The sequence below is a fragment of the Pseudarthrobacter sp. L1SW genome (assembly GCF_020809045.1).
Taxonomy (GTDB): domain Bacteria; phylum Actinomycetota; class Actinomycetes; order Actinomycetales; family Micrococcaceae; genus Arthrobacter.
Map to the genome: position 1 here is coordinate 2223848 of NZ_CP078079.1, position 55570 is coordinate 2279417.

Consider the following 55570-nt stretch of genomic DNA (forward strand, 5'->3'; position numbering starts at 1 on the left):
GCCTGCAATGACGCCAAGATCATCCGGGAGGGGCATGCCTGGCAGGCCCAGGGGGACCCCACGGAAGCTGCCATGGTGGTGGCTGCCGCGAAGGGCGGCGTGGACGCCGCTGGATTCCTTTCGGCCAATCCGCGGACCGGCGCGCTGCCCTTCACCTCCGAGCGCCAGTACATGGCCACCTTCCACACCTCCGCGTTCCCGGGCGGCAGCGGCAAGGAGCCCGCCATTGTGCTGGTCAAGGGCGCGGTGGAGCGGGTGCTGGAGCTTTGTGCGGGCCAGATGGACAGCCAGGGCCGCACCATTCCGCTGTCCAGGCAGCCGGTGCTCGATGAAGCCCACCGGTTCGCCGGCACCGGCCTGAGGGTCCTTGCCACGGCGATGATGCGCCTCCCTGCCGGGGGTGCCCTGGCCGAGCCAAGCCTGCAGGGGCAGCTGACCTTGACAGGGCTGCAGGCCATGTTCGATCCACCCCGCGAGGCCGCGGCGAAGGCAGTGGAGGCCTGCCACCAGGCGGGCGTGGCGGTGAAAATGATTACCGGAGACCACGTGGGAACAGCCTCCACCATTGCCAAGGCAGTGGGCCTGACAGCGGACCGCGCGGACGGGACGGCACTGACGGGAACTGAACTTGACGCGATACCCGCGGACGCCCTGCCCGACGCCGTCGAGCGGGCCACGGTCTTCGCACGGGTGTCCCCCGAACAGAAGCTCCGCCTGATCGGCGCCCTGCAGTCCCGGGGAAACGTGGTCGCCATGACGGGGGACGGCGTCAACGACGCACCGGCCCTGCGGCAGGCGAACGTGGGCATAGCCATGGGCCGCTCGGGGACGGAGGTGGCCAAGGAGGCCTCGGACATCGTCCTCACCGACGACGACTTTGCCACCATCGAGGCAGCCGTCGAGGAAGGCCGGAACGTCTTTGACAACCTGACCAAGTTCATCGTTTGGACCCTGCCCACGAACATGGGGGAAGGCCTGGTGATCCTGGTGGCAATCCTGGTCGGGGCAACGCTCCCCGTCCTGCCCACCCAGATCCTGTGGATCAACATGACCACCGCTGTGGCCCTGGGCCTGATGTTGGCATTCGAGCCGAAGGAACCCGGCCTGATGTCCCGCCCGCCCCGCGCCCCCGGCCGCCCGCTCCTGACCTGGACCCTCACCCTTCGGATCATGCTGGTCTCCACCCTCCTCGTGGCAGGCACCTGGTGGATCTTCGAACTCGAACTCGCAGGCGGCGCCTCGCTCGCAGAAGCCCGGACGGCGGCCGTCAACCTTTTTGTTGTCGTGGAACTGTTCTACCTGTTCAGCTGCCGTTCCCTGACCCGGTCGGTCTGGCGGATCGGCTTCTTCAGCAACCGCTGGGTCATCCTTGGTGTCCTGGTCCAGGCAGCCGGCCAGCTGGCCATTACGTACTTGCCGCTGATGAACGAGCTGTTCCATACGGCCCCGATCACCGCGGAAGCCTGGCTGCGGATCCTGGGTATCGCTCTGCTCGCGTCCCTGGTTGTGGCAGTGGAAAAGCGCTTCCGCCGCAGTGAGTTCTAGGTCCTGTCACCCTTCTGGACGGCGCTGGCCCGCCGTGCCCCACGTCGTCGGCAGGAGCCGCACCATCACCAAACCGGTAACCACGGCCATGGCCACCGCCATCAGGATGGCCGCCCCGATTCCGATCGCCGCAACCAGCCATAGCTCCTGGCCAGGCTGCCACAGCGGGGTGGCCGCAGCCATGAAGACACCCAGCCCTGCCGCCCATGCGGCGGCGCTGCCGGCTACCCACCGCCAGGCCTGGGGGGCGTGATGCCGCAGTTCTACCCACTGCGCAAGGCCGATCGACACCAGGACCACCACCGCCGCCACGGCTCCCGTAGCGGCCTGGGCGGGTGCGGGCCAGCCCTGCCAACCCTCGTTGCTGAAGGTCAGCAGTGCCACGGCCCAGGCAACCACTGCCGCCGCTGCCGTTAAGAGGACCCACCGCCGGGCGGACACACCGGGCAGCCTTGTCCTGAGTACCCGCACCTGGAACCACCCCAGAACGGCTCCTTCAACAAAGCCGGCCAGCACCAGCAGGGGAACCGCCGCCGCCGGACCCAGGGCAGCCGAGGCGGACTGGGCGAGTGCCGGGGCCAGGAACCCCAGGCTCTCACCGAGGCTCACCCAGCCCACCCACTGGGCGAGGAATGTATTTCTGCGCGTCGCGACAGGTCCGTCAGCCACCGGGTACAGTCCTCCTTCTGCTGTCCTCCCAGCGTGGGCCGCGCGGCGGTGGAAACGCCAGTGCCAAAGGCCCCGGCGGTGGCACTGGAGCCGGCCGTCCCGCCTTGGTAGCTTCAACGGATGGGCATCAAACTTGAGAACGTGGGTATCGCGGTCCGCGACCTGGAAGCGGCAATCGCCTTTTTCACGGACCTGGGGCTCACTGTCGCCGGCCGTGACACGGTCAGCGGCGAGTGGGCCGACACCGCGGTCGGGCTTGACGGGAACCATGCAAAGATTGCGGTGCTGCAGACCCCGGACGGTCGTGGCCAGCTGGAGCTCTTCGAATACATCCATCCCGAAGCAATCGAGACGAATCCAACCCGTCCCAACGAGATCGGCATGCACCGCGTGGCCTTCTCGGTCGACGACATCGACGCAGCGCTTGAGACAGCTGCGAAGCACGGATGCCATCCGCTGCGCGGCGTGGCGACCTACGGTGACACCTACAAACTCACGTACCTCCGCGGCCCCAGCGGAATCCTCGTGATGCTGGCCCAGAAGCTGGGAAACGGCTGAGACCGGAACCGGGACCAATGGCTCTGCCTGCGGCCTGCGCCTGCCGCCCATAGTTAACGGCAGGGAAGCACCCTCCGCTGCCAGTAGTCCGGAAGCCACGGACTGCGCAAGAGTTAGGAAGAGTCCATGAACCAGCCCAAAGACGCCGCCTCCGAGGCCCAGGCACTCCAGGCGGTGGAACGGCATCATTCCCACATGCTCAAGCAGCTCAACGGGCTGGTGGCCCTGCTGATGGAAGCGGTTGAGGCAGGTGATTCCGGCGCCGAAGGAACAGCACAGGCAACGTTGTTGGACTGGTGCGACAGCGAGCTGATTCCCCACGCCCTGGCCGAAGAGGGCCCCTTGTACAGTGGACCGCGCGGCACACCGGAGGGGCGGCTCCTGGTTGAGGGCATGCTGGCCGAGCACCGCGTCATCGTGGACCTGGTGGAGGAACTGCGTACGTCCAGCGGGCTGTCCGCGGTTGTTGCCGGCGCTGCCATCCAGCGCATGTTCGCCATGCACCTGGACAAGGAAAACCGCCTCCTCATGCCCTTCATAGCCGACTCCCCCGGGCTTTCCCTGGCCGAAGCGGTCAAGGGCCTCCACGAACTGACCGGAGAAGGCAGCGGGCACCACGCGGAAGCCCACGACGGCGGCGCGCACCAGCGGTGACCTGCCCGGCGTACCTACTTCCCGCCGTCGGCCTCTGCCGCTTCTTTTGCATAGCCGCGCTCTTCCTCCGGGGCGTGCACCACCAGGACAGGGCAGTGGGCGTGGCTGACGCAGGCTGAGCTGACGGAGCCCGGGACAAAGCCGCTGTGCCCGCGCCGTCCAACGATGAGGAGCGAGGCGTTCCGGCTCCCCTCGACCAGGAGCTCGCCGGGTTTCCCGCGCACCAGCCGGGTATGGACATGCAAAGGCCGCTCGGGGCCGAACGCGGCTGTGAGCGCCTTCTCCAGCGACTGCTCCGCAGCATATTCAAAACCTTCGATACCCACCACGAGGTAGAGCCCGAAGCCGGGTGGAACATCCCAGCATGCCCAGGCCTCCACCGTCGCTTCGAGGGGCCCGGCCAAAGCATCGGCCGTCCGGAGGGCCGCAACCGAGGCGTCGGAACCATCCACGCCCACAATGATTTTGGGGTGCCGTTCGTGGGCATCCATGATGTGGGCTCCATTCTGTTTGGCCTGTTCCAAGATTGGACAAGGTTCGGCTGCCGGAATAGGGCCTAAAGTCACAGTGGGGCCGCCGGCCAACCGTTGGACCAGCTGGTGCTGGTGCAGTCCTTGCCGAAAAAGCGCCGTTGTATGATCATGACTCCAGACTTTGGTCCCTTCCCGCCAATCTGTGCGGAAGGAAGAATAGGCCTAAGCCCTTCGCAGGGGCTGCCTCACACAGCAGTGGGTGCTTGGTCCTTATGAACATGGGAGCGGTTAAGTGCGTATGCATGAGTCAGGCCCGGAAGGTACTGCAGATCCCCGCGAGCCTTTGCGCGTGTTCATCCTCGATGACCACGAACTTGTCAGGCAGGGCCTGAAGGACCTGCTTGAGGGTGAAGGGTTCGTGGTGGTCGGCGAAAGCGGTTCGGCGGCGGAGGCCACGCGGCGCATCCCGGCCCTGCAGCCGGATATTGCGATCCTGGACGGCCGGCTTCCGGACGGCACCGGGATCGAGGTCTGCCGGGATGTGCGCTCGTTCGATCCCCGCCTGAACTGCCTGATCCTGACGAGTTACGACGACGAGCAGGCCATCCGGGGAGCAGTGCTGGCAGGCGCGTCCGGTTACATCCTCAAGCAGATCAGGAGTGATGACCTGCTGGCAGGGATCCGCAAGGCTGCCAGGGGCGAATCGCTGTTCGAGCCCGGTGTCAAGGAGCGGATTATCGCCGGCCTGTCCAAGACCCCGACAGACCCGCGCCTGGAGGCGCTCAGCGCGCAGGAGAAGAAGGTCCTCACGCTGATCGGGCAAGGTCTGACGAACCGCCAAATCGGCGAGGAACTCTTCCTCGCCGAGAAAACCGTGAAGAACTACGTTTCCTCCATCCTGGCCAAACTGGGGTTCGAGAGACGCACGCAGGCTGCCGTGTACGTAACCCGGAACGCGCAGGACGCGCAGTAGCCGCCGGCGCTTAAGCGCAGGGCCGGACCGTTCGGGTTCTGCTGGATCCGGGCCTGATTATTGGCGGTGGGCGGACCAGGTTATCCGGGTGCCGTCCCCCGGAGCACTCTGGATAGCGCAGCTGCCGCCCAGCAGCTCCGCACGGTGCCGCATGTTTGCCAGGCCACTGACCCGTGCAGGCTCGGCAAAACCGCAGCCGTTGTCCGTGATCACCAGCTCAACCTGTTTTTGGGTGACGGAGATGGTGACGCGGATTTCGTCGGCGCCGGAGTGCCGGGCAGCGTTGCTCAGTCCCTCGGAGAGGACGGAGAGCAGGTGGCCGGCGATGTTCTCCCGGACGGCATCGTCCACGGGCCCGGCAAAAGCGACTTTCGGCGCCACGGCGTAGCTCCGGGATGTCTCCTGCACCACCTTCAGGATGCGGCCCGTGAGCGGTTCATGCTCGTGTTCGCCCGTGCGGAGGGAGTAGATGGTGTCCCTCAGTTTCCTGATGGTGTCGTCGAGTTCTGACGTGACGACGGCGATACGCTCGTGGGCGACCGGGTCCAGGGTGTAGCGGCGAAGGCTCTGGATGCTCAGCCCCGAAGCGAACAGCCTCTGGATAACAAGATCGTGCAGGTCACGGGCAATCCGCTCCCGGTCGGTGAACAGGAGATTCTGTTCCCGCAGGGCGTGGACGCGGGCCAGGTCAAGCGCGAGCCCGATCCTGCTGCCGAAAAGCGAGCTGGACTCGACTTCGGCCTGGTTGTAGGCAGCCGAGCCCACCGGCCGGGCGAGCAGCAGCACGCCGTTTTCACTGTTGCTGTGGCCAATGGCGCAGACCAGCACCGAACCAAGCTTTTCCGCCACCTCGTCCTCGAAGACCAGCTGGGGGTCCCGCGCCACAAGCGACTCCCCTGTTTCGATGACCCGGGAGACGACGTCGGACGCCGCAATTTCCTGTCCCGCCTGCAGGCCCTGCACCCCCAGGCACGCCCTGCACCGCAGGACGCCGTCCCCGGCGGGAACCGCAATCACGGCAAGCGCTGAATCCGACACCCGCAATGCAGTTTCGGCAACAAGATCGAGGTTTTCCTCAGTTTCCGGGTGCGGTGTCATGATCAGCCGGCTGCTCAGCTCCATGCCGGCCTCCAGCCATTTCTGGCGCCGCTTGCTGTCCTCGAAAAGGCGGGCATTCTGGATGGCCACGCCCGCTGCGGCAGCCAAGGCGACCGCGAGGTCCTCGTCCTCCGGCGTGAAGTCCTGTCCGCCGTCCTTTTCCGTCAGGTAGAGATTCCCGAACACTTCGTCCCTGACACGCACGGGTACGCCCAGGAAGGTCTTCATTGGCGGGTGGTTCCTGGGAAAGCCTGATGCTATGGGGTGCTGGCCCAGGTCGTGCAGCCGCAAAGGCCGCGGCTCGCGGATCAGGAGCCCCAGGACGCCATGCCCGGTCGGCAGGTCCCCGATGGACCTGATTTCGTCCTCGTCAATCCCCACGGTGATGAAATGGCTCAGGCTGCGGTCCTCGGCGATGACCCCCAGCGCACCGTACCTGGCGCCGACAAGTTCGCAGGCGGACCGCACCAGCCGGTCCAGCACGGCTTCCAGGCTCAAATCCTCGGCAAGGGCCACCACGGAAGAGAGGAGTCCGTTCATCCGTTCCTGGGTCTGCAGCAGCTCATCCGCACGGGCAACAAAATCGCGCAGGAGGTCCTCGGCCCTTTCCTTCATTGGAGAGCGCCACGGCTCAGTACTCACGTCCGACCTCCTGTGACAGTTACCCGCGACGCTGCGGGCCCAGCAGCATTCCAATCGTCCGGGCCGGTTGGTTCCCCCGGAAACACCACTTCACCTGAGCACGAAGGGATGTCTTGGGACCAGTCTAGAAGACAAAGTCAAGGCCTGAAATGCCCCATTTGGAGCGTAGATCAACGCAGGCGGCCTTCGGAGGAACGGTCCGGGACCTTCTTCCCTAGCCGGGCGGGATTCCCCGCTTTAGGCTACGGCCATGGATACAGCTGCGACGGAACCGGAAGCCGAAAGCCTCGGCGTACATGACTGCTGGAGATACCTCCGGTCAACCTCCCTCTGCCGGATGGCCTTCACGCGTGGCGACACGGTGGAAATCTTCCCGGTGAACTACGTGCCCAGCAACGGAACACTGCTGATCCGTACGGGAGAAGGAACGAAGTTGGACGCCGTGGCTGAACGCAGGGTGGTGGCGCTGGAGGCCGATGGGCTGAACCAATACGGCACCATCGCCTGGAGTGTGGTGGTGAAGGGCCACGCAGTGGCCGTCACCGACGCCGAGGAATTCCAGGACGCCGCCGACGCGGGCTTGTCGCCCTGGCAGGCGGGACCCAAGAACAGCCTTATCCGCGTAACACCCGAGGAAATCACCGGACGGAGGTTCGTGATCGCTCCGCCAACCCATTGGTGGGCTCCGCAGGAACCGGCCGACAGGGCCTGACGCGCATCCTCACCGCCGGACCGACAGTACCAAGGAAGGTAACCCATGGACGCAACCAAGCCCATCGCCGTCGGCATCATCGACTCCTCCCCCTCGAACGCCGCCTTGCTGTGGGCGGCCGCCCGCGCCCGCCGGCTCAAGCTGCCGCTGGCAGTCCTCCATGTCCTGGATGACCGCTGGATGGCAGGCGAGGCGCTGGACGCCCTCCCCTATATTGACGCCCTGCGGAACTCCGCGCTGGACATGCTGAAGGAGGCCGGGGAACGCGTACGCGCGGCAGAACCCGACCTCCAGGTAACAACCGAACTCCTGGAAGGCAGCGTCGGGGGTTCGCTGGGCGACTATTCAAAGAACGCGTCCATGCTGGTCCTGGGCAGCAGCGGCCACTCCCGCGCCGCACTGACGGACCGCGCACTCCAGGCGGCCGCCACCGCAGAATGCCCGGTGGCGGTCATTGGCACGAACCAGGGCGGCGGCCAGGGCGTCGTGGTGGGCGTGGACGGATCAAGGGAGTCCACCCAGGCCGTGGCCTTCGCGGCATCTGAAGCTGACGCACTGGGCGAAGAACTCACCGTCCTCTACGCCTTCACCGGCCCCAATCGCTGGATCAAGGCCGGACTGCCGTCCAGCAGTTTCGCCGAGCACGTGGTGGAAGAGGAACAGATCGTGCTGTCGGAGACAGTGGCCGGGCTCCGCCAGGACTATCCCGGCCTCGTGGTGCATGGAGTCCTCGAAACTGTCCTGGAACCTGCCGACGCCCTGGTGCAGGCCGCCGCCAACGCAAGGATGCTGGTCCTGGGAAGCCGCGGCAGGGGCGGCTTCGGGAGGCTGCTCCTGGGGTCGACGGCGCATGGTGTCCTGACCCAGCCTCCCTGCCCCACCGTCATCACACGGCTGAAGAAGACCCGGCACGAAAAATGACCGGCGGAACCCTGCCAACGGCGTGATGTATGAAGCCCGGGAAAGCATCGAACACCAACCGTCCTCCAGCGTTCCCGGGGGCCGGCGGCGGCGCGACGGGCTTACCTCGGCTGAGGTCCTGGAGCGAACCAGCGCAGGACGGGGCAACAGTGTCCCGGGGACAACAAGCCGCAGTCTCTGGGAGATCGTCCGCGCGAACGTCCTGACCCTTTTCAACGGCATCGTGGCGGGGTGCTTCATCCTGCTGTTGGTGCTGGACCAGTGGCGGGACGCGCTTTTTGGCTTTTCAGCCCTCGGGAATTCCCTGATCGGCATCGTGCAGGAATACCGCGCGAAACAATCCCTAGACCGGCTGGCCATTCTCCACGCGGCGGAGAGCAGGGTGGTGCGGGACGGCCGGACGCAGCAGGTCCCCGCGGACGCCCTGGTTCCGGACGACATCGTCCTGCTCAGCGCCGGGGAACAGGTCAGCGCGGACCTCCGCCTCCTGGACGGAGGGTACGTCGAGGCGGATGAGTCCTTCCTGACCGGAGAGTCCGAACCCGTGTCCAAGGCCCCCGGGGCGGTGCTCCTCTCCGGGTCGCTGATCATGGCAGGCAGTGGCCGTGCGGAGGTGGTCCGGGCTGGAGCGGACACGTTCGCCAACAAACTCACGGCTGAGGCCAAACGGTTCTCCCTGGTCACGTCCGAGATCCGCTCGGGCCTGGACAAGGTCCTCCGTGTTATCACCTGGCTGCTGCTGCCCACCGCGCTACTTGTGGCCAACGCCCAGATCCAGAACGCGGGCGGCTGGGAGGATGCCGTCAGTTCCGGAGGCTGGGTACCCGGCACCCTGGGGCTGGTGGCCAGCATCATTTCCATGATTCCGCTCGGCCTGGTCCTGCTCACCAGCGTCGCCTTCGCCGTCGGCGGGGTCCGGCTGGCCGGCCACATGGTCCTGGTGCAGGAACTGGCGGCCGTTGAGGTCCTGGCGAGGGTCGACGTCCTGTGCCTGGACAAGACCGGCACCCTGTCCTCCGGTTCCATCGCCTTCGAGGCCGTGCACGACGCCGGCACCCCACCAGTCGAGGGGTGGCGGAAGGCGCTGGAGTGGTTCGGTGCGAAGGAGGAAGCCAGCACCACCGCCAGGTCCATCGGTGAAGCCTTTCCCGCAGCGGACCTCCTGCCTGCGGCCGGCTCCGTTCCGTTCACGTCGGCCCGGAAGTGGAGCTCCGTGACGTTCCCGCCTGGCTCCGGGGCTGCCGGAACCTGGGTCCTGGGAGCCCCTGATGCCGTCCTCGGGGAATCGCCCTCCCGCGCCGGCGCCCACAGGCTCGCCGCAGCGTTGGCCTCCACCGGGCGGCGGACCCTGGCCTTCGCCCACCTGCCGGGCTCCATGCCCGCAATCGGGGAAGACGGCAGGCTGCCCCCTGGACTGGTGCCGGTGGTGCTGCTGACCTTCCGTGAGGACATCCGGAAGGACGCACACAGGACCCTTGCCTACTTCCGGCAACAGGGGGTCACCCTGAAGATCATTTCCGGTGACGATCCGCGCACCGTGGCGGTCCTCGCGCGCGAGGTGGGGTTTGGACAGGGCCCGGCCTATGACGCCCGGGAACTGCCCACCGACCCCGCCATGCTGGAGGAGACCATGGAGGGCAACCACGTGTTCGGAAGCGTGACTCCCGCCCAGAAGCGCGACATGGTCCAGGCCCTGAAGCGGCGCGGGCACACGGTGGCAATGACCGGAGACGGCGTCAATGATGTGCTTGCCCTGAAGGACGCGGATCTGGGCATCGCCATGGACACGGCGTCACCGGCAACCAAGGCCGTGGCGCGGCTTGTCCTCCTGGACGGGCGATTCGACAGATTGCCCGCCGTGGTGGCAGAGGGCCGCCGCGCCATCAGCAACATCGAGCGGGTTTCCATGGTGTTCCTCAGCAAGACGGTGTACATAACGCTGATCTCGCTGGCTTTCGCGCTGCTGCTGTTGCCTTTCCCGTTCCTTCCGCGCCAGCTGTCCGTGCTCGATGGACTGACCATCGGCCTGCCGGCGTTCTTCCTGGCGCTGCAGCCCAGTGCGCAGCGCTACGCACCAGGGTTCCTTAAACGCTCCCTGGCCTTCTCGCTGCCCGCCGGCCTATGCGCAGCGCTGTGCGTACTGGCGGTCAACGCCTACGCACGGCTGGGCGGCCAATACAGTGCCGGGGCTGCCCAGTCCGCCACCGTCATCACCCTCGCCCTGATCGCGGCATGGGTCCTGGTCATGGCCTCGCGCCCGCTTAACTGGATCAAAACCCTCATCCTGGCCGGCATGTACGGCGGCCTGGTCCTGCTGTTCACCGTCCCGCCCGTGAAGGACTTCTTCAGGCTCGACTGGCCTCCCCCGGACCTGTTGGCGGCCTCCGTCATGGCAGCCGCGGCAGGAAGCCTTGCCATCGAAGGAGCAGGCTACTTCCAGCGGCGAGTGGCCGGCCGGCCAGGGGATGGCTGACGGAACATGACTTTTGGCTCTGTCCGGGCCCCGCCGGCCCATGCAACGGTTGTAATCCGACGGCAAGAGGAGGAACAGGTGCTCGCTTGGTGGGTGGACCGCCCCGGCCCCGTCTCTACCCGCCCCCTGGGCATGGGGATCCGCGAAGACCCCAGCCCCGGACCCAACGAACTGCTGGTTGATGTGAGCGTCTGCGGCATCTGCCGCACGGACCTGCACCTCACCGAAGGGGACCTCCCGCCCCGCCACCCCCGCGTTGTGCCGGGGCACGAGGCAGTGGGCGTGGTGGTCCGGAGCGGGCCGGGCTATTCCCGGTTCACCCCGGGGGACAGGGTAGGCGTCGCCTGGCTCGGCGGTGTCTGCGGTACCTGTGCCTACTGCCGGCGCGGAGACGAAAACCTGTGCACCGCCCCCGTCTTCACCGGATGGGACAGGGACGGCGGCTACGCCCAGCAGCTCACGGTCTCCCAGGACTTTGCCTACCCCATTCCGGATGTGTTTACCGATGAACAGGCGGCACCCCTGCTGTGCTCAGGGATCATCGGTTACCGCGCGCTGAAGCGGGCCCGGGTGCCTGCCGGCGGGCGCCTTGGCATCTACGGGTACGGCAGCTCCGCCCACCTGACCGCGCAGTTGGCCATGCACCAGGGGGCGTCCGTTTTCGTCATGACCCGCTCGGCGAAGGCCCGTGCCCTTGCCCGCGACCTCGGCGCAGAGTACGTCGGCGGCGCCTACGACGATCCGCCGGTGCCCCTTGATTCGGCCATCCTCTTCGCTCCGGTAGGCGACCTCGTGCCTGTGGCGCTCCGGGCCCTCGACCGTGGCGGAACGCTCGCCATTGCCGGCATCTACCTGAGCGACATACCGGCCCTGAACTACCACGACCACCTGTTCTACGAGCGCCAAGTGTGCAGCGTAACCGCCAATACCCGTGAGGACGGCCTGGAGTTCCTGTCGCTCGCAGCCGCAATTCCGCTGGAACCGGCCACCACCGTCTATCCCTTTGAGGCCGCAGGAAGCGCGCTGGCGGATCTCGCTGCGGACAGGATCACCGGTTCCGCCGTTCTCCGGGTCCGCGCTGGGCAGGCAGCACGCCACGGTGGGACCTTGGACTCTGGAACCTTCCCTGCATGAAGCGGATGGTGGTAGTGCCGGGTAACCAGCTGACCCGGACCAACCTGAGCAGGAGGCAAGAATGACCGAGCTGATGAAGTGGTTTGAATCCCGCCGCTCCCCCATGGACGTGATCGAAAGACTGTTCGAGGGCGAGGCGGGCACTTCCGCAATCCGGGTGGAGGAGATGGTGGACGGCAACACCCTGGTGGTGCGGGCGGAGCTGCCCGGCATCGACCCGGAAAAGGACGTGGACGTGACAGTGACCGACGGCGTGCTGTCCATCAGGGCAGAGCGGCAGGAAAAGAAGGAGCACAAGGACAAGGACAGCTACCGGTCCGAATTCCGCTACGGTTCCTTTGTCCGGCGGCTCCCGCTGCCCCGCGGCGTCCAGCAGGGCGACGTCACAGCTTCCTACAAGGACGGCGTCCTGGAAGTCCGTGCTCCCCTTCCGGACCAGGGCCAGGGACCCGCGGCGTCGAAAATCCCGATCAGCAGGGGTTAATGGTTGGCGCCTGGCCCTGCTGCGGGCCAGGCTCCCCACCCGGCGGTCAGCCGAACAGGATAGCCGCCTCCCTGTACCGTTCCTCGGGGACCACCTTCAGGCTTCCAAGTGCGAGCTCCAGGCCCACGGTGACAATATCGGTGCCCCGCAGGGACACCATGGTGCCCCACTTCCCGTTGGCGGCCGCTTCGACGGCGGCCATCCCCAGCCTCGTTGCAAGCACCCGGTCATAGGCCGTCGGTTCCCCGCCCCGCTGGATGTGGCCCAAAACGGTGGCCCGCGTTTCAATGCCCGTCACTTCCTCCAACCGCTTTTCCAGCAGGCGGCCGACGCCGCCAAGCCGCGGGCGCCCGAAGGTATCGAGGCCCCGGGGAGCGTAGGGTGCCTCCTGTCCTTCCAGCGCGAATGCCTCTGCCACCACCACCAGTGGCGCCCTCCCGCGCTCCCGCGCGGACAGGACCCAGGCGGAGATCTGGTCCAGGGAGACTGGATGCTCGGGAACCAGGATGGCATGGGCGCCGGTGGCCATGCCCGCGTGGAGCGCAATCCAGCCTGCATTGCGCCCCATGACCTCCGCAATCATGCACCGGTGGTGGGACTCCCCGGTGGTCCGCAACCTGTCGATTGCGTCCGTTGCCGTTTGGACTGCCGAATCAAAACCAAAGGTGTAGTCCGTTGCCCCGAGGTCGTTGTCAATCGTTTTGGGCACGCCCACCACGTTGATGCCCTGGTCCGACAGTGCTTTCGCCGCCGCCAGGGTTCCTTCACCGCCAATGGCAATAAGGCCCTCCAGGCCGTTGCGCCGGAGGCTGTCCCTTACCGCGTCAACGCCGCCGTCCTTGAGCGGATTGGTGCGGGAGGTTCCCAGGACGGTTCCGCCAAGCCGGGACAGTCCCCGGACGCTGGGGCGGGGCAAGGGAACAACATCCTGTTCCAGGACTCCCCGCCAGCCGTCGCGGAAACCCAGGAACCCGTAACCGTGGGCAACGTCGCCGCCCAGGACGGCTCCCCGGATCACGGCGTTCACCCCTGGGCAATCGCCGCCGCTGGTCAGGATGCCGAGTTGCTTCATCATGCCGCCGATCCCTGTGCCTGCGCCGGCAGCCGGAAACTCCGGGCCTGCCCGGCCGGGAGGGCCGTGTCCCTGCCGTTCACGCGTACCCTGATAGGGTCCGCGTCCCCTGGGGCGGAGGCCAGGTGCATGCGTCCGTCCCTGAGTTCAACCTTGAGGTGGTGTCCCCGGTAGCGCACTTCAAAGGCGACAGCCCGGAGCCCCCTGGGCAGGTTGGGTGCGAACACAATGGTGTCGCCGCTGAGCCGCAGTCCCGCGAAGCTGCGCTGGATAACGTCGATGGATCCAGCCATCGCGCCCAAATGGATTCCTGCCCGTGTTGTGCCGTGCTGCGTATCGTCGAGGTCGGCGTCGAGAGCCTCCCGGAAACTGTCCCATGCACGGTCCGCATCCACCGCCGCCAGGACGGAGGCGTGCGCCACGCGGCTGAGCGTGGATCCATGGGCGGTCCGGGCAAGGTAGTACTCGATGGTCCGGTTCAGCTGGTCCGGGGTGAAGGCGTAGCCGAGTTCGGACAGGAGGCTGATGAGTCCCTCCTGGCCCAGCAGGTAGGGCAGCATCAGGACATCTGCCTGCTTGGCGAGCTTGTAGCGGTTGGTTTCGTCCCCCTCAGCCTCCAGGATCAGGTCCAGCCGCTCGATGCTGTCATAGGCCTCGCGGTAGCGGTCCCAGTCGAGTTCCTCCAGTTGTTCGTAACCGGCGAACTGGCTGATGACGCCGTCGGCGTGGAACGGCACAAAGAGTGCCCTGCCCACCAGCTCCCAGCCGGCAACTTCCTCGCTGGTGATGCCGAGGCGGTCCATCAGCCCGCCCAGTTCGTTGCCCTGGACAATTGAGACAATCTCAGCGGCCCGGAGGCACGCCCAGGCAGCCATGACGTTGGTGTAGGCGTTGTCATCGAGTCCCGGAGCAGCGCTGCCCGGATAACCCGTGTGGTACTCATCGGGCCCCACGACGCCGCGGAGGTGGTAACGGCCGGTGTCCTGGCTGTGCTCCGCCCGGGACGAGAAAAAACGGGCAACGTCGATGACCAGTTCGGCGCCCCTCCGGAGGAGCCAGGCTTTGTCACTTGTGGCCTGGTAGTACTGCCAGGCGTTGAACGCCACTGCCAGGCCGGCGTGCAGCTGCATGTGCGAATGGTCCTTGACCCACCGCCCGGACCTGTCGTTGTAGAGCCATTTCGGAGTCTCCTCCGTCCCGTCGCTGCCGCTCTGCCAGGGAAACTTCGCACCCGCGAGCCCCTGGATGGAGGCGGCGTGACGGGCCGCGGGAAGCCTGCGCCAGCGGTAGTCGATGAGGGACCGGGCAACATCGGGCGTCCTGGACGTCAGGAGGGGCAGCACAAACAGCTCATCCCAGAAGACGTGGCCCCGGTAGCCCTCGCCGTGGAGCCCGCGGGCGGTAACTCCCGCATCAAGCTCGGCCGTGTGGCGGGTCAAAGTCTGCAGCACATGGAAAATGTGCAGGTTGAGGACCAGGCGCACCTGGACCGGTGCGTCGATGTCCACCAGGAACGGACGCAGTTCACGCCGCCAGGCCTCCTGGTGGGCAGCCAGAAGGGCTTCGAAGTCATCATCGGACCGCTCCAGGACTGCGCGTGCAGCCGACGCCGGGGAGGAAATCGCACGGTCACGCGAGGTCACAACGGCCACGGCCTTGCTGATCCTCGACGGCGCCCCGTCGACGAGCGGAACCTGGAACGTCCGGAAGTGGAAGGCACCCTTCCTGCCGGGGTGTCCCGCGCCCTGCGCCCCGGCGGCCCCGGTGCGGAATGCGGCAGCTATCCGGACCAGGCTTTGCGTCGTTTCAGCCTCAACGACGGAAATGTTGTCCGGAGGGGACTGCAGGGCGCCGCTTCCAGGCCCGGTCCGGTCCACCAGGTGGGTCCCGGGGCCGGCCCCCTGGCCGGGAGTGTTCGCGTTCCTGACGCCGGCATTGATCCCGCTGCGGACGTCCACTGAACCGCTCCAGCCCAGCGGGGTGACCTTCATTTCCAGGGCCAGCAGGTGTGGTTCGGCCATGGACACGAACCGGGTCTGGACCACTTCCAGCCGCCGCTTGTCGGCAGCTTCCAGCAGCAGCCGCCGTTCCAGGACGGCCCGCTGGAGGTCCAGGGTGCGGCGCTCGCGGAGGACAGTCATTCCTCCCGCCGACCACCACTGTCCCGACCCCAGCCGAAGGTCGACGGGAAGGCAGTCAGGAGCATTGACCATGTGTTCTTCCACGAGCACTTCACCGGCCACTTCAGCGGTTACACGGTTGTACACCCCCGCCAGATACATGCCCGGGTACCGGAAGCTTCCACCTTCCGGCGCCGCGCCCCGCACGCCTAAGTAGCCGTTGCCAAGGGTGGTCAGCGCTTCGCGGTGCCCCTCGTGGCCGGCGTCAAAACCCTCGTAGACCAGCTGCCAGGGATCACCCACCACGAGGCCAAGGTCCAGTTCACCCACGTCATTGAGGACTGAACGGGCTCCGGCGGCCTCAAGCTCCCGCCGGGTACCGTTCCGGTCGATTCCCACCACCAGCCCGAATCCGCCCCGGTGCGCCGCGAGTACCCCCGCCACCGAGTCCTCGATAACCACTGCGTGGGACGGCGATACCCCCAGGCGGAATGCGGCGGCCAGGAAGACGTCAGGGGCCGGCTTCCCGCGGAGGCCCAGGTTGGCCGCAGCGGTCCCGTCCAGGATGACGTTGAATTTGCCCGGAATACCGGCCGCGTCCAGGACGGAGGAGGCGTTGCGGCTGGACGTGACCACACCGGTGGGAACACCGGCGTCGGACAGCCTTTGCAGCAATTGCATTGTCCCCGGGTAGCTTTGCACCCCTTCCCGCCTCAGGTGCTCGAGGAAAAGGCGGTTCTTCAGGGCACCCAGCCCAAAAGCCGTCCAGGTGCCCGGCTCGTCCCGGTCAGATCCCCGGTCAACCCTCACGCCCCTGGAGGCAAGGAACTTCAGTACGCCTTCCTCCCGGGGAAGGCCGTCAATGTACGTGCGGTAGTCGGCTTTGGTGAGGGGGGAACGGTCCGCGGCTGCGGGTATCCGCGGATCCTGCAGGATCTGTTCGAAGGCCTCTTTCCAGGCGGCCTGATGGACCAGTGCCGTGTTGGTGACCACCCCGTCCAGGTCGAAGATGACGGCGTCAAAGGGCGGCTTGGCGGCAGCTGCGGTGGGCGACGCGGTCATATGACAGTGCTATCAGCCGGCCACCCGCCCGTGACAGTGCCGTTAGGCCTGTCTGCCCAGCCGACGCTCGGCTGCGGCGATGACGGGCAGGGCCTTCAGGAACGTGTCCGGGTTCAGCGAGATGGAATCGATGCCCTTGCCGATGAGGAACTCGGCAAGATCCGGGTGGTTGCTGGGGCCCTGCCCGCAGATACCGATCTTGATGCCGGCGGCATGAGCCTTATCGATGGCCTGGGCAATCATGGCACTGACGGCGGGGTCCCGTTCATCGAACAGCCCGGCCAGCTGTTCGGAGTCGCGGTCCACGCCCAGGACCAGCTGCGTGAGGTCATTGGAGCCAATGGAGAAGCCGTCGAACCGTTTGGCGAACTCTTCCGCGAGCACCACGTTGGAGGGTATTTCGCACATCATGTAGAGCTGCAGCCCGGCGCTGCCCCGCACCAGGCCGTGCTCCGCCATCGCTTCGATGACCAGGTCGGCCTCGTGCAGGGTGCGGCAGAAGGGAACCATGACGATGACATTGGCGAAACCCACTTCTTCCCGCACGCGCTTCAGGGCTTTGCATTCCAGGGCAAAGCCCTCACGGTAGTGCTCGCTGTAGTAACGCGAGGCACCCCGGAAACCCAGCATCGGGTTTTCCTCCGCGCTTTCAAAGTAGCCGCCGCCGATCAGGTGGCTGTACTCGTTGGTCTTGAAATCGCTGAGCCGGACGATCACGGGTTTGGGATGGAACGGCGCCGCAATTTTGGCGATTCCGGTGGCCAGGACGTCGACGAAGTACTCCCGGGGGTCCTGGTAGCCGCTGGTGAGCTTCCGGATGAGGGCCGCCTCCTCCGGATCGGTCACCCGCTCCGGGTGCACCAGGGCCATCGGGTGGATGCGGATGAGGTTGTTGATAATGAATTCCATCCGGGCAAGCCCCACCCCGGCAGCCGGCAGGCGCCACCACTTGAATGCTGCGGCCGGACTGCCGATGTTCACCATGACATCGGTGCCGGTGGCCGGAAGCGCCTCCATGTCCACCTCGTCCACAGCGTACTCCAGGAGTCCTTCGTACACGCGGCCTTCTTCGCCTTCCGCGCAGGACAGGGTGATGGGGGCACCGTCCGGGAGCGCTTCGGTTGCGTTGCGTGTTCCGACGACGGCGGGCACGCCCAGTTCCCGGCTCACGATCGCCGCGTGGCTGGTGGGCCCGCCGTGGTCCGTGACGATGCCGGCGGCACGCTTCATCACCGGAACCCAGTCCGGGTCCGTCATCCGGGTCACCAGCACCGAGCCGTCCACGAACGACTCGATGTCCTTCGCGTCCCGGATGACGCAGGCCTGCCCGTTGGCGATCGCATCCCCGATCGCTGCCCCCGAGGTCAGCACCCGCCCCGGCTGCCGGAGGTGGTAGGTGCGGAAGGTCGAACTGCTGCGCTGCGCCTGGACTGTCTCCGGCCTCGCCTGCACCATGAACAGTTCGCCCGTTATTCCGTCTTTGGCCCATTCCATGTCCATCGGCCGGCCGTAATGCTCCTCCACCGCGGTGGCCCAGCGCGCCAGCAGGACCACTTCCCGGTCGTTAAGCACCAGGGTTTCCTGCTCACGTTCCGTGGTTTCCACCATCCGGGTCCTCGCGTTTCCCCCGTGGCTGTAGACCATTTTGCGTTCCTTCGCGCCCAGTTCCCTTTCGATGATTGGGCTGAAGCGGTCATTGGCGAGCAGCGGCTTGAACACCTGGTACTTGTCCGGGTTGATGGTTCCCTGCACCACTGTCTCGCCCAGGCCCCAGGCGGCGCTGATGAGCACTGCCTGCGGGAAGCCGGACTCGGTGTCGATGGAGAACATGACCCCCGAGGCGCCAAGGTCCGAGCGGACCATGCGCTGGACCCCCACGGACAACGACACCTCAAGGTGGTCATAGCCCTTCATCTCGCGGTAGCTGATGGCGCGGTCTGTAAACAGCGAGGCGTAGCAGTTCCGGCAGGCTTCGAGGACGGCGCGCTCCCCGGCCACATTGAGGAAGGTCTCCTGCTGGCCCGCGAAACTGGCGTCCGGGAGGTCCTCCGCGGTGGCGCTGCTGCGGACGGCGACCGCCGCCTCTTGCTGGGCGGCGCGGCGGCACAGGAGGCGGTAGTGCTCCCGGATTGCCTCTCCAATGCTTTCCGGGAAGGTTGCCGACAGGAAAAGTTCCCTAATGGCCGCGCCCGCCTGGCGCAGGGTGGCCCGTCCCGCGCGGCACTCCTCGATGTAGGCCCTGATCCGCGGCTCCAGGGCGTTGGCTTCCAGGAAGGCGCGGTAGGCGGCGGCGGTAGTGGCGAACCCCTCAGGGACCCTTACTCCGGCAGAACGCAGGGACCGGCTCAACTCGCCCAGGGAGGCGTTCTTTCCGCCCACGGACGCTATATCCCCTATTCCCGTATCTTCGATCCACATGACATGGACATCGGCAAGGGGGGTTGCGGGAGCAGTCATGCCTTGATTCTGGGCCGTGGCGGAAGAAGCCGGGCAGAGTCTTTGGTCCCGAGCCCCGCCCCTGCCGGGAATGCCCCGTTCCGGGCAAACACCCCAGGCAAACGCCCCGGGCCGGGCACCTCACGCCCAGGGGCACGTACGGTCACGTGTGGCTGGCGCGTCCCCTGATGCCCTTGTAGGCCCAGTCAGCGGCGAGGACTGCGGGCACTGCGGACAGGGCCACGAGGAGTCCGGCCGGCGTCGGCGGGGCCTGCCCCAGCACGGCGGCGAGCTGGGGAATGAACAGGCAAGCCGCCAGCACAGCCAGTTCGGCCACGATGGCCCATGCCAGGAGCCTGTTCGTGCCCCAGCCCAGCTGCCAGGGCGGCATTGTCGCGCTTCGGCAGGCGAAGGCGTTGGCCAGCTGGCCCAGCACCACGGCCGTGAAGGCGGCACCTGATGCGGCGAGGAGCAGCCCGGGATCCGGCGCTTCGCCGCGGGCCCAGCCGCCACCGAAGAGCACCGCGGAGAAGGCTGCCATTTCAACGGCCGCCTCCACGGGGCCCAGCACGCAAAAGACGCGCACCATCAGCTTCCGGTCCATCAGGTGCCGCCGTTCCGGCGGCCGGGCCAGCACGTGCTTGCCGGGCTGTTCGGCGCCCAGTGCCAGGGCCGGCAGCAGGTCGGTGCCGATGTCCAGGGCAAGGATCTGCAGGACGCCGAGGGCAAGGGGAAACTGCCCGCCGGAGAGCGCCCAGACAACAAAGGGCGTCAGCTCTGCCACGTTGTCCGTGAGGTGGTAGGTGAGGAATCTGTGGATGTTGGCGTAGGTGGCCCTGCCCTGCTCAATGGCAGCAACGATGGTTCCAAAGTGGTCATCGAGGAGGACCAGGTCCGCAGCTTCGCGTGCAACGTCGGTGCCGCTCAAGCCCATGGCCACCCCGATGTCCGCCTCGCGCAGGGCCGGGCCGTCGTTCACCCCGTCTCCGGTCATGGCCACCACGTGTCCCCGGGACTGCAACGCCTTGGCAACCCGCAGCTTCTGCTCCGGGGACACCCTGCTCACCACCACGCCGTCGCGGTCCAGGAGAGCGCCCAGCAACTGTTCATCGTCCGGGAGGTCCGAGCCTTCCAGCACCCGTTCCGGAACCCCCATCAGGCCAATCTCACGCGCGATCGCCGCCGCCGTCCCGGGGTGGTCGCCGGTGATCATGGCGACTTTGAGCCCGGCATTGCGGGCGGTCCGGATGACCTCGCCCACGTCGGGCCTGGGCGGATCATGGAGCCCGATCAGGCCCAGCAGCTCCAGGCCGCGTTCGAGGTCCTCCGCGGGGCGGGACTCCCAAAGGTCCGGCGCGCCCTCCAGCTTCCGGCGCGCCACGGCGATGACACGCAGTCCGCGGGAGGCCATCAGGTGGACTTGTTCCTCCAGCGCTCCGGACGCGGGGCCACACAGCGGAAGTACCGCCTCGGGGGCACCCTTGCAGTACAGGTCCTGTCCCACGATCGCCGATTCCCGCCGTCGTACGGGATCGAAGGGGAGCCGGCGCGAAGGCGCCCTCCCCTCACCCGCTGTGCCCGTCAGCCGCCGTGCCAGCACGTCGATGGCCGCCTCCATCGGGTCGCCCGAGGCCCGCCACTGCCCTTCGTGCAGTTCAACGCGGCCCTGCGAGGCGGCGCGGGCCGCGAGCGCAGTTTCCGCGGCTTTGTCCGTTCCCTCCCCCTGGGCCGTCCCTTCGGGGCTGTACCCGTCACCGGCAATCTGGACCTGTCCGCGCGAGGTGAAGACCTCCACGGCGTTCATCCTGTTCTGGGTGAGCGTGCCTGTCTTGTCTGTACAGATGAACGTGGTGGAGCCGAGGGTCTCCACGGCCTCGAGGTTGCGGACCAGCGCGTTGCGGGAGGCCATGCGCTGGGCGCCCATCGCCAGTGACAGTGTCACGGTGGGCAGCAGGCCCTCCGGAACCAGGGCAACGGCCACACCGATGGCGAAGAGGAAGGAATCGCGCCACTGGATGCCCACCAGCAGGGATACCAGGAAAAAGAGGGCGGCGATGGCCAGGGCGACAGAGGCCACCACGCGGACAATCCGCCGCAGTTCCAAGGACAGCGGAGTGGGTGGGGACACGGCGCCGCTGGTCAGGAGGGCGATCCCCGCCAGCCGGGTCCTGGCGCCTGTCGCGGCGACGGCGGCCTCGGCGTTGCCGTTGACCAGGAACGTTCCACCCCAGGCAGGATCGCCGCCCACTTTCGGCACCGGCTCGCTTTCCCCCGTCAGCATCGATTCGTCCACGGTGCAGGACGCTGCAGTGACCAGCGTGACATCGGCGGGGATGCGGTCTCCTGCGGCCAGGAGCACCACGTCGTTGACCACGAGTTCACTGGCATGGATTTTCCGGACGCGCCCGTCGCGGCGCACCAGGACGTCCGCGGGAAGCAACGCCCGCAGTTTGGCCGCCGCGTGCTGGGCGCGTTCCTGCTGGATGTGGGCAAAGACGCCGTTGACAATGACGACGACGATAATCGCCACGCCCAGTTGCGGCATGTCCGCGAGGAAGGCCAGGCCGGCCGCGCACCACAGCATGAGGGCGAAGAAGTGTGTCAGCTCCCCCCAGAGTTTCCGCCACTGCGGTACGGGTTTCTCGGCCGGAAGGAGATTGGGCCCTGCCTTTTGCAGGAGTTCCGCGGCCTGGACCGAGGTCAGGCCAGCCGCGGTCATCACACGACGTCCGCCTCCTGGCCCACCAGGAGCACCGGGCACACGGACCGTGCGGCGCACGCCTTGCTGACCGAGCCCATGGTGGTTCCGAGGAAACCTCCCTCACCGTGCCGGCCCACCACCAGCAGCTGCGCGCGCCGGCTCTCTTCCACCAGGACCTTGCCCGGCGGCCCGAACTTCACTGTTATGCCGATGTCCTCGGGCCGGTCGCCGGTAAATGCACGCCCCAGGGCTTCGTCCACCAACCGGCGGGCAGCATCCTCCAGCCTCGCCGTGAACTGGCGGTCGGCGCCTTCAAGGTGGGGCAGCACCAGGTAGTCCGGCATGCCGATGCAGGTGATGACCTCCAGCCGGGCGCCGAGGCGGGCCGCCAGGGTGCCCGCATACCTCAGGGCTGCCGAAGAGAATTCCGATCCGTCGACGCCCACGATCACGGGCTTGGATACTGTTTCTGCTTTCATATCCACCACACTCCCTACTGCTGCAGGCCATGGGAAGGGCCGAAGGTCATGCCCGCCCCTGCGGTGTCAGCCGAGGCTCAGGGGCTTTTCGGCTTGGGTCCGTGCAGCGCCCGCAGCCCGTTCAGAATCGTGGCCAGGTCCACGAGCTCCTGCAGGAGTGCCCCGGTGACGGCGGGGATGTATCCCGTCATGGCCACAGCCATGAGTCCGATGCTGAGGCCTATTCCCGTCCAGATGCTGACCAGGGCCACGGCTACGGTGCGCTTGCCTATTTCGACTGCAACGGCCACCTTGGAGAGGTCGTCCAGCATGATCACAACGTCCGCCGATTCACTTGCCGCTGTGGCGCCCTTGGCTCCCATGGCGATCCCGACGTCCGCTGCCGCGAGCACGGGGGCGTCATTGACGCCGTCGCCCACCATCACCACGGGGCGCTCCCGCACGCCGGCCACCGCATTAACCTTGTCCTCGGGAAGGCAGTCCGCCTGCACGTGCCGGATGCCCGCCTCTTCGGCAATGTGCGCCGCTGTCCCCTGGGCGTCACCGGTCAGCAGCATGGTGTGCCGGATCCCCAGGCGGTGCAGCCGGGCAAGGGTTTCCCGGGCGTCGGCGCGCAGCGGGTCCTTCATGATGAGGGCACCGGCGTATTCGCCGTTCACGGCAACGTAGACCGCCAGCTGACCGCTCCGCACGGCGGCTTCCCTGAAGCCCCCTGACAAGCTCCGGACCAGGCCGGCCTTTCCCACCACCACAGTGTCCCCGCCGCATACCGCCTCCACCCCCTGGGTGGCGTGTTCCGTGGCCCGGGTTACCGGCAGGAGTTCAAGATCGCGCACGGCAGCGGCTTCGATGACGGACGCCGCCAGGACATGCGAGGAGTACTGCTCGGCGGAGGCGGCAAGCTGCAGGATACGGGCAGGGTTGATGGACCCGCCTTCTTCCCCGCCCGGCGCGGCCTGCACGGTGTCCAGGACAGGCCGCCCGGATGTCAGCGTTCCGGTCTTGTCGAACACGGCTGTCCTTGCTTTGGCCAGTTGTTCGAGGGTCCCGCTGTTCTTGATGATGATGCCCCTGTGGGCGGCCTGGCTGGTACCGGCAAGGAACGCCACTGGGGCGGCGATCAGGAGCGGGCATGGAGTTGCCACCACCAGGACCTGGGCGATCCGCACGGGATCCCCTGAGAGGAGCCATGCGGTTCCAGCCATGAGGACGGCGAGCGCGGTAAAGGGAACGGCGTAGCGGTCCGCCAGGCGGACCACCGGGGCCCGGCTGGACGCCGCCTCCTCCACCAGGGCGATGATGCGGCTGTACTGCGATTCGGCCGCCGTGGCGGCGGCCCGCATCCTGACGGCCGTCTCGCCGTTGACGGAGCCGCTGAGCAGGAGGTCCCCGCGGACCCGCTCCACCGGCAGGCTTTCGCCCGTCAGCGAGGATTCATCCATGCTGGCGGCGTCGGACAGGAGCTCCCCGTCCACGGGGACCAGCTCGGAGGGACGCACCACCAGTACGTCCCCCGGCACCACCTCGCCAATCGGCGTGTCCTCCAGGACCGATCCGGCGCCTTCCCGGTGCGCGAACCGCGGAGCCCTGTCCAGCAGCGACCTCAGTTCCCGTGCAGCGCGTCCCTGGGCAAAGGTTTCCAATGCTTCCCCGCCGGAGAGCATGAGAATAACCACCAGGGCGGCAAGATACTCGCCCACCCACACTGTGCTGCCAATCGCCATCAGCGCAAGGACGTCGATTCCCCAGCGGCCCTCGCGCAGGGAGCGGAACATTGAGACGCCACGGCTGGCGGCGACGACGACGGCATAGGCGGACGCGCCGAGCCGGGCCTGCTCCTCCAGGCCCGACTGCAGCAGCAGCCCCGTCAGAATCAGCATCAGGCCGGTCACTGCAACCAGCGGGTACAGCCGGACAAACGCGACGCCCCTGCCCGCCGCCGACGTGCGGGGCTGCTCGGGGTTCGCCGCCTGCCGCGGCCCTAGAGCGGTGCCGGGCGGGGCGGCCGGCCGTCCCTCAGGCAAAACCCGCCCGCGCCGGATCATCCAGGTGGCTCCACCAGGTCAGCGGCGGGGTGACCTTAAAGCGCCGGCCGGTCACCGCCGTCGGAGTGATCCGCACAAAGTAGTCCTTGTGCCCCGCCTGCCAGGGAAAAAGGGTGAGGCCAACGCCTGTCATCAGGTCCGGTGAAGGTTCAAGGACCTCAGCATGGCCCTTCACTTCGACGCTCCATGCGGTGTGCCTTCCCTGGTCGGTGCCATCGGCTTCGAGGGCGACGGCGGCGGGCCCGGCCGCTGCGTGCAGCTTTGTTCCTTCTCCGGTGCGGAAGACCACCGACTCATGGTCCACCTTGTAGTTCACGGGGAAGATCTCCGGATGGCCGTCAACCAGGACGGCAAGGTGGCCAACCGATACCGTGCGCAGGAGATCCCAGCAGGCACTTGCGCCAAGGACCTCGACTGCAGTTGCGTCCCGTTCCGGTGAGTTGTTGCGCATACTGCTGAACGTAGTGCTCCCTGGCGCGCTGCACTAGGGCATTTAGGCACTACGGCACAAAAGCAGCAGGGGCATTCAGGCAGCAGCAGATGGTTCCGCGGCCGGGCTTTCCCCGGCCCTGTCATGACTTTCGGCCCTGCACTGCGCGCCGTGCCACCCGCATGCTGGAGGGAACAATCCTCCTCCGGCTGGGTCCGGGAAAGGCCAGGGACACCATGAAGGCATTCGTCGTCTATGACTCCGCCTACGGCAACACCAAGACCATCGCGGAAGCCCTGGCAGCGGGCCTGGGCAACAAGGCCGCTGCAGTCCCCGTTGACCGTTTCGATGCCGGCTCACTCCAGTCCGGCGACCTCCTTGTGGTGGGCAGCCCCATCAATGGCTGGCGCCCGACGCCCAAAATCACACAGGCGCTCGCCGACCTTGCCTCCCGTGGGCTGGCAGGGGTGAAGGCGGCAGCGTTCGACACCCGGCTCAAGCTGTTTATCCATGGGGATGCCGCCAAGAAGATGACCCGGGCGCTCAAGGCCGCCGGCGCCAGCATCATCACCGGCCCCATGGCCTTCTACGTCAAAGGCAGCGAAGGCCCCCTCCGTCAAGGGGAGGTTGACCGCGCAGCTGCGTGGGCGGAAACGCTCCGCTCCGCCTTGAAGGACCAGGGCAGCCGCAGGGAAGCGTGAACTCCGCGGGAGGTCAAAGGTCTTTGGGCCCTGTCAGTCCAGTAACCAGCCCCGTAGGATCTGGGCATGACCGACAAGAACATGGTGCCAGAAGCTGAAATCCTGGACTCCGAGGAGTGCTGGAAACTCCTGGAACGCACGAGTGTGGGACGGCTTGGCGTCGTCGTGGACGGCCAGCCCGATGTGTTTCCGGTGGGCTTCAAGGTTGACGGCGACGGCCTTGTTTTCCGGACGGGCAGCGGCACGAAGCTCCAGGCCATTGAAGCGAACTCCCTGGTGGCCTTGGAGGCGGACAGCGTCAGCGCCGAGTTTGGCCTGGCCTGGAGCGTTGTGGTCAAAGGCAGGGCTGTCCAGGACGATGCCGCGGGGCCGGCCCTGAACGAGACGCGCCGGGGGCTCTTTCCCTGGCAGGGAGTAGGCCAGGACCACCTCATCCGGATCGTTCCCCAGTCCGTGACGGGCCGGCGGTTCACCCTGTCCGCCACAGGCACCTGGGGCACCCCGCTGGACGAAGCCACCCGCGCAGGACTCGAATAGCCCCTCCCCATGGAGGACGGCGGACCCTGGACGGTTGACCGCTTTTTTGAAGGTTCCCCCACGGCCTACGGCCTTTACCGGGCGGCAGAACGCATGGCAACCGGGCTGGGACCCTTGGAGGTCCGGGTCTCCAAGAGCCAGGTTTCGTTCCGCCGCGGGCGCGGCTTCGCATTTCTTTGGCGCCCTGGCTCCTACGTGAAGTCCACGGTCCCCGTGGTCTTGTCCCTGGCGCTCCCTTACGAGGCGGCATCGCCGCGCTTCAAGCAAATCGCGCACCCCTCCCCCGGAATCTGGATGCACCATCTTGAGCTGCAGGACAGCGGCGAGCTGGACGCCGAGGTCGAACAGTGGCTGCGCGAGGCCTATGAAGCTGCCGGCTAGGGCGGGACGCCGTGGGCACCTTTTAGAGTCCTAAGGCCCTGTAACCCCGGCAGCCTGCGGCGCAGGCTAATGCCATGAACAACTCCGCCCAGCACCCGCAGAAAGTCCACCTCACGGAACAGCCCGTCGCCGTCGTCCGCGAACGCGTCCCCATGGCTGCACTGACCGACTTCTTCGGCCGGGCCTTCGGTACCGTGATGGCTGCAGCCCGGAAGCAGGGAGCCAGTCCCGCAGGACCGCCTTTTGCGCTCTACCGGGGCATGCCCAGCGAGACGGTTGACGTGGAAGCCGGCTTCCCCATTGCCGGCAGCTTTACCGACGCGGATGGCGTGGCGGGCGGGACTTTGCCTGAGACGGATGCCCTTGAGGCGCTCCACGTCGGCCCGTACGACACCCTGGAAAACACCTACCACGCGATCCTGGGGCAGATGGAAGCTGACGGCCTCACCCCGTCGGACACCATGTGGGAGTACTACCTGACTGACCCGGAAGCCGAACCCGACCCCGCGAAGTGGCAGACAAGGGTTGTCTGGCCCGTCGCGTAAGAGCCAACCATCCAAGGAGGTCTCCCATGAAGGTCCTTGTTGCGTACGCCAGCCGGCACGGTTCCACCACCGGAATAGCCGGGCGCATCGCTGCCCGCCTCCGTGAACAGGGGCTCGAGGCCGAGGCCCGGCCGGTGGCGGAAGTGCATGACGTCGGCCCGTACGAAGCCGTGGTGCTGGGCAGCGCCGCCTACATGGTCCACTGGCTCAAGGAAGCCACGGCTTTCGCGAGGCGGCACCGGCGGGAGCTCCAGGACAAAAAGGTATGGCTCTTCAGCAGCGGCCCCCTTGGCACCGAAGCTGTTGACAAGGATGGGGAGGATGTTCTGGCGAGCGCCCGGCCGAAGGAGTTCGCTGAACTGCAGGAGCTGCTCCATCCCAGTGGAGAACAGGTCTTTTTCGGCGCGTGGGACCCGGATTCCCCTCCCATCGGCATCGGTGAGCGCCTCATCAGGCTTGCCCCGGCAGCGAAGGAAGCCCTGCCTGCGGGTGATTTCCGGGATTGGGCGGCCATCGACGCCTGGGCCGACAGGATCGTTGCCGGACTGAACTCCCCAGGCGGACCGGCCGCCGGCGTCCAGGCAGGCTAGCCCGGCCATGCCTGATGTTCAGTCCGCGGTTCCACCCAGTCCCGCCTTCCAGGGCAATCTCCAGCCGTGGAGGCCGCTCTTCCGGTGGGCGGGGATAGCTTGTGTCCTCTTCGTATTCCTGCTGATAGCCGCCCTGGTGCTGGATTTCCTTGCACCTCCGCCTGTGCACGGAGGGGCGGAAAACCTCGAATTCATCGCCGCCAACAAGGCGAGTTACGTTGCGGAGCAGATCCTGTGGATCCTCCCCAACATCCTTCCGGTGCTGGCCTTCACCGCGCTCTTTGTGGCATTGGCCCCCGCACAGAGAAGCCTCGCGCTGATCGCCCTCATTTTTGGCGCCCTGCCATGGGCCCTCATCCTGGCCATCCCTGTCAGCAGCCGCGGATCGCTGAACCTCATCTACCTCAGTGACCGCTACCTGGAGGCCGGAACCGAGGAAGAACGCAGGGTTTTTGCCACGGCCGCAGAAGCAATCACTGCGGAGAACAACACCCCCGCGAGCGTAGGAACCCTTTCTGCCTTCGGCATCCTCCTGATGGCTGTCGCCATGGCCAGGGGGCCCAGGGCACTCTTCCCCCAGTGGATTGCCTGGCTGGGCGTGGCAACAGGGGCGCTGGGGGTGGTGAGCGAAATCCTCCGCCACGCGGTGCCTGAATTCTACTGGGGCTACGGCATCCTGCTCTGGGTGTGGTTTGTGGCTACCGGTTTCGCGCTGATCCGGCTTTCCGGGCACAGAACGGACGGAAAGTCATAAACCATCATCCGTGCCTTCATCCTGCCGCTCCTGCACTGCCCCGGATGGCAGCGCGCCGGGCCGGGAGAGCAGGGCCCGGAGCTCCTCGAGCAGCTCAAGCTGCTGGCTGTTGATCGCCATCAGCCGGTCGATCTCCGACTTTGACTGCACGTCTGTCTCGTAGTCGTGGCGGGCCATCGCCGCGGCAATGGCGTCCTGGCGCTTTGCGGCAATCAAAAGAATGGCGCCCTGAAGCCCGGCCAGCATGGAGAGGAAGAGGTTCAGGAGGATGTAGGGATAAGGATCCCAGGCGTCCGCCGCCAGCACGTAGGAATTAAACCCGGCCCATGCCGCCATGAAGGCAACGAACAGCCCCACGAAGGTCCAGCTGCCCATGCCGTTCCGTAGGACGTCCGCCGCCCGCTCACCCCGGCTTAGGCCCTCCTTGTGCCGTGCATGCCATGTAGTTCTCCGCTCGCTCATGTGCCTAGGGTAAGTGGCGGCGGCAGTACCCGCGCCCGCGAACCACGAATTACCCCAATGAATAGGGCAGACGGGACTTTGGTCCCTGATGGCAGCCCCTACCCTCTGGCACGCTGGATTGAGGCCCGAAGGATGCACCGTGGCTGGGGTGCTGTGTCCGGGCTGCGCACCGGATGCCGGTGGGCCCATGCGCTCCACTGCTTGGAGCAAGGATGCTTGAGGAGAACAAGGCTTATGGCGGGAACGTTCGAACTGTTTGTCGACGAGGATTCGCGGATCAGGTTCAGGCTGATGGCGCCGGATGGACAGGTACTGGCCGTTTCCGGACAGTACCCGGACAAGTACACCGCTGCTGACGCCATCAAGGACGTCCGCGAATGCGCCGGCACCGGTTTGATCCGGGATCTCGCGCCCGCGGCCACCCTTGTCCGGACGCCCCGCAGGGGACCCCAGTTCCGGGCGTTCGGTTCCGGCAAGGCCGGTTCCCTCGGTGCCGCCTAGGAAACCGGCCGCGCCGTGACGGCGGACGTTCAAACCCGGAAGGCGCAGGTCCTGGGCGTCAAAGGCCTGGTGAAGAGCTATGGCCAGCACACGGTGGTGGACGGCGTCACCTTCCACATCGAGGCCGGCGAAACCTACGGGCTCCTGGGCCCTAACGGGGCGGGGAAAACCACCATCATCTCCATGGTGGCCGGGCTGATTCCCGCGGATTCCGGAACCATCGAACTCGCCGGTTCTGCCATGACTCCTGCGAGCACCCGGGTCAAGCGGCACATCGGGCTGGTCCCGCAGGAACTTGCCATCTACCCGGACCTGACGGCGAAGGAGAACCTCCTGTTCTTCGGCAGGCTCCAGGGCCTCGGCGGCCAGGAACTCAAGAACCGGACGCAGGAGGTCCTGGACCTGATCGGGCTGGCGGACCGGGCCGGCGAGCAGACCAAGAAGTTTTCGGGCGGTATGAAGCGCCGGCTGAACATCGGCATCGGCCTCCTGCACCGGCCCACCCTGCTGATCCTTGATGAGCCGACGGTGGGGGTGGATCCCCAGTCCCGCAATTCCATCCTGGAATCCGTGGAAGGCCTCGCCACGGAGGGCATGGCGGTGCTGTACACAACCCATTACATGGAGGAGGCGGAGCGGTTGTGCGACCGGATCGCCATCATTGACGAGGGCCGGATCCAGGCCGAGGGCACCCGGAACCAGCTCGTTGAATTGACGGGCGGCGTGGACCGGATCGACCTGCACGGCAGCGGAAACACCGGTGCCGCCGCCGCGGCGCTGCGGCAGCTTCCAGGCGTGCAGCATGTCGACGGCGGCGCCTCCGGCCTGATCCTCACGGTGCACAACGGACCGGGCCTCCTTGCCCCCATCGTGGCCGAGGCGGGCGGCGCCGGGATGGTGCTGACCTCGGTGGAGATTGTCCGGCCGGACCTGGAGTCCGTCTTCCTGCACCTGACCGGCAAAGCGCTGCGGGACTGACGTGCACGGACTGTGGACCATGGTGGCCAATGACCTCCGGCAGCGGATCCGGGACAAATCCGTGTTTATCTTCTCGCTCCTTGTCCCCCTGGCCCTCATGGGGGTCCTGAACCTCTCCTTTGGCGGCTTCGACACTGAAAGCGTGGACCTCAAGCCCGCCGTCGTCGTCGCAAGTTCTGAGGACAGCGGGCAGTTGGGCGGCGCGCTGCTTGATGCCCTGGACTCGCTTCCCATCATGGACGTCACCATCCGCAAGGTGCCTGCCGCCGACGTGGGCCGGGAGACGAAGGACTCCGGAGCCGACCTGGGCATCATCCTCCCCGCGGAATTCACGACGGCGGTGAGGTCAGGGCAGGCCCTCTCCGTCCAGGTGGTGGAAGGGGATTCGGCGGGCCTTGAAGCCAACGTCCTGATTTCCGTGGTGGACGGGCTCCTGGGGCAGTTAGCGGCGGGCACCGCGACCGCCGCGGCAGGGGAAATCGCAGGGCTCCCCCATGAAGGCCTCGGCGCCCTTGCACAGCAGGCCGCAGCCGGCAGCCCTGCGCTGACGCTGTCTGAAGGCAAGGCGTCCGCTGAACAGCTTTCCCTCAAGGGCACCCTGGTGGCCGGCCAGACCGGGCTCTTCCTGCTTTTCACCGTCGGCTTCGGGGTGCTTGGGCTGCTGGCCGAGCGGGAGGAAGGCACGCTGGCCAGGCTGCAGGCCAGCCCTGTGGCCCGCGGGACAATCATCACGGCAAAAGCCCTTGTTGGATTCATCCTCGGCGTTACCGCCACTACCATCCTGCTCACTGCCGGCAGCATGCTGTTCGGCGTCTCCTTCGGCTCGCCCGCGGTGGTCGCGCTCCTGGTGCTGGCCGTGGCAGCGTCCGCCACCAGCCTGACCTTCGTGGTTGCCCGCCTGGTCCGCAGCGCGGAGCAGGCGAACATCGCCCAGTCGATCCTGGGCATGGTGCTGGGCATCGCCGGCGGCGCGTTCTTCCCCATCGAGGCCTCGGGATTCCTGGCCACCCTCATGGACCTCAACCCGATTGCCGCCTTCATCCGGGGCCTGGGCATCACGTCGGGCGGGGGCGGAGTGGCTGACGTCGCCGTCCCCCTTGCCGTCATGCTGGGCTTCGCGGCGGCAGCCACACTGGCTTCACGCCTGCTTCCGGACAGGGGCGCCAGGGCATGAGGAGCATCACCGGCATCGCGGCCGTGGAAGTCCGGCTCTTCCTGCGGGACAGGTCCAATATCTTCTTTGTCTTCATCTTTCCCCTCCTGCTGATCCTGCTGCTCGGCTCGCAGTTCGGCGCCAACAGCGGCCAGTCACGTGTTGCCCTGTCCGGCGCACCGGACACCCGGCTGGCGACGGCCCTGGCGGAACGGCTGGGAAAGGACGGCCTCCAGGTGTCCACTGCCGGGGCCGGGACGGTGCGGGACCAGCTCAGCCGAGGCCGGACCGACGTCGGGATCTTCATCAGTGACGACGACGCCGCAGCGTTCGCAGCCGGCCGGCCTGCCGACCTTGAAGTGGTCACGGCGTCCCAGTCGGCAGCGCAGGCCGTGCTCCAGGAGGTGCGGGCCTCCATCCAGGCAGTCAGCACCGAGCGGCGGCAGCAGTCCCTCCTCGAATCCGCAGGGGTGGGTGCGTCCGAGGCGGCCGCCGCGCTGGAGCAGGCCAGGAAAGCGGTGGAACAGCCCCGCGTGGAGGTGGTGGACACCAATGACGTCTCCCAGGTGTTCCAGGGGTTGGGACGGTTCGACCTCGGAGCGGCCCAGCAGCTCCTGCTGTTCGTCTTCCTCAGCTCCCTCACCGGGGCCACCACCTTGATCAAGGCCCGGCGCCTCGGGGTCATTGCCCGCGTCATGGCTGCCCCCGTTTCAAGCTGGCAGGCATTGGCGGGCCAGGCCCTGGGGCGCTTCGGCATCGCCGCCGTCCAGGGTGGTTACATCATGGCCGGCACTGCCCTGCTGTTTGGCGTTGACTGGGGTGATCCCCTGCTGGCGGGGCTGGTCCTGGTTCTTTTCTGCGCAGTTTCCGCCGCTGCCGCCATGGTCATAGGTTCAGTGATGGATAACGACGCCGCTGCCTCCGGTGTGGGGGTTGGGCTGGGCCTGGTGCTGGGTGGCCTGGGCGGTTCCATGGTGCCGCCGGAGTTCTTCTCCGAGGCACTCCAGGCAGTGTCCCGGCTGACCCCGCACCGCTGGGCATATGACGCCTTCGCGGACATCCAGCGGCATGAGGGAACCCTGGCGGAGATCCTTCCGCAGCTGGGCGTCCTGGCCGCCATGGTGCTGGCGCTGCTGGCGCTGGGGTCCTTCCTGCTGCAGCGGAGCCTCAGCCGGGCGTTGTAGGTCGACGGCCGCCGTCGTACCCTCAGCGCCGGTACCCGCTATCAGAAGCTGGATGAACTGCCTGAGCCAGAAAAACTGCCGCCGCTGCTTCCATAGCCGGTGGTGCTGCCGCCTCCGCCGCGGGCTGAGCTGACGCTGCTGACCCCCGTATTGAGCCCCGAGTTGAAGGTTGCCACGGAGAAGAAGTGGTAGGACGGGTAGACGGTCCCCAGGATACTTGGCTCATAGCTACGGCGGCGGTGGTCCAGGCCTTCCTGGGCTTCCTGCATTTCCTTGCGCATGAGCCCGGCTTCGCGTTCGTTCTTGGCAAAGCCCCCGATAACCGTTTCCGCGTGGTTCTCCAGGAGCGAAGCGAGGCGGGTCCGGGCGTCGTAGAGGCGGTCCAGCGCCTTTTCCGGGCTGATCTTTTCCTCCGCCAGCTCCGCGGTCCACCGCTCGATCTCGCGCAGGCTTTGGTCCCGGAAGGACCGCAGTGCCGCCGCGGTTGCCGAGTCCCCCTGCCCGTGGCGCTTGCTGAGGAGCTGTTCGAGTCCGGCCAGGTCGCTGCGGAAAGGTGCCAGCTGCCGGTCCCAGGCAGTGTGCCAGGCGCTGGCACGGTTCAAGAGGGCGTTGGTATCCGCGATGACGTCGTCAAGGGCGTCGAGCTCGGAGGCCGCGTCTGCGTACTGGCGCGCGAGCTTGAGGTTCTTCCGGCGGCTCAATGCGCGTCTGGAGAGCGCGTGCACTTTGTTGGAGAGCTCGCTGGCCGCGTTGTAGCGGCTCAGGAAGGTGCGGTGTTTCTCGAGGACGTGGCTTCCGTACCGGGATGATTCGGGAATGGTGGCGGCGTTCAGCTCCGTCACATCCAGATCCATGCTCACATTGCCGTAGCTCCGGTCCCCGCGCTCGATCTCCTTCCGGCTGGAAGACCTGGTAACGGCCCGCACAACGAGCCAGGCTCCGCCGCCGAGGGCTGCTGTTCCAGCCGTGATCCACGCCGCGACCAGGAAGGCGGCCGAGCGGTACCAGGGCTGGTTGATGAGCTCCGCCGCGCGCCGGACGCCGGCGATGGTTCCCTCTGTCCACTGCGCATCCCGCAGGAGTTCCTTGGCCGAGTCTTGGATGTCGGTCCGCTGTTCCAAGGACACTTTGCGGTCTTCGCCCATGTACGTGCCAACATGGCGGCCCACCGGGTCAAGGGCAAAAATGAAGAGCCCGTCCGCCCACTTCTGCCCGTCAGCACTGATCCACTCAGGGTGTCCGGCCCGGGCAAACCTCAGGACTTCCTCGTTGAGGTTGTCCTCCGCGCTGCCGTTGTAGGTGTACACCACAACCTTGGTGGGGTTGTAGAAATCGATGCGTTCGAGGGCCGGTACCAGCGTGTTCCGGTCCAGCACCCCTGCCGTGTCCTGGACCTCCACGGACGCCGGCGGCACAGCGAAGGCGATGCCCGCGCTGCCGGGCAACAGCACCAGCAACGCCAGCAGCAGGCCAGCAGTCCTGCGCATTATGAGGCCCATTTCCGCCCACTTCCTGGAGGCGCGTCCGCCCCTAAACGGCGTTCCATCCGTTGTCCGAAGCCAGCACCACGCCATTGATGTTCGTGCCGTCCCGGCTCAGCAGGAAGGCGGTTCCTGCCGCCACCATGACTGTTTGGCCCTCGAACCGGTGCGGGGTGATGTTTTCCTGCCAGGCGGCCATGTGCTGCTCCTCGGGATCGGACAGAAGTTCTTGCTTCCGGCAACTGTGGGTACTCTGCTGGAATAGGCGGTACACAGCGCGGCCCACCCCAACAGCATGGAGTCTCACGGGGAGCCACCACAGTGCCGAAGGTCCCCTGGGCAGGAGCGGAGGAGCAATGGAGGAATCAGGATCCATCGTTGCGGGATACGACGGTTCAGCTGAAGCCGCCGCCGCCGTCCATTGGGCAGCCCGGCAGGCGGACCTGCGCGGTTGTCCCCTCCACGTTGTCCACGTCTCCATTTGGCCGCTGCTGACACACCGGCTGGGCCCGGTTCCGGGGGTGGCGGACAGCGGCTTGGAGCGGTCAGCACAGGCGATCCTCGAGGAGGGCGTCAGCCACGCCCGCGCCGCGGCCCCGGGACTGGACGTGCAGGGCACCCTGTTGCATGGGCTGCCTGCCTCCTACCTTGCCGAGGCCTCTGCCGGCCAGGAGATGGTTGTTGTGGGCAGCCGGGGGCTGGGCGGATTCCTGGGGCTGCTGGTGGGGTCGGTCAGCCTGGAACTCGCAGCCACTGCATCCTGCCCCGTGGCAGTGATCCGGCCGGACCTCCACCCTGGCGGGCCGATCGTCGCCGCGGTGGACGCATCCGGGTCCCCCACCGCGCTGGAGGACGCTTGCGCCCTCGCCTCGGCAACGCAGGCCAGGCTCAGTGTCCTGCACGTCCACCATGTGCCCGCCGGGTACGCACAGCGGAACGAGCCCGACGCCGAGGCTGCCGCAGGCGAAGTGCTCCACGCCGCCCTCCGGCGTGCCCGGGCGCTCGCACCCTACGTTGCCGTGGAGGGCAGGGTGCTCACTGACTCGTCTGTCCCGCATGCCATCCTCAAAGCATCGGATGACGCGCAGATGCTTGTTGTTGGGACCAAAGGCCACGGCTTTTTGCGGCAGACCATCGGTTCCACCGCCCACGCGGTCCTTCACCATGCACGCGGCCCGGTCCTGATCTCCCGGCGCGGCAACAGCTGACGGACCTACGCTCCTGCGCCAGGCCCAAGCCCGTGTTTAGCCCGAACACGCCTATCCGGAGCGCCACGGGAAGAGCAGGTAGAGGCTGACCCACGCCAGGCCGACCAACAGCAGGGCCCGGATCCACAGTTCCCAGGCGGTGTTCCACACCCACAGTGCCGCAGTCCATGGCAGGAGAACCAGGAATTCCAGCCCCTGCAGGACCCAGGGCTGGCCCCGGAAAGCGGCCCATAGGTCAGCCAGGTTTCCCTGCCTGACCAGCAGCACTGCGCCGAACGCCGCCCACAGCAGAACGGCGATGACGAAGACGATGGCGCTGACGATTTTGGTGGAGTCCGCCATGGTTCCTCCGGACTTTCTTCTGGATGGCCAATCGGTTGACCAGCTCCAACCCGCGTTGGAGCTCCAGAAACCAGCGTCACCCGAAATCCCGCGGGCCCACAGGGTCTTTCGTCCCAGCGGCCCGGGCGCGGTGGCCCATATCCCACAGCGAATCGGGACGGTCGGCCCTATGCCGGGCGTTCCGTGGACAGGAACCTGAAGGTACGGCACGCGTCAACCGGGAGGATCCCATGCACGCCCTCCGGACATCAGTCCGAACGCATCCGCTGTGGTGGTATTTCAGCGTCACATTCCTCTTGTCCTGGGGCTGCATTGTGCTGGCCGTCTGGGCCAGCACGGGTGGCTTGTCGCCCACGCCGGAAGAATTCCAGCTGACGGTCCCCGTCACGGTGCCGGCGATGCTGCTGGGGCCTGCTGTTGCCAGCCTGCTGCTGACGGGAGTTGCCTCCGGACGTGCAGGCTACAGCGAACTGTGGCAGCGCCTGAAGCACTGGCGCGTGGGCGGGCGGTGGTACGCCATCGCCCTGCTGGTCGCGCCCGTGACGATGGCCGCCGTCGTGCTGGGTCTGTGGACCTCCTCTCCCGCATACGCGCCACGGATCGCCACGGCAGAAGACAAGGCCGGGACCATCGCCATGGCACTGGTGCTCGGGCTCGTGGTGGGGCTGCTCGAGGAAGTGGGCTGGACCGGGTTCGCCATCCCGAGGGCGCGCCGGCGCCTCAGCGCACTCTGGACCGGAATCCTGGTGGGGGTGCTCTGGGGAGTGTGGCATTTCTTCGTGAGTTACTGGGGCGGCGGCGGAACCAACGGCGGCATACCGATGGAGATCTTCCTGTCCCTGTGGGTCGCGGGCGTGCTCGTCGGGCAGCTCACCGCCTACCGGGTGCTCATGGTGTGGGTCTACGACCGCACCGGAAGCCTGCTCCTGGCCGCCCTGATGCACGCGAGCCTCTCCACCTTCCAGTTCATCCTGAACCCGCTGACGCCGGGAGTCCCCCAACAGGTCTACCCGTGGGGCCACGCGGCAACAGCCTGGCTGGTGGTCGCCGTCGTGATGCTGGTCCGCCGCGGCGACCTGACCCGGGGACCTAGGACCCTTTCAGCCAGGAAACCCATCAACCATTCTTGAGTTAACCCGGCGCTGGACGGCACCCGGATCATCGACGAGCAAGGAGCAGGAATGAAAGCCATTGTCTACGGCGGACCGGGGAAGAAATCCTGGACCGATGTGCCGGAACCAACCATCGTCAATCCCAGTGACGCCATCGTAAAAGTGGACACCACCACCATCTGCGGAACGGACCTGCACATCCTCAAGGGCGACGTGCCGGCAGTCCAGGAGGGAAGGATCCTGGGCCACGAAGGCGTGGGAACAATTACCGAGGTGGGGTCCTCCGTCACCACGCTGAAGCCCGGCGACCGGGTCATCATTTCCTGCATCAAGTCCTGCGGCCACTGCGCCAACTGCAAGACCGGCCTGTACTCCCACTGCCTGGGGGACGAAGGCGCGTCGGGCATCGGCTGGGTTTTCGGCCACCTGATTGACGGCACCCAGGCCGAATACGTCCGTGTGCCCTACGCCGAGAATTCCCTGCACCTGCTGCCCGCCGGAGTGAGCGACGAGCAGGCGGTCATGCTCTCCGATATCTTCCCCACCGGCTTTGAAATCGGAGTGCAGTACGGGCGGGTCAAGCCAGGAGACACAGTTGCGGTGGTAGGAGCAGGGCCGGTGGGGCTGGCGGCCATCGCCACCGCGGGACTCTACGGAGCGGCCACCATCATCGCCATCGACCTTGACCGCAACCGCCTGGAGCAGTCCCGCGGGTTCGGGGCCACGGACATCGTTGTGTCGGGCGACCCGGACTGGAAGGACCAGGTCCTCTCCCGTACCGACGGGCAGGGGGTGGACGTGGCCATCGAGGCGGTGGGCATTCCCGCCACCTTTGGCATGTGCACCGAGATAGTCCGTCCCGGCGGCACCGTGGCCAACGTTGGCGTCCACGGCAAGGCAGTGGAACTGCACCTGGAAAGACTGTGGATCCAGAACGTCAACATCAGCACGGGCCTGGTGAACACCAACACCACGCCCATGCTGCTGAAGCTCGTGGCGCAGAAAAAGCTGCCCGCAGAGAAGTTCGCCACGCACCATTTCCGGTTCGACCAGTTCATGGATGCCTATGACACTTTTGCCCGGGCGGCGGAGACCAATGCCTTGAAAGTCGTGATCACTGCCTGACATGCCCGGCTGCGGGGTGTCCGGACGTCTGGCAGCACTTCCCGGCCTATGCTGGCAAGGTGACCCCTGCCCCGTCCCCCACGCCGCTGGACGTCGTCGTCCACTCTGGTCCGGCCGAGTGGTGGGTGATCCTCGCCGGGCTCGGTCCGCTGGCCGTGCTCATCGCCGCCCTGCTGGCCTTCTATATCAACTGGCGCACCCTTAAGCAGCGCACCGCTGCGGACAAGACGGCCCTGGACCAGAAGCGGGAAGCGGATGCCCGTGCCCTGATGCAGAAGACTGAAGCGGACAGCCGCGCTGAATGGTGGCGGCGGACGCAGTGGGCACTGGACCGCGCGCTGGACGGGGACGAGGGAACAAAGGCCTTGGGACTGGCCACCCTGGAAGTGCTGGCCCGCAGCGAACTCGCGCGCACCGAAGAACTCGAGTTGTTCGACATTGCATGGAAAAGCGTCTCCGGCGATGAGAACGGGGAGGACCTCGGGGAGGAAGGAAACGGCGGCCAGGAGATGCCCTTCGTGGACGACAGCCGCATCATGGGCGAGAATGGAACGACGGATGAAGGCACAACCAAGGAGGCTGGACCATGAGCGCAGCGTCGCCTGAACACCGGTTTGTGCATCCTCCGCGGAACACTTCCGCCAAGCCTGCCCCCAAGAAGGCCACACCGGCTGAGCATCGGGTCCAGGTTGCGGCCGCCAGGCTGCGCGTCACGCTTGACGAGCGCCTGGGCCGCGAAACACCGGCCAAGACCAAGGCGCTGGCCAAGGAACCTATCTAGGTTCCATTCGGAAGGCTGTGCACCAGGCACAGCGTGTGCTGGATCGGGTGGGTAGTGGCTGCAGTCCTCCTTGGATGGAATCCCAACGCATGGGACCGCTGGGACTACCCTGCCGCCGTCGAGCAGGTGGCGCAGTCCGGCCGGTTCCTGCAGCGTTGGAGCGTCGGCCATGCGCTGGACGTCCGGCCGGGGACTGAAGCCTGGCTCCTGGTGCAGGGCAGGACTGACGCATGGACCGGGCTTATTGGACACGGGGTGGTGGTGTCCGAACCATACGCCGGCATGCCCGGTGCGGAACCTGCCGACGCCGGCTGGAGCGTCAGCGTCGCTTTCGACGCCCTGCTCCCGCTCGGCGAGCAGATACGGCCCGAGGCCCTCAGCGAGGCCGTCCCCTGGCTGGCGTGGCGCGACGCCACGGTTCGTTCCGGCATGCACCTTCCGCCTGGGGCGGAGCCTGGCCTTCGCCGGTTGTGGCGGGAGCAGGGGCCGACGGCGGGTACCCCCGCCCAGGTGGTGTCCGGGACCTGCCCGCCGTCCGCGGTCAGCAGCATCGAGGTGAACCGCTACGAGCGGGACGCCGAGGCGCGCGGGGTATGCCTGGCTTTCCATGGAACGTCCTGCGCTGCCTGCGGATTCTCCTTCGAGGCCTCCTACGGTGATGCCGGCACGGGCTACATCGATATCCACCACGTTGTGCCGCCGGAAATGCTCGCGAGCGGGTACCAGCTGGATCCTATTGCCGACCTTGTTCCGCTGTGCCCCAACTGCCACACCGTGGCGCACCACGGGGTGACGGAACCACGCACGGTGTCGGAACTCCGGAACATCATCGCCGCTGCCGGCCATTTGAGGGGCGAGGCAGTGAGCCCGCATGCCCTTCAGGCGCAGGATGACGCCCGGCGGATCCTTGAAGGCCGCCAGGACTGACCAGATTGCCGTCCCGCGCTTGCGCCGCGGGGACCTTATGCCCTGTTTCCTCCGGCGGGTAAGCCGCATCCTGATCGGGACGTGTACGCACAAACTGTGGGAAGCAGCCATGCCAACAAGAAGGAAGACCAGCCGCACTGCCGGTCCTGCTGCAGGCGGCGGGCAGGGTGCCCAGGCATCCGTCGAGGCCGCCTGCCTGTTCGGGTTCCGGGTGGCAGTTGCCACCACCGTCCTGACGGTGCTGACCTTTGCGCTTGCCCTGACAGCACTGCCGGACAAGGTCCCCTACCCCTTCACGGACGACGTGATCGCCGCCCAGTGGCCCGGTGACTACTACTGGCTGTTTCCGGCGATGATGCTGATGCTGCTGTTCGTGGCGTTGGTTGCCGCACTGCATCAGTACTCCCCGGACAGGAGCAAGACCTACAGTTCGCTGGCGCTGTGCCTCGCGGTGATCGCGGCGGCTGTCCTCCTGGTCAACTACTACATCCAGGCAGTGGTGATGCCCACGAGCCTCGAAAAAGGTCAGCTTGACGGCTGGTCCATCTTCACGCAGTACAACCCCAACGGGATCTTCATCGCCCTGGAGGAGCTCGGGTACCTGCTCATGACCGTGGTATTTCTCTGCCTGGTGCCTGTGTTGTCTACCCGGACCAGGCTTGAGCGGAGTATCCGGTGGCTGTTCCTCGCCAGCTTCGCCGCTGCGGTGGCCTCCCTCGCCGTCGTAGTGGCGCTGCGCGGCATGAACCGGGAGGATGTCTTCGAAATCATCATCATCAGCATCGTCTGGCTGACCCTGATCGCCGGCGGGGTCCTCCTTGCGGTCCTTTTCAAGCGCGGCCCGCAGTCGGTATAGGCGTTCGACGGCGGCATCGAAGGAGAGTGCCATGGCTGGAGCGGCGCGGTACGGCGGCCCGCACTGGCGGCGGGTTGTGGCTGTGCTGGCCAACAGCGATGCCCGCACTGCTTATGCACAAATTGTCCTCGGTGCCGTGCCCGGGGACGCGCCCACAGAGTTGAAGAATCAGCAGCTGAACGGCCGGCGGCGGAACCGGGCCATCGAAAACCTGCTCGGGTCGGGGCTCGTGGAGCGCACTGCGGCCGGCGGGCTGGTGGCGCCTGAAGCGATCTTCCGGGATCTGTTGGCCCAGCAGCCGCGGCGGCAGGCACCCACCGGGGTGGCACGTTTCCTGCGCCTGGGCAGGATTGAGAGGTACCCGGCCACCATGGCGGAACGCCGCGAACTCCTGGCGTGGATTGCCAACGACTCAATCCGGCCTGGTGAGCACCTGACCGAGAAACAGGTAAATGAGCGGCTCCTCGGTTACACGGAGGATGTGGTCCTGCTGCGCCGCTACCTGGTTGACTTCGGACTGCTGGAGCGGACGCCTTCGGGTTCCTCCTATGGACGGCCACAGGAATCCTAGGAAATTACAGCTCACCCCTTGACGGTTGCAAAACGTTTTGCATATAGTGATGCAGGCAACATACAAAACGTTTTGCAAAGGAAAGGTCGATGGCGACGAAGGTAAACATCCGGGACGTAGCGAAAGCTGCAGGCGTTTCCGTGACCACTGTGTCGCATGCCCTGAGCGAAGCGCACAGCTCCCGGGTGAACGCCCGGACCGTGGAGCACATCAAGGCCGTCGCCGGCGACCTCGGCTACGCACCGAACCGTTTGGCGAGCGGACTGCGCAACCAGCGCTCCCAGATCCTGGGCCTCGTCAGCGACGAGATCACCACCACCCCCTTCGCCGGCGCCATGATCCAGGGCGCACAGGACGCGGCCTCCGAGCACGGACACCTGCTGATGGTGGTCAACTCCGGCCTGGACAATGAACTGGAGCGCCAGGAGATCCGGGCACTGCAGCAGCACCAGGTTGACGGAATCATCTTCGCCCGGATGTTCAACCAGCGGGTGTCCGTACCCGACGAACTGAGCGCGGTTCCCACCATCGTGTTGGACGCCACCACAGACAACCCCGGGATGTCCTCGGTAGTGCCGGATGAGTTCGGCGCCGGCGAGTCCGCTGCCGAACTCCTGGTGGCGGCAGGCCACCGGAGGATCGCCATGATCAACAACGAGGACGACATCCCTGCTGCACACGGCCGGTTGGCAGGTTTCCGGGAAGGCCTGCTGCGCCATGGACTGGAACTGCCGGCAGAGTACCTGCTCGCCGGGCATCCGAGCACGGCCGGAGGGCGCAATGCCGCCCTCCAGCTGCTGTCCGGACCCGGGCGGCCCACCGCATTGTTCTGTTTCAACGACCAGATGGCCATGGGCGCCTACCAGGCGGCCGGCTATCTTGGGCTGGGCATCCCGGCAGACCTCTCGATTGTGGGAGTGGACAACCTGGAACTGATTGCCGACGCCCTTTGGCCCGGGCTCTCCACCATGGCCCTCCCCCACTATGAAATGGGCCGGTGGGCGGTCCATAAGCTGCTCAACGAACTGGAAAACCCCGGCGCGCCCCGGGTGCAGGAAAAGGTCGCATGCCCGCTGGTCGAACGCGGCTCCGTGGCCCCGCCCAAGAACTGACCCTGACGCCAACTGACCCGCAGGGCAGCCGTCGAGGCTGCCCTGGAACGAACCTGTCTTACCCCACAAAGAACGGGAACGCAGCCGTTGCAGCGGCCGCGTTCCCAGCAGGACCCCGTCACACCCCTCCACCCTGTCCAAGCAGAAAGACTGACCATGAACACGAAGCTCACCAAGGTCCTGGCGACCAGCATAGCCGCCGTCGCCCTCACCGCCACCCTCGCCGGCTGCGGCAAGGGCAGCGCCTCCTCCTCCAGCGAAGGGTCCGGCGAGATCGCGCTCTGGACCCACAACGCCGGCAACGCCGACGAACTGGCCGCAGTCCAGAAGATCGTGGACTCCTACAACGGCAGCCAGGACAAAGTGAAGATCAAGGTCCAGGCCTTCCCCCAGGACTCCTACAACGACTCGGTGGTCTCCGCCGCCGCAGCAGGCAACCTCCCCTGCATCGTGGACATTGACGGACCGAACGTGCCCAACTGGGCATGGGCCGGTTACCTGAAGCCCCTGGAACTGGACGCTGACCTTTCCGAGCAGCTCCCCAGCACAGTGGCTGAATGGGACGGAAAGCCCTATGCGGTGGGCTACTACGACGTGGCGCTGGCCATGATGGCACGCGGCTCCGACCTGGAGGCCGCCGGGGTACGGGTTGCCACCATGGAGCAGCCCTGGACCAAGGAGGAGTTCCAGGACGCCCTGACGAAGCTCAAGGCCCTCGGCAAGTGGGAGCACCCGCTGGACCTGGGCACTGCCGGCACCGGCGAATGGCTTCCGTACGCCTATTCCCCCTTCCTGCAGTCCTTTGGCGGCGACCTGGTCAACCGCGACGGCTTCCAGAGCGCCCAGGGCGAGCTCAACGGCGACAAGGCTGTGGCGTGGGCGGAGTGGTTCCGCGGCCTGGCCGACCAGGGTTTTATGGCCAAGAAGAGTGGCAAGGATTCCACCCAGGACTTCCTGAACAACAAGAGCGCCATCGTCTACACCGGCTCGTGGGCCGCGGACAAGGCCAAGGCCGCACTGGGCGATGACCTCGTGGTCATGCCGCCTGTTGACCTTGGTGAAGGCCCCAAGATCGGCGGTGCCTCCTGGCAGTGGGGCGTCACCAGCGGCTGCAGCAATTCCGAGGCGGCCATGGACTACCTCTCCTACTCCCTGAAGCCGGAGAATATCGCTGCAGTGGCCAAGGCCACCGGCGCCATCCCCGCCAGCGAGGAGGCTGCGGCCCAGATCCCATCGTTCGCCGAGGGCGGCGCCAACCGGATCTTCATGGACTTCTCCCGCGAGTACGCCGTCATGCGGCCCGAGACACCCGCCTACCCCTTCATCGCCACGGAGTACGGCAAGGCCGTCCAGGACATCCTGAACGGAGCAGACCCCAAGTCCACCCTGGACAGCGCCGTGAAGGCCATCGACGCCAACATCAAGTCCAACGGCGGCTACAAGAACTAGCCGGCGCCGCCGGAGGCCTGCCGCGCCCATCGGCGCGGCAGCCCTCCGGCAGCCCGACCTACGAAAGACTCCCCATGGCAACTGCTCCCCTTCCCACCCGCCCACGCGTCCCATCGAGCACCCAGGCCGCCCCGCCGCCGTCGAACGTTAAACCCGCTGCGCACCGCCGGCCCGGATTCCGCCGCGACCAGCTCAGCGGCTGGGGCATGATCGCCCCCGCGGCGCTGCTCCTGCTGGCCTTCATCTTCATTCCGGCCATCCTGGGCTTCGGCCTGGCCTTCACCAACGCCCGGCTCATCTCGCCGCGGCCGGTTGAATTCGTGGGGCTGGACAACTTCACCCGCCTGTTCACGGACCCCACGTTCTACCGCGCCCTGCTCAACGTCGCCTACTTCACCGTGGTCATTGTCCCGGTGCAGTCCGGCCTGGCGCTGGTAATGGCACTGTTGATCAACAAGAAGTTCCGCGGCGTGAATTTCTTCCGGACGGTGTACTTCCTTCCCGTGGTCACCTCCATGGTGGTTGTCTCACTGCTGTGGCTGTTCATGTACCGCAAGGACGGCCTGATCAACGAGATCCTCGCGGCCGTCAGCTTCGGCCTGATCGACGGGCCGGACTGGCTGGGCGATCCCAACACCGCAATGCCGGCCATCATCATCCTGTCCATCTGGCAGGCCGCCGGCTTCCACATGATCATCTGGCTGGCCGGGCTGCAGGGCATCTCGGGCGAACTCTATGAGGCGGCCCAGCTGGACGGCACCAGCCGCTGGCAGCAGTTCCGCTACGTCACCTGGCCCGGGCTCTTCCACACCCGCAGCCTGGTGCTTGTCACCATCACCATCCAGGCCCTTGGACTCTTCGACCAGATCAGCGTGATGACCCAGGGCGGACCCATGGATTCCACCACCACCATCATTTACGAAGCCGTCCAGTCCGGCTACCGGCAGCAGGAAACCTCCTACGCCTCCGCCATTTCGCTGGTGTTCTTCGTCCTCGTCCTGATCGTCTCCGCGGTGCAGCGCCACCTCACCCGGGAGAAAGACTGACATGAAAAACCAACTCCTCCTGAAGAACGCCGGCACCATGCTGGTGCGCATCCTCTTCGCGGTTGTCGCCGCGTTCCCCATCGTCTTCATGCTGGTGTCCTCACTGAAACCGGACCAGCAGATCTTCGGTGACATGTCCTCCCTGGCCGCGTTCCTGCCGGTGGGCAACATCTCGTTCGACAATTACACGGCCGTCTTTGACCGGGTCCCGGCGGCCCGCTTCCTGCTCAACTCGGTGGGCGTCTCCGCCGTCACGGTCATCCTGGGCATCTTCGTCAACAGCCTCTGCGCCTTCGCCCTGTCCCGGATGCAGGTCCGCGGCAAGAAGATCGTATTCACCGCCATCCTGGCCACGCTGATCGTGCCTTTCCAGACCCTAGCCCTGCCGCTGGTGTGGTGGGTCAACCAGCTCCCCTACTTCGAGCTGAACGGCTTCAGCCTGGAATTCTCCAAGGGCTGGCTGGACACCTACCAGGTGCAGATCATCCCGTTCATCGCCAACGCGTTCTCCATCTACCTGTTCCACCAGTACTTCGAATCCATCCCCAAGGAACTGGACGAGGCCGCCCGCATCGACGGCGCCGGCTGGTTCAAGATCTACCGCCAGGTGGTCATGCCGCTCTCCGGACCGGCCACCGCAACCGTGGCGATCCTGACCTTCCTGCCCGCCTGGAACTCCTACCTCTGGCCCCTCATGGTGGTCCAGTCCGAGGAACTGCGGCCGGTGATGATCGGCATCCAGTACTTCTTCCAGCTGAACGTCTCGTGGGGCGAGGTGATGGCCTACGCGTCCCTGATCACCGTCCCGGTGGTGGTGCTGTTCATCGCCTTCCAGCGTTCCTTCGTCAACAGCATCGCCTCGAGCGGGGTAAAGGGCTAGCCATGAACTTCCTGACGACGGCGCTTCCCACCATTGCCGCCACGGACCGTTACCGGCCGGAGTTCCACTACACCTCCGAACGGAACTGGCTCAACGATCCGAACGGGCTGGTGTACCTCAACGGCACCTACCACCTCTTCTACCAGCACAACCCGTTCGGCCCGGACTGGGGCAACATGTCCTGGGGGCACGCCACCTCGCCGGACCTGCTGCACTGGGAGGAGCAGCCGGTAGCCATCCCGTGCGACGAGCATGAGGGGATCTTCTCCGGCTCGGCAGTGTTCGACCAGCACAACACCAGCGGCCTCGGCACGGCAGCGCATCCCCCGCTGGTGGCCATCTACACCAGCGCCTACAGCGAGGCCGCCCCGTTGGCGGGCCGGCAGGCCCAGTCGCTCGCGTACAGCCTGGACGAGGGCAGGACCTGGACTAAGTACCACGGCAATCCGGTGCTGGACCGCGCGTCCGCGGACTTCCGGGATCCCAAGGTCTTTTGGTACGACGGCGGTGCCGGCAGCTACTGGGTGATGGTCGCCGTCGAGGCGGTGCGGCGCCAGGTGGTGCTGTACAAGTCGGCCGACCTGAAGAGCTGGGAACACCTGAGCACTTTCGGGCCTGCCAACGCCACCGGCGGCGTATGGGAGTGCCCGGACCTGTTCGAGCTGCCCGTGGACGGGAATCCGGCGGACAGCCGGTGGGTCCTGATCGTGAACATCAACCCGGGCGGCATCGCCGGCGGCTCGGCGGGGCAGTACTTCCTTGGAGAGTTCGACGGCGTGGCGTTCCGTTCCGAATCCACCGTCACCGAGGGCCTCCAGATCGATGCCTCGCGCATGCGCGAGTACGGCTGGCTCGACTGGGGCCGGGACTACTACGCCGCTGTCTCGTTCAGCAACATGCCGGACGGCCGCCGGGTCATGATCGGCTGGATGAACAACTGGGACTACGCCCGCGAGACGCCCACCGGCGGCTGGCGTAGCGCCATGTCCCTGCCCCGGGAGGTGTCACTGGCCCGGGTGGACGGGAAAGTGGTGCTTCGGCAGGAGGCAGTTGATCCGTTTGATGGGTTGGATTGCCAGGGCTTCCGGCTTGGCCCGCAGCCCTTGGCCTCCGGCGTCCTGGACGTCCCGGCCGCCGCATCCGTGGCGCGGATCGATGTTGAGTTGGAGCCGGGTGCGGCCCCGAGTGTGGGTCTGGTGCTTCGGGCGGGGGACGGTGAACGGACGGTCATCCGCTACGACGCTGCGGACGGGATGCTGCGGCTGGACCGGCGCGAATCGGGGCACGTGGATTTCCACGAAACCTTCCCATCCGTCGAAGCCGTGGCCGTGCCTTTGTGGGGAGGCCGGCTCCGCCTGCGGGTCTACCTGGACCGCTGCTCGGTTGAGGTCTTCGCCCAGGACGGGCTCGCCACACTCACTGACCTGGTATTCCCCGCTGAGGCGGGCACGGCTCTGTCTGTCTTCGCGGAAGGTGAGGGCGCGCGCCTCGTGGCGCTGGACGTCGTCGAGCGCTGATTTTGCAGGACGCCGGGGCTTCGTTCATGCACATGTAACGTCCCCTCCATCTGTTCGCTGTGGCAGGTTTCCCCTCGGTCCCAAGACTTGGTGTGCCCTTTTACCGGGCACACCCCAACTTGGAGAATGACAGATGAACTATGCAAAGCTGCTGGCCGCGGCGGCCATGTGCACAGGACTGGCGCTGGGAACATCCCTTCCGGCGCAGGCCGCGGACACCAATCCGAAAGGCGCCGACAACCACTTTGACCTCCAGGCGCATCGCGGCGGACTGGGACTGACAGTCGAGTCCACCCTTCCCGCGTTCGCCAAAGCGCTCGAAACCGGCGTCACCACCCTTGAACTGGATCTCCAGATCACCAAGGACGGCCGCGAAGTTGTCACCCATGACCGCAAGATCAGCGATAAGAAGTGTGCCGACACCGCCCCCGTCACGCCCGGGGATCCCCAGTTCCCCTACGTGGGCAAGTACATCAAGGACCTCACCTTCGACCAGGTCCGGAGCCTTGACTGTGGCAGCCTGACCCTTTCCCAGTTCCCGGGCCAGCAGTCCGCTCCCGGTGAAAAGATGCCGACCCTCGCCGAAGTTTTCGCCCTGGTGGATTCCTACCGGGCCAGCCAGGTGAAGTTCAACATCGAGACGAAGGTTGAGGCCGGCGCACCGGAGCAGACCGCTCCCCGGGAGCAGTTCGTGGCCGTGGCACTGAAGGAAATCAAGGCCGCCAACATGCAGCCCCGCGTGTCCATCCAAAGCTTCGACTGGGGTGCCCTCCGGCTGGTGCAGGATCTGGACCCCCAGATCCGCACCGTTGCACTGACCAACAAGGACTTCCTGCAGGCCGGCAAGCCCGGCAGCTCGCCGTGGCTGGGCGGCATTGACGCTGACGACTTCGGCGGAGACCTGGTGGCAGCTGCCTCCCATCTGGGCTTCGACGCCATTTCCCCGGTACACGGAACTCCCCAAAACGGAACCGTGGTGGACCCCGGATACACCCCTTACGTCACCGCAGACATGGTCAACCGCGCCCACGAGGCCGGGATGCAGGTCATTCCGTGGACCGTGGACGACAAGCCCACCATGCGCGCGCTCATCGACACCGGCGTGGACGGGATCATCACCGACTACCCGGACCGCCTTCGCGACGTCATGGCCGAATACTCCATGAAGCTCCCGCAGCAGTTCTCGCTGGAGCCGGGGGCTGCCCGGCTGTAACGCCGAAGCCAGCACCACGCGGGCCCTGCACGGTTTACGTGCAGGGCCCGCTTTTTTGCCTCCATTGGGACTTTGGGCTCTGGGTGCCGGGCCGGGACCGGCCGTAGTGTCAGGGCATCCGGTCCATGCGCCGAGAGTGGCACTTTTGGTTCCGCTTACTTGCCGGACACCTCTGAGCTTGGGAGGCAGGAATATGCTTTTGCTCCGAACCGAGGGCGGAAACCGCGGAGCGGCCCGCATTCCAGGGCAATGGTTACTGGGGATCGTTGGTGCTGGCACGGTTGTCGGTGCCCTTACACACGGCGTGATGCCCCGCCTCTTAGGAAAATGGGGTGCCACCGGGTCAGAGTCGGGCATGTTGCTGCCAGGCGATAACCTGATCCCCGAGCCCGACTCCGTCCAGACAATGGCCGTCACCATCTCCGCGCCGCCCGCGCAGGTCTGGCCGTGGCTCGTGCAGATGGGGGTTGACCGGGCCGGGCTGTACTCCTACACGTGGGTTGAGAACGGGTTGCTCCGTCTGGGAGTAACCAACGCGGACCGGATCCACCCGGAGTGGCAGGACCTCAAGGTAGGCGACACGATCGCCTTCACTCCCCCAGGTTATCCGGGAGGGCGCAGGGGACCCCGCGTGGCCGAATTGGAGAGCTGCCGGCACCTCGTTCTCGACTCAAGCCCGGGCGCGCCGGCAGGCACGGTAACCGGAACGTGGCAGTTCATCCTCCACGATACGGGCGACGGCGGGACGCGGCTTTTGCTGCGGACTCGCACCGGTCCGGGGCGGACTGCAGTGCTGCGCTTCATGGACTTCCTGCTGCAGCCAGGTTACTTGTTCATGGATCGCGCGATGCTGCTGGGCATCAAGCAGCGGGCTGAGCGGGAGGTGCAGAAGGCACGGGTGGCAACTCTCGCGTGACCCCGTTGCCGGACGGTCCGGCAACGGAAGCCGCGCCTGCTCGGCGGCGTCCCGAAGCGTCCCGAAGAGCCATTCAGCCCGCGCCGCCTACCGCCGCTCCGCCCCGCGGGGCGAAGTCGAACGCGCTAGCGCGAGAGCCCATCCACCGGTGACTCCAATGGCAAGGAGCACGGTGATGAAACCGATCGCCGGTGCGCTCGGCCACGACAGGACGTCGCCATACCGCAGCAGGGCAAGCGCCTGCAGAATGACGAAGGCCACGGAGGTCAGGGCCACAGGGCGGACGGTGCGGAGGTCGCGGCTGGACTGGCCCTGAGCGGCCGACCAGCCAAGACCGACCAGCCACGCTCCGACCGCCCTCGCTGTGAGCTCGGACAGTGGCCACGGCCACAACGTGGCGGCAGGAATGGGTACGGCCAGGAGCGCAACGCCATAGAGCAGCAGTACCGCAGCGATTCCCACCATGAGCAGCCGGAGCGCAGCGGGCAGCACTGGCCGTGCCACCGTCCCGGACTTCGGGGCAGGACGCCGGGACCGGACCTGCATCCAGCCAATGACGAGCATCGCCACGGGCACGGCAGCGTAGATTGCCAGCCACGCCCAGGTGGCTCCTTGGGCGAGGGGGCCAGCGGCCGGCGACAGGTGGAAGCGGTCGAGATGAAGCAGGGTGACTCCGAGAGTCAGCGTGGTGAAGACGAACACGGGCCAGACTGCCAGCCTCGCTGCATCCCAACCCGCTGAACGGGCGCCCGCCACTTCCAGGCCGGCGGCCGACCAGTAGGCCGCCCCGAGGAAGACCGCGGTCATGGGCGGATTGACTGTCCACGCGAACCATTCCGCAGTCCGGAGCGGAAACACGAACAGTACGAGGCCCGCGAGGAACACGAGGAATGCAGCGGCATAGAGCAGCCATCGCATGGGACGAATCAACGGCGCGGTTTCAGTTGACGCGGTCTTCACCGGTCAGCTCCTCGGCTGCGGCTGGGTCACCAGGGGCAGGGGGTGAGGCAGGAAGCGGGTTCTCCGCCAGGTAGGTGTGAAGCATGGAGACCACCGTGGCGCCGTCGCCCACTGCAGTAGCCACCCTTTTGATCGAACCTGCCCTCACGTCGCCGATCGCGAAAATGCCGGGCATGCTGGTTTCCAGGGCTAGCGGCGGCCTGGGCGGCCTGGTGGACGGGGCGTCGCCACTGCCCTCGCGCCTGATGCCCGTGAGCAAAAAACCGGCCGGGTCACGCTCTACGCTGCCAGGCAGCCAGGAGGTCCGCGGCACCGAACCTATCAGCACGAACAAGCCGCCCGCTTCGATCTCCTCGCCGGGGCCTGCGTCGGCGGCTCCGGATGCGGTGACCTTGACGGCGGCGAGGAATCCGTCCTGGTCACGGGCGCCCACGATCATGCTGCTATAGCGGATGGCAACGTTCCGGGTGGCCTCAAGTTGGGCTATGAGGTACTCCGACATACTCACCGACAAAGTGGGTCCGCGCACCAGCAGCGTCACCTTCTTCGCATACTTGGCAAGGTGCAGGGCCGCCTGTCCGGCCGAATTGCCGCCTCCCACTACACAGACGTGTTTTCCGGCCATCGACGGCGCCTCGGAGACTGTGGCCCCGTAGAAGACGCCTCGACCCACCAGATCCTCCAGTTGGGGTATGCCGAGGCGACGGTACTCCACGCCCGTGGCCACCACCACCGAGCGGCACCGTACAACGGTGCCACCGGAAATCGATACTGTGTACAGTCTTCCGTCCTCGCCGAGCCGCTCCACCTTCCGCAGGAAGAGGAAGTCCGTGCCCAAGGTCCAGGCCTGGTGGAAAGAGCGGTAGGCCAAATGGGCGCCGCTCACACCGCGGGAAAAGCCAGGGTAGTTGCGAATCAACGAGCTCGTGCCGGCCTGGCCACCCACGGCCTCCCCCTCCACCACCATGGTGGAGAGGCCTTCGGAGGAGGCATACACGGCGGTAGCCAGACCGGAGGGGCCAGCCCCCACAACCACCACATCGAAGACTTTGTCCGCCGGTGGCGGTCGCGTTACCCCTATCGCTTGGGCGATCTCCAGGTCACTGGGGTTCTCGAGGACAATGGGGGGCGCCGTGAACTGCAGCACCATAACCGGAAGGGCGGGACTGCGGAGGTTCAGGCTCTCCAGGGTCCGTTGCGCGATCTCGGACTCCACAGGGTGGAAGACGGCGGGGATGTGGTTTCGGCTCAAGGAGTCCCGCAACACGTAGGTTCTTTCGTCGCCGACCTCCCCGATCAGCCGGACGGCCTCGAACCCGACGCCCTGGGCCAAGTGCCAGTCGTCAAGGGCGTCGGTAATGGCCCCGTGGAATTCTTCGTCGCGCGATCGTTCGGGACGTATGATCAGCAATTCGGCGTACCCGCGCGCGATTGCCTGGAAGACGGTGGGGGCGCTGGCGAAGTCGCCCCACGTGACCACAACAGCACGCTTGGCAGCCGGGTGAAAACCATAGGCACGCCGCAGGAAATCGAGTCCACCGCGGTCTGCCGGTCCGTAGCACCCGAGGATGAGGGCAACCTGGCGGTTCCAGCGCCTGAGTCCCTCAAGCACCGCCCGCCCGTGGGCGTGTCCGTCGCAGGCCACCACCTCGTAGTCCGCACCGTAGCGTCGACGTAATTCGTCTCCAAGGATGCGCCGGGTGGTGGGGTCTGTGGTGGCAATCAGCATGATCGGAACCGAGTCATCCATGGCCGCCGTCTTTCCGGATCAATGGTTCGGTGGCGATCACGATACCCGCGCCAGGACACTGGGGACAAGGGCATGGGGACTCTGTCAGAATGACTCCCTACAGCGGGCAAACGGGACCTGGGCAGAGCAGAGGCTATGGAAATGGAGGACTCGTGGACGACCACCCGGTACCTGGAATCAACCTGGACGCCACACCCAGTGGAACAGGATGCGAGGAATGCCTCAACGGTGAGGGCGCCGGATGGTGGCTGCATCTTCGCCGCTGCGCCCAATGCGGCCACATCGGCTGCTGCGATTCATCACCGTCACAGCATGCCAGCGCACACGCGCGCACCGCCGGGCACCCCGTCGTGAGGTCCTTCGAACCTGGGGAGGACTGGTTCTACGAGCACACCACGAAGAAGTTCTTCCGCGGCCCGAGGCTCCCGGATCCTCAGTCCAGGCCACCGGAGCAGCCGTCACCTGCACCGGCAGGCAAGGTACCGGCAGACTGGCGGGAGCGCCTGCACCGGTAACAGCGCACCCAGAACCCTGTTTGCCAGTGCTGGTTTTTTACGGCAGTCCGTCCACCGCGCCCAGGCCACGCCGGGCGACGACGTAACCCCAGAACAGCAGTGCGTGTGGACGGGTCCCGCGCCAGCTCAGGGTGATGGAAGCGCCGCTCTGTTCGACGACCCTGGCTGTCCAGCGCCGCCGGACCAGCCCGGGCCGGCGCAACTGGAGCCGGTTGAGGTAGGCATAAGGAATCCATCTCCCTGCATGCTGCTTAACAAGGCTGACAGCACGGGCTGGCGCAACGGTGGCGCGCTGGAAGTACGGGTTCTCGCTCTGGTCCAGCGGCCCGTGCGGGATAGTGCCGGCAGGCAGGATCAGGATGCCGTTCCGGTTGACCCAAACCTGCACCTTGCCGCCTTCACTGGCGGCATCGCCCGAGACCAGCCGGCACAGGTCGTCACTTTCCGGAGGTTCTGCTGACTGCGGCGCCTGGACCATGGGGGTCGGCTGCGGCTGGGGGACGCCCTCGCCGGCGGGACTTCCCGGCTGATCGGGCCTACGCGTTTCATGCGCCCTTCGGTTGGCCGCGGCGACAGCCAGCATCACGGCTGCGCGCAGACCATCTGCACACAACCGGGGTGCTTCAACGGCGAACACTTCGCGGTCGAGCTGGACAACCGAGCGGACGCCGGACTGCTCTCCTAAAAGGTCCGCCAGGTCGTCGTGATCGGGACGAACGAGCAAACCGACTTCGTCGTCCAGTCCCACCTGCCAGCCGTGGTTTGCGACCTCCGGTTCAGATTCGGCATCGACGTAGATCCAGTCCGCCAGCTCGGCCCCAGGAATTGGTCCAAGATCCTCCGCCTCGATGCACGGGACAAGGACTCCCAAACGCTCAACAACCTCAGCCGTGTGTACAGCACAGTCATGCTTCGTCAGCCGGTGATGCACCATACGCGCCCGCCCCCACCCGAGTTCCGCTTTCCTTCGGCAAGCACGAGTCTAAGTCACCTCGCCGCGCCCGTGGCCTCCCAGTCAGACCTCGTATGCAGGGGCGCCGATCGGAACAATCCGGTTCGGTTCCCGTCCGAATCCTTCCACCACGAGGCGGTCGTCGAACGCCTGGACAGTGGCGTAGGAATTCACCGTCGTATCCAGCATCCCCTTGAAAGTGATGAAGTGGGTGCCACCGGCGAAACCGTAGTTGCCTGCGTGGTTGTGGCCATTGAACCAGGCGACAACGTTGTCGTAGGAGGTCACCAGGTCCACGAGTGCGGTGTCGTTGTAGGCGTTGTGCTGGTCGAGGGGAAAAACAGGGTGGTGGGCATTGAGCACCACCTTCTCTCCATTGTGGCGAGCGAGTTCGAGGGTCTGCTCAATCCAAGCGAGCTGCTCCGGGCCAACGCCGCCGTTCCAGGCCTGCCCGTTCGGCTTGCCCGCCGCCTGCAGTTCGGCGCGCATCTTTTCGGCCAGTACGTAGTTGGCGGAACCTTCGGGGTTGCCGTAGGTGCTGACGTCATTTGTGTCAACGATGATGAATCGCCAGCCGTTGCGGCGGAACTGGTGGTACGACGCCGGCATGTTCATAGTGCGCAGCACCTCCTCCCGGGGCATCTGGAAGTCATGGTTGCCAAGGACATGGAACTTCGACATCCTCAGCTGCTCCCAGATCGGCATCACGGCATCAAAGCTCTCCGGGAACTCATCAATGAAGTCGCCGAGGTGCAGCGCGAACCGGAGGTCCTCCTCGTTGAGGGTGGCCACCGCCTCCTGCAGCTTGCCGATGGACTGCCGGTAGAGCCGGACACCGCGGTCGGGCTTATCGGCGTACTGGCAGTCGGCAATGACGCCGAACCGCAGCGGCGGCTCGGCGCCGCGATTGGATGCCGATGCCGCGGCCGGCGCACCCGCGACGGCTAAGGCGGCGGCTGCGCCGGCGCTCATGCCCAGGAAGCTGCGACGGCTCTGGCCATGGCGGGTAAGGGGCGCGGGGAATCGGATCGGCATTGTGAGCTCCTGAGTGATAGGGAAAGGAACAGCACGAGCCAAACAGCGCCCGGTGACGCAGCGGCAACGAAGCGAAGGCTACCTGGTAACACCTGGCCGAAGTCCTTCTCGAGCTGCCGTCTCACAGCATCAAGCCACCCCATGCGGAACGGTCGCTCACGTAATTCGGGCCCGGGCCACACCTACACTCTTCCGGAGAGCCGATGCCAGCGCCGGACCAAATCTTCATGGATCTGGTAAGCGCTGCAGTCGAGCGGATGGATAGGCTGGGTGGATGGCGACAGTTATCCTCGTGCGGCACGGCCGCACCACAGCCAATGCCACTGGGGTGCTGGCCGGGCGGGCTGCCGGTGTCAGCCTGGACCAGATCGGGCGCGAGCAGGCGGCTTTGACCGGAGAACGGCTCGCGGCAGTGCCCGTAGTTGGCGTGGTATCGAGCCCTCTCGAGCGTTGTCGGCAAACCGCCCAGCTGATCCTCGACCGCCAAGCCGGCAATCCATACGCTCCGGTGGAACCCGATCTTACCGAGTGCGATTACGGCCAGTGGCAGGGCCGCACGCTCAGTGATCTCACAACCGAAGCTCTGTGGTCGGCTGTGCAATCGCAGCCGTCCGCCGTCGTCTTTCCCGGCGGTGAATCCATGGCCGGGATGCAGGCTCGAGCGGTCGCAGCCATTCGCCGCCATGATGCTGCCTTCGAAGCCGAGTACGGGCCAGGAGCCGTGTGGGTGGCGGTGAGCCACGGTGACGTCATTAAATCAATCATTGCCGACGCGCTGGGCATGCACCTGGACCTGTTCCAGCGCATTAACGTGAACCCTGCCTCCGTATCGATCGTCCGCTACAGCGCCACCCGGCCAAGCGTCCACGCGACCAACACCGAGGCCGGGGATCTGTCCTGGCTGTCGAACGGCATCCTCCCGGTCGACTCGCCGGTGGGCGGCGGTGCAGGGCAACAGGCGCCATGAAGCGCCTGTGCCTAAAATGCTCTTATGCCTACACGTGTTCATGAGTTCGACTGGCCTGATCGGGTCGTCGTCGGCACTATTGGCCTTCCAGGGGCACGGACGTTCTACCTGCAGGTACGGGCAGGGAACCAGATCGTCAGTATCGCCATGGAGAAGCAGCAGTCGGCCCTGCTCGCGGAGAAGATTGACGAAATCCTCGACCAGCTTCTCAACGTCGAGGGCAACCCCCACAGCGTTCCTACCAGCACTCCCATTGAATTGGTTGACAATGACCAACTTGAGGCTGTGCAGGAGCAGTTTCGGACCGGCGCCATGAGTTTAGGTTGGGACCCGACGACGGCGCAGGTCGTCATAGAGGCCTATCCCATCATCGATGCCGACGCGGATA

General features: G+C 66.3%; 55 protein-coding genes (2 of these 55 cut by a window edge). 37 read left to right on the plus strand and 18 right to left on the minus strand.

Annotated elements, in window-relative coordinates:
* On the plus strand, positions 1–1545 hold the 3' portion of the coding sequence (locus KTR40_RS10205; protein ID WP_228403554.1) for an HAD-IC family P-type ATPase. The gene continues 1248 nt to the left of window position 1, outside the view; the window shows 1545 of its 2793 coding nt (coding positions 1249–2793); the start codon falls outside the window, past its left edge; its stop codon occupies positions 1543–1545.
* A gap of 6 nt (positions 1546–1551) precedes the next feature.
* On the opposite strand, the gene KTR40_RS10210 is transcribed toward KTR40_RS10205, so the two are convergent.
* Positions 1552–2214 (minus strand): hypothetical protein, encoded by a 663-nt coding sequence (locus KTR40_RS10210; RefSeq protein ID WP_228403555.1) that lies wholly within the window; start codon positions 2212–2214, stop codon positions 1552–1554.
* A 120-nt stretch (positions 2215–2334) separates the two neighbouring features.
* On the opposite strand from KTR40_RS10210, the gene KTR40_RS10215 reads away from it, so the two are divergent.
* Both KTR40_RS10215 and KTR40_RS10220 read left to right on the plus strand, forming a co-directional pair.
* Complete coding sequence (locus KTR40_RS10215; RefSeq protein ID WP_228403556.1) at positions 2335–2772, plus strand: VOC family protein; 438 nt, start codon at positions 2335–2337, stop codon at positions 2770–2772.
* A 126-nt stretch (positions 2773–2898) separates the two neighbouring features.
* Positions 2899–3426: a hemerythrin domain-containing protein gene (locus KTR40_RS10220; protein ID WP_228403557.1), complete on the plus strand. Its 528-nt coding sequence runs from the start codon at positions 2899–2901 to the stop codon at positions 3424–3426.
* 14 nt (positions 3427–3440) lie between these two features.
* Here KTR40_RS10220 and KTR40_RS10225 read toward each other — a convergent pair whose 3' ends face one another.
* Positions 3441–3917, minus strand: a complete 477-nt coding sequence (locus tag KTR40_RS10225; protein ID WP_228403559.1) for a universal stress protein — start codon at positions 3915–3917, stop codon at positions 3441–3443.
* Between the two features lie 331 nt (positions 3918–4248).
* Here KTR40_RS10225 and KTR40_RS10230 point away from each other — a divergent pair, with 331 nt between their 5' ends.
* Positions 4249–4872 carry a response regulator transcription factor gene (locus tag KTR40_RS10230; RefSeq protein ID WP_139029377.1) on the plus strand — a complete coding sequence of 208 codons (624 nt, stop codon included), beginning with the start codon at positions 4249–4251 and terminating at the stop codon, positions 4870–4872.
* A 57-nt stretch (positions 4873–4929) separates the two neighbouring features.
* Here KTR40_RS10230 and KTR40_RS10235 read toward each other — a convergent pair whose 3' ends face one another.
* Complete coding sequence (locus KTR40_RS10235) at positions 4930–6585, minus strand: GAF domain-containing protein (protein ID WP_228406099.1); 1656 nt, start codon at positions 6583–6585, stop codon at positions 4930–4932.
* A gap of 277 nt (positions 6586–6862) precedes the next feature.
* On the opposite strand from KTR40_RS10235, the gene KTR40_RS10240 reads away from it, so the two are divergent.
* The 5 genes from KTR40_RS10240 (at position 6863) to KTR40_RS10260 (ending at position 12336) form a co-directional block, all read left to right on the plus strand.
* A complete protein-coding gene (locus tag KTR40_RS10240) occupies positions 6863–7324 on the plus strand; it encodes a pyridoxamine 5'-phosphate oxidase family protein (RefSeq protein ID WP_139029379.1) in 462 nt (153 codons plus the stop codon).
* A 45-nt stretch (positions 7325–7369) separates the two neighbouring features.
* Positions 7370–8245 carry a universal stress protein gene (locus KTR40_RS10245; protein WP_139029380.1) on the plus strand — a complete coding sequence of 292 codons (876 nt, stop codon included), beginning with the start codon at positions 7370–7372 and terminating at the stop codon, positions 8243–8245.
* Positions 8246–8270: 25 nt separating this feature from the next.
* Positions 8271–10718, plus strand: a complete 2448-nt coding sequence (locus tag KTR40_RS10250) for an HAD-IC family P-type ATPase (protein ID WP_228406101.1) — start codon at positions 8271–8273, stop codon at positions 10716–10718.
* A gap of 78 nt (positions 10719–10796) precedes the next feature.
* Positions 10797–11852 (plus strand): zinc-dependent alcohol dehydrogenase family protein, encoded by a 1056-nt coding sequence (locus KTR40_RS10255; protein WP_228403561.1) that lies wholly within the window; start codon positions 10797–10799, stop codon positions 11850–11852.
* Between the two features lie 61 nt (positions 11853–11913).
* A complete protein-coding gene (locus KTR40_RS10260) occupies positions 11914–12336 on the plus strand; it encodes an Hsp20/alpha crystallin family protein (RefSeq protein ID WP_228403563.1) in 423 nt (140 codons plus the stop codon).
* A 46-nt stretch (positions 12337–12382) separates the two neighbouring features.
* Here the strand turns inward: KTR40_RS10260 and KTR40_RS10265 are convergent, their stop codons facing one another.
* From KTR40_RS10265 to KTR40_RS10295, 7 genes are all read right to left on the minus strand, one after another.
* A complete protein-coding gene (locus KTR40_RS10265) occupies positions 12383–13408 on the minus strand; it encodes a 6-phosphofructokinase (RefSeq protein ID WP_228406102.1) in 1026 nt (341 codons plus the stop codon).
* Complete coding sequence (locus KTR40_RS10270) at positions 13408–16590, minus strand: HAD-IA family hydrolase (RefSeq protein WP_228403565.1); 3183 nt, start codon at positions 16588–16590, stop codon at positions 13408–13410. Before KTR40_RS10270 ends, KTR40_RS10265 begins: the two co-directional genes overlap by 1 nt.
* A 42-nt stretch (positions 16591–16632) precedes the next feature.
* Positions 16633–19047, minus strand: coding sequence for a phosphoenolpyruvate synthase (ppsA, locus tag KTR40_RS10275; RefSeq protein WP_228403566.1), 2415 nt, complete (start codon positions 19045–19047; stop codon positions 16633–16635).
* 142 nt (positions 19048–19189) lie between these two features.
* On the minus strand, positions 19190–21745 hold the full coding sequence (locus KTR40_RS10280) for a cation-transporting P-type ATPase (RefSeq protein WP_228403568.1): 2556 nt from the start codon (positions 21743–21745) through the stop codon (positions 19190–19192).
* Positions 21745–22206, minus strand: a complete 462-nt coding sequence (locus KTR40_RS10285; RefSeq protein WP_139029386.1) for a universal stress protein — start codon at positions 22204–22206, stop codon at positions 21745–21747. The genes KTR40_RS10280 and KTR40_RS10285 overlap by 1 nt, the downstream gene beginning before the upstream one ends.
* Before the next feature lie 77 nt (positions 22207–22283).
* The gene (locus KTR40_RS10290; protein WP_228403570.1) at positions 22284–24251 is read right to left on the minus strand and encodes a heavy metal translocating P-type ATPase; all 1968 of its coding nucleotides are present in this window, start codon (positions 24249–24251) and stop codon (positions 22284–22286) included.
* Positions 24223–24702 (minus strand): pyridoxamine 5'-phosphate oxidase family protein, encoded by a 480-nt coding sequence (locus tag KTR40_RS10295; RefSeq protein ID WP_139029388.1) that lies wholly within the window; start codon positions 24700–24702, stop codon positions 24223–24225. Before KTR40_RS10295 ends, KTR40_RS10290 begins: the two co-directional genes overlap by 29 nt.
* Positions 24703–24863: 161 nt before the next feature.
* Between KTR40_RS10295 and KTR40_RS10300 the strand changes: the two genes are divergently transcribed.
* From KTR40_RS10300 to KTR40_RS10325, 6 genes are all read left to right on the plus strand, one after another.
* Positions 24864–25382: a flavodoxin domain-containing protein gene (locus tag KTR40_RS10300; RefSeq protein WP_228403572.1), complete on the plus strand. Its 519-nt coding sequence runs from the start codon at positions 24864–24866 to the stop codon at positions 25380–25382.
* A gap of 66 nt (positions 25383–25448) precedes the next feature.
* On the plus strand, positions 25449–25919 hold the full coding sequence (locus tag KTR40_RS10305; RefSeq protein ID WP_139029389.1) for a pyridoxamine 5'-phosphate oxidase family protein: 471 nt from the start codon (positions 25449–25451) through the stop codon (positions 25917–25919).
* Positions 25920–25928: 9 nt separating this feature from the next.
* On the plus strand, positions 25929–26300 hold the full coding sequence (locus KTR40_RS10310; protein WP_228403574.1) for a DUF5655 domain-containing protein: 372 nt from the start codon (positions 25929–25931) through the stop codon (positions 26298–26300).
* 74 nt (positions 26301–26374) lie between these two features.
* Positions 26375–26845 carry a GyrI-like domain-containing protein gene (locus tag KTR40_RS10315; protein WP_228403576.1) on the plus strand — a complete coding sequence of 157 codons (471 nt, stop codon included), beginning with the start codon at positions 26375–26377 and terminating at the stop codon, positions 26843–26845.
* Positions 26846–26871: 26 nt separating this feature from the next.
* Complete coding sequence (locus KTR40_RS10320) at positions 26872–27435, plus strand: flavodoxin domain-containing protein (protein ID WP_228403578.1); 564 nt, start codon at positions 26872–26874, stop codon at positions 27433–27435.
* 7 nt (positions 27436–27442) lie between these two features.
* The gene (locus tag KTR40_RS10325) at positions 27443–28189 is read left to right on the plus strand and encodes a DUF4386 family protein (protein WP_228403580.1); all 747 of its coding nucleotides are present in this window, start codon (positions 27443–27445) and stop codon (positions 28187–28189) included.
* On the opposite strand, the gene KTR40_RS10330 is transcribed toward KTR40_RS10325, so the two are convergent.
* Positions 28184–28651, minus strand: a complete 468-nt coding sequence (locus KTR40_RS10330) for a DUF1003 domain-containing protein (protein WP_139029393.1) — start codon at positions 28649–28651, stop codon at positions 28184–28186. The genes KTR40_RS10325 and KTR40_RS10330 overlap by 6 nt on opposite strands.
* Positions 28652–28885: 234 nt before the next feature.
* On the opposite strand from KTR40_RS10330, the gene KTR40_RS10335 reads away from it, so the two are divergent.
* The 4 genes from KTR40_RS10335 to KTR40_RS10350 are packed head-to-tail and all read left to right on the plus strand — an operon-like array spanning position 28886 to position 32467.
* Entirely contained in the window at positions 28886–29152 is a 267-nt protein-coding gene (locus tag KTR40_RS10335) for a DUF1508 domain-containing protein (protein ID WP_139029394.1), read from the plus strand.
* Between the two features lie 15 nt (positions 29153–29167).
* On the plus strand, positions 29168–30130 hold the full coding sequence (locus KTR40_RS10340; RefSeq protein WP_139029395.1) for an ABC transporter ATP-binding protein: 963 nt from the start codon (positions 29168–29170) through the stop codon (positions 30128–30130).
* Position 30131: 1 nt separating this feature from the next.
* Complete coding sequence (locus KTR40_RS10345) at positions 30132–31304, plus strand: ABC transporter permease (RefSeq protein ID WP_228403582.1); 1173 nt, start codon at positions 30132–30134, stop codon at positions 31302–31304.
* Positions 31301–32467 carry an ABC transporter permease gene (locus KTR40_RS10350; RefSeq protein WP_228403584.1) on the plus strand — a complete coding sequence of 389 codons (1167 nt, stop codon included), beginning with the start codon at positions 31301–31303 and terminating at the stop codon, positions 32465–32467. The genes KTR40_RS10345 and KTR40_RS10350 overlap by 4 nt, the downstream gene beginning before the upstream one ends.
* Before the next feature lie 41 nt (positions 32468–32508).
* On the opposite strand, the gene KTR40_RS10355 is transcribed toward KTR40_RS10350, so the two are convergent.
* Together KTR40_RS10355 and KTR40_RS10360 are read right to left on the minus strand one after the other, a co-directional pair.
* Positions 32509–33966 carry a DUF5129 domain-containing protein gene (locus KTR40_RS10355; protein WP_228403586.1) on the minus strand — a complete coding sequence of 486 codons (1458 nt, stop codon included), beginning with the start codon at positions 33964–33966 and terminating at the stop codon, positions 32509–32511.
* Between the two features lie 31 nt (positions 33967–33997).
* On the minus strand, positions 33998–34147 hold the full coding sequence (locus KTR40_RS10360) for a hypothetical protein (protein WP_179997636.1): 150 nt from the start codon (positions 34145–34147) through the stop codon (positions 33998–34000).
* A gap of 157 nt (positions 34148–34304) precedes the next feature.
* Here KTR40_RS10360 and KTR40_RS10365 point away from each other — a divergent pair, with 157 nt between their 5' ends.
* Positions 34305–35156 (plus strand): universal stress protein, encoded by an 852-nt coding sequence (locus tag KTR40_RS10365; protein ID WP_228403588.1) that lies wholly within the window; start codon positions 34305–34307, stop codon positions 35154–35156.
* A 51-nt stretch (positions 35157–35207) separates the two neighbouring features.
* Here KTR40_RS10365 and KTR40_RS10370 read toward each other — a convergent pair whose 3' ends face one another.
* On the minus strand, positions 35208–35498 hold the full coding sequence (locus KTR40_RS10370; protein ID WP_139029399.1) for a hypothetical protein: 291 nt from the start codon (positions 35496–35498) through the stop codon (positions 35208–35210).
* Positions 35499–35728: 230 nt separating this feature from the next.
* Here KTR40_RS10370 and KTR40_RS10375 point away from each other — a divergent pair, with 230 nt between their 5' ends.
* The 14 genes from KTR40_RS10375 (at position 35729) to KTR40_RS10440 (ending at position 49003) form a co-directional block, all read left to right on the plus strand.
* On the plus strand, positions 35729–36628 hold the full coding sequence (locus KTR40_RS10375) for a CPBP family intramembrane glutamic endopeptidase (protein ID WP_228403590.1): 900 nt from the start codon (positions 35729–35731) through the stop codon (positions 36626–36628).
* 51 nt (positions 36629–36679) lie between these two features.
* Positions 36680–37735, plus strand: a complete 1056-nt coding sequence (locus KTR40_RS10380; RefSeq protein WP_228403591.1) for a zinc-dependent alcohol dehydrogenase family protein — start codon at positions 36680–36682, stop codon at positions 37733–37735.
* Positions 37736–37794: 59 nt separating this feature from the next.
* Positions 37795–38325, plus strand: coding sequence for a hypothetical protein (locus KTR40_RS10385; RefSeq protein WP_228403593.1), 531 nt, complete (start codon positions 37795–37797; stop codon positions 38323–38325).
* Positions 38322–38516: a hypothetical protein gene (locus KTR40_RS10390; protein ID WP_139029403.1), complete on the plus strand. Its 195-nt coding sequence runs from the start codon at positions 38322–38324 to the stop codon at positions 38514–38516. The genes KTR40_RS10385 and KTR40_RS10390 overlap by 4 nt, the downstream gene beginning before the upstream one ends.
* 54 nt (positions 38517–38570) lie before the next feature.
* Positions 38571–39443: an HNH endonuclease gene (locus KTR40_RS10395; RefSeq protein ID WP_228403595.1), complete on the plus strand. Its 873-nt coding sequence runs from the start codon at positions 38571–38573 to the stop codon at positions 39441–39443.
* Positions 39444–39552: 109 nt separating this feature from the next.
* The gene (locus KTR40_RS10400; protein ID WP_228403597.1) at positions 39553–40299 is read left to right on the plus strand and encodes a hypothetical protein; all 747 of its coding nucleotides are present in this window, start codon (positions 39553–39555) and stop codon (positions 40297–40299) included.
* 31 nt (positions 40300–40330) lie between these two features.
* Positions 40331–40870: a DUF2087 domain-containing protein gene (locus tag KTR40_RS10405; protein WP_228403599.1), complete on the plus strand. Its 540-nt coding sequence runs from the start codon at positions 40331–40333 to the stop codon at positions 40868–40870.
* An 89-nt stretch (positions 40871–40959) separates the two neighbouring features.
* Complete coding sequence (locus KTR40_RS10410; protein WP_228403601.1) at positions 40960–41982, plus strand: LacI family DNA-binding transcriptional regulator; 1023 nt, start codon at positions 40960–40962, stop codon at positions 41980–41982.
* A gap of 156 nt (positions 41983–42138) precedes the next feature.
* On the plus strand, positions 42139–43431 hold the full coding sequence (locus KTR40_RS10415; protein WP_228403603.1) for a sugar ABC transporter substrate-binding protein: 1293 nt from the start codon (positions 42139–42141) through the stop codon (positions 43429–43431).
* A gap of 74 nt (positions 43432–43505) precedes the next feature.
* Positions 43506–44477 (plus strand): carbohydrate ABC transporter permease, encoded by a 972-nt coding sequence (locus KTR40_RS10420; protein ID WP_228403605.1) that lies wholly within the window; start codon positions 43506–43508, stop codon positions 44475–44477.
* Position 44478: 1 nt separating this feature from the next.
* Complete coding sequence (locus KTR40_RS10425) at positions 44479–45357, plus strand: carbohydrate ABC transporter permease (RefSeq protein WP_079596273.1); 879 nt, start codon at positions 44479–44481, stop codon at positions 45355–45357.
* 2 nt (positions 45358–45359) lie between these two features.
* The gene (locus KTR40_RS10430; RefSeq protein ID WP_228403606.1) at positions 45360–46874 is read left to right on the plus strand and encodes a glycoside hydrolase family 32 protein; all 1515 of its coding nucleotides are present in this window, start codon (positions 45360–45362) and stop codon (positions 46872–46874) included.
* Between the two features lie 133 nt (positions 46875–47007).
* Positions 47008–48087, plus strand: a complete 1080-nt coding sequence (locus KTR40_RS10435; protein WP_228403608.1) for a glycerophosphodiester phosphodiesterase — start codon at positions 47008–47010, stop codon at positions 48085–48087.
* Positions 48088–48394: 307 nt separating this feature from the next.
* Positions 48395–49003 (plus strand): hypothetical protein, encoded by a 609-nt coding sequence (locus KTR40_RS10440; protein WP_228403610.1) that lies wholly within the window; start codon positions 48395–48397, stop codon positions 49001–49003.
* An 87-nt stretch (positions 49004–49090) separates the two neighbouring features.
* Here the strand turns inward: KTR40_RS10440 and KTR40_RS10445 are convergent, their stop codons facing one another.
* Together KTR40_RS10445 and KTR40_RS10450 are read right to left on the minus strand one after the other, a co-directional pair.
* Complete coding sequence (locus KTR40_RS10445; RefSeq protein WP_228403612.1) at positions 49091–49963, minus strand: hypothetical protein; 873 nt, start codon at positions 49961–49963, stop codon at positions 49091–49093.
* On the minus strand, positions 49944–51713 hold the full coding sequence (locus tag KTR40_RS10450; protein ID WP_228403614.1) for an FAD-dependent oxidoreductase: 1770 nt from the start codon (positions 51711–51713) through the stop codon (positions 49944–49946). The genes KTR40_RS10445 and KTR40_RS10450 overlap by 20 nt, the downstream gene beginning before the upstream one ends.
* A 152-nt stretch (positions 51714–51865) precedes the next feature.
* On the opposite strand from KTR40_RS10450, the gene KTR40_RS10455 reads away from it, so the two are divergent.
* Positions 51866–52228, plus strand: a complete 363-nt coding sequence (locus KTR40_RS10455; protein WP_228403616.1) for a UBP-type zinc finger domain-containing protein — start codon at positions 51866–51868, stop codon at positions 52226–52228.
* Positions 52229–52265: 37 nt separating this feature from the next.
* On the opposite strand, the gene KTR40_RS10460 is transcribed toward KTR40_RS10455, so the two are convergent.
* A complete protein-coding gene (locus KTR40_RS10460) occupies positions 52266–53099 on the minus strand; it encodes a hypothetical protein (RefSeq protein WP_228403617.1) in 834 nt (277 codons plus the stop codon).
* Between the two features lie 144 nt (positions 53100–53243).
* Positions 53244–54215 (minus strand): metallophosphoesterase, encoded by a 972-nt coding sequence (locus tag KTR40_RS10465; RefSeq protein ID WP_228403619.1) that lies wholly within the window; start codon positions 54213–54215, stop codon positions 53244–53246.
* Between the two features lie 274 nt (positions 54216–54489).
* Between KTR40_RS10465 and KTR40_RS10470 the strand changes: the two genes are divergently transcribed.
* Both KTR40_RS10470 and KTR40_RS10475 read left to right on the plus strand, forming a co-directional pair.
* Positions 54490–55182 carry a histidine phosphatase family protein gene (locus tag KTR40_RS10470; RefSeq protein WP_228403621.1) on the plus strand — a complete coding sequence of 231 codons (693 nt, stop codon included), beginning with the start codon at positions 54490–54492 and terminating at the stop codon, positions 55180–55182.
* A gap of 24 nt (positions 55183–55206) precedes the next feature.
* A protein-coding gene (locus tag KTR40_RS10475) for a DUF3090 domain-containing protein (protein WP_228403623.1) crosses the window boundary here: on the plus strand, positions 55207–55570 show its 5' portion. Its footprint extends 188 nt past the window's final position; the window shows 364 of its 552 coding nt (coding positions 1–364); its start codon is at positions 55207–55209; its stop codon lies off the right edge, out of view.

What these genes read in the sequence shown, in the direction of transcription:
- KTR40_RS10470 (WP_228403621.1), top strand. Translation starts at nt 54,490, where the DNA reads ATGGCGACAGTTATCCTCGTGCGGCACGGCCGCACCACAGCCAATGCC.
- KTR40_RS10310 (WP_228403574.1), top strand. Translation starts at nt 25,929, where the DNA reads ATGGAGGACGGCGGACCCTGGACGGTTGACCGCTTTTTTGAAGGTTCC.
- KTR40_RS10405 (WP_228403599.1), top strand. Translation starts at nt 40,331, where the DNA reads ATGGCTGGAGCGGCGCGGTACGGCGGCCCGCACTGGCGGCGGGTTGTG.
- KTR40_RS10290 (WP_228403570.1), bottom strand. Translation starts at nt 24,251, where the DNA reads ATGATCCGGCGCGGGCGGGTTTTGCCTGAGGGACGGCCGGCCGCCCCG.
- KTR40_RS10380 (WP_228403591.1), top strand. Translation starts at nt 36,680, where the DNA reads ATGAAAGCCATTGTCTACGGCGGACCGGGGAAGAAATCCTGGACCGAT.
- ppsA (WP_228403566.1), bottom strand. Translation starts at nt 19,047, where the DNA reads ATGACTGCTCCCGCAACCCCCCTTGCCGATGTCCATGTCATGTGGATC.
- KTR40_RS10270 (WP_228403565.1), bottom strand. Translation starts at nt 16,590, where the DNA reads ATGACCGCGTCGCCCACCGCAGCTGCCGCCAAGCCGCCCTTTGACGCC.
- KTR40_RS10360 (WP_179997636.1), bottom strand. Translation starts at nt 34,147, where the DNA reads ATGGCCGCCTGGCAGGAAAACATCACCCCGCACCGGTTCGAGGGCCAA.
- KTR40_RS10440 (WP_228403610.1), top strand. Translation starts at nt 48,395, where the DNA reads ATGCCCCGCCTCTTAGGAAAATGGGGTGCCACCGGGTCAGAGTCGGGC.
- KTR40_RS10325 (WP_228403580.1), top strand. Translation starts at nt 27,443, where the DNA reads ATGCCTGATGTTCAGTCCGCGGTTCCACCCAGTCCCGCCTTCCAGGGC.
- KTR40_RS10410 (WP_228403601.1), top strand. Translation starts at nt 40,960, where the DNA reads ATGGCGACGAAGGTAAACATCCGGGACGTAGCGAAAGCTGCAGGCGTT.
- KTR40_RS10265 (WP_228406102.1), bottom strand. Translation starts at nt 13,408, where the DNA reads ATGAAGCAACTCGGCATCCTGACCAGCGGCGGCGATTGCCCAGGGGTG.
- KTR40_RS10240 (WP_139029379.1), top strand. Translation starts at nt 6,863, where the DNA reads ATGGATACAGCTGCGACGGAACCGGAAGCCGAAAGCCTCGGCGTACAT.
- KTR40_RS10435 (WP_228403608.1), top strand. Translation starts at nt 47,008, where the DNA reads ATGAACTATGCAAAGCTGCTGGCCGCGGCGGCCATGTGCACAGGACTG.
- KTR40_RS10295 (WP_139029388.1), bottom strand. Translation starts at nt 24,702, where the DNA reads ATGCGCAACAACTCACCGGAACGGGACGCAACTGCAGTCGAGGTCCTT.
- KTR40_RS10415 (WP_228403603.1), top strand. Translation starts at nt 42,139, where the DNA reads ATGAACACGAAGCTCACCAAGGTCCTGGCGACCAGCATAGCCGCCGTC.
- KTR40_RS10400 (WP_228403597.1), top strand. Translation starts at nt 39,553, where the DNA reads ATGCCAACAAGAAGGAAGACCAGCCGCACTGCCGGTCCTGCTGCAGGC.
- KTR40_RS10285 (WP_139029386.1), bottom strand. Translation starts at nt 22,206, where the DNA reads ATGAAAGCAGAAACAGTATCCAAGCCCGTGATCGTGGGCGTCGACGGA.
- KTR40_RS10220 (WP_228403557.1), top strand. Translation starts at nt 2,899, where the DNA reads ATGAACCAGCCCAAAGACGCCGCCTCCGAGGCCCAGGCACTCCAGGCG.
- KTR40_RS10420 (WP_228403605.1), top strand. Translation starts at nt 43,506, where the DNA reads ATGGCAACTGCTCCCCTTCCCACCCGCCCACGCGTCCCATCGAGCACC.
- KTR40_RS10225 (WP_228403559.1), bottom strand. Translation starts at nt 3,917, where the DNA reads ATGGATGCCCACGAACGGCACCCCAAAATCATTGTGGGCGTGGATGGT.
- KTR40_RS10235 (WP_228406099.1), bottom strand. Translation starts at nt 6,585, where the DNA reads ATGAAGGAAAGGGCCGAGGACCTCCTGCGCGATTTTGTTGCCCGTGCG.
- KTR40_RS10300 (WP_228403572.1), top strand. Translation starts at nt 24,864, where the DNA reads ATGCTGGAGGGAACAATCCTCCTCCGGCTGGGTCCGGGAAAGGCCAGG.
- KTR40_RS10465 (WP_228403619.1), bottom strand. Translation starts at nt 54,215, where the DNA reads ATGCCGATCCGATTCCCCGCGCCCCTTACCCGCCATGGCCAGAGCCGT.
- KTR40_RS10375 (WP_228403590.1), top strand. Translation starts at nt 35,729, where the DNA reads ATGCACGCCCTCCGGACATCAGTCCGAACGCATCCGCTGTGGTGGTAT.
- KTR40_RS10350 (WP_228403584.1), top strand. Translation starts at nt 31,301, where the DNA reads ATGAGGAGCATCACCGGCATCGCGGCCGTGGAAGTCCGGCTCTTCCTG.
- KTR40_RS10430 (WP_228403606.1), top strand. Translation starts at nt 45,360, where the DNA reads ATGAACTTCCTGACGACGGCGCTTCCCACCATTGCCGCCACGGACCGT.
- KTR40_RS10260 (WP_228403563.1), top strand. Translation starts at nt 11,914, where the DNA reads ATGACCGAGCTGATGAAGTGGTTTGAATCCCGCCGCTCCCCCATGGAC.
- KTR40_RS10215 (WP_228403556.1), top strand. Translation starts at nt 2,335, where the DNA reads ATGGGCATCAAACTTGAGAACGTGGGTATCGCGGTCCGCGACCTGGAA.
- KTR40_RS10280 (WP_228403568.1), bottom strand. Translation starts at nt 21,745, where the DNA reads ATGACCGCGGCTGGCCTGACCTCGGTCCAGGCCGCGGAACTCCTGCAA.
- KTR40_RS10330 (WP_139029393.1), bottom strand. Translation starts at nt 28,651, where the DNA reads ATGAGCGAGCGGAGAACTACATGGCATGCACGGCACAAGGAGGGCCTA.
- KTR40_RS10245 (WP_139029380.1), top strand. Translation starts at nt 7,370, where the DNA reads ATGGACGCAACCAAGCCCATCGCCGTCGGCATCATCGACTCCTCCCCC.
- KTR40_RS10335 (WP_139029394.1), top strand. Translation starts at nt 28,886, where the DNA reads ATGGCGGGAACGTTCGAACTGTTTGTCGACGAGGATTCGCGGATCAGG.
- KTR40_RS10365 (WP_228403588.1), top strand. Translation starts at nt 34,305, where the DNA reads ATGGAGGAATCAGGATCCATCGTTGCGGGATACGACGGTTCAGCTGAA.
- KTR40_RS10370 (WP_139029399.1), bottom strand. Translation starts at nt 35,498, where the DNA reads ATGGCGGACTCCACCAAAATCGTCAGCGCCATCGTCTTCGTCATCGCC.
- KTR40_RS10305 (WP_139029389.1), top strand. Translation starts at nt 25,449, where the DNA reads ATGACCGACAAGAACATGGTGCCAGAAGCTGAAATCCTGGACTCCGAG.
- KTR40_RS10315 (WP_228403576.1), top strand. Translation starts at nt 26,375, where the DNA reads ATGAACAACTCCGCCCAGCACCCGCAGAAAGTCCACCTCACGGAACAG.
- KTR40_RS10250 (WP_228406101.1), top strand. Translation starts at nt 8,271, where the DNA reads ATGTATGAAGCCCGGGAAAGCATCGAACACCAACCGTCCTCCAGCGTT.
- KTR40_RS10425 (WP_079596273.1), top strand. Translation starts at nt 44,479, where the DNA reads ATGAAAAACCAACTCCTCCTGAAGAACGCCGGCACCATGCTGGTGCGC.
- KTR40_RS10355 (WP_228403586.1), bottom strand. Translation starts at nt 33,966, where the DNA reads ATGGGCCTCATAATGCGCAGGACTGCTGGCCTGCTGCTGGCGTTGCTG.
- KTR40_RS10320 (WP_228403578.1), top strand. Translation starts at nt 26,872, where the DNA reads ATGAAGGTCCTTGTTGCGTACGCCAGCCGGCACGGTTCCACCACCGGA.
- KTR40_RS10450 (WP_228403614.1), bottom strand. Translation starts at nt 51,713, where the DNA reads ATGGATGACTCGGTTCCGATCATGCTGATTGCCACCACAGACCCCACC.
- KTR40_RS10390 (WP_139029403.1), top strand. Translation starts at nt 38,322, where the DNA reads ATGAGCGCAGCGTCGCCTGAACACCGGTTTGTGCATCCTCCGCGGAAC.